This is a genomic window from Sphingomonas abietis (assembly GCF_027625475.1).
Lineage (GTDB): Bacteria > Pseudomonadota > Alphaproteobacteria > Sphingomonadales > Sphingomonadaceae > Solisphingomonas > Solisphingomonas abietis.
Genome location: NZ_CP115174.1, coordinates 4,348,323 through 4,404,467 on the forward strand (window position 1 = coordinate 4,348,323; position 56,145 = coordinate 4,404,467).

Annotated in this window: 54 protein-coding genes and 1 other annotated feature (1 of these 55 cut by a window edge); of the genes, 29 read left to right on the forward strand and 25 right to left on the reverse strand. The window is 65.5% G+C overall.

Features of this window, described 5'->3' with window-relative positions; all coding sequences use genetic code 11:
* The 3 genes from PBT88_RS20615 to PBT88_RS20625 form a co-directional block, all read right to left on the reverse strand.
* Nucleotides 1-764, reverse strand: the 5' portion of a protein-coding gene (locus PBT88_RS20615; RefSeq protein WP_270077147.1) for a tyrosine-type recombinase/integrase. 139 nt of this gene lie to the left of the window's left edge; only the first 764 of its 903 coding nucleotides appear in the window; it begins with the start codon at nucleotides 762-764; the stop codon falls past the left edge of the window.
* Nucleotides 761-2,389 carry a tyrosine-type recombinase/integrase gene (locus PBT88_RS20620; protein ID WP_270077148.1) on the reverse strand — a complete coding sequence of 543 codons (1,629 nt, stop codon included), beginning with the start codon at nucleotides 2,387-2,389 and terminating at the stop codon, nucleotides 761-763. Before PBT88_RS20620 ends, PBT88_RS20615 begins: the two co-directional genes overlap by 4 nt.
* Before the next feature lie 206 nt (nucleotides 2,390-2,595).
* A complete protein-coding gene (locus PBT88_RS20625; protein WP_270077149.1) occupies nucleotides 2,596-2,832 on the reverse strand; it encodes a helix-turn-helix domain-containing protein in 237 nt (78 codons plus the stop codon).
* 59 nt (nucleotides 2,833-2,891) lie between these two features.
* Here PBT88_RS20625 and PBT88_RS20630 point away from each other — a divergent pair, with 59 nt between their 5' ends.
* Entirely contained in the window at nucleotides 2,892-3,371 is a 480-nt protein-coding gene (locus PBT88_RS20630) for a helix-turn-helix transcriptional regulator (RefSeq protein ID WP_270077150.1), read from the forward strand.
* On the forward strand, nucleotides 3,361-3,606 hold the full coding sequence (locus PBT88_RS20635) for a hypothetical protein (protein ID WP_270077151.1): 246 nt from the start codon (nucleotides 3,361-3,363) through the stop codon (nucleotides 3,604-3,606). Before PBT88_RS20630 ends, PBT88_RS20635 begins: the two co-directional genes overlap by 11 nt.
* Before the next feature lie 69 nt (nucleotides 3,607-3,675).
* Here PBT88_RS20635 and PBT88_RS21260 read toward each other — a convergent pair whose 3' ends face one another.
* A complete protein-coding gene (locus tag PBT88_RS21260; protein ID WP_407696484.1) occupies nucleotides 3,676-4,068 on the reverse strand; it encodes a FitA-like ribbon-helix-helix domain-containing protein in 393 nt (130 codons plus the stop codon).
* A gap of 275 nt (nucleotides 4,069-4,343) precedes the next feature.
* Here PBT88_RS21260 and PBT88_RS20640 point away from each other — a divergent pair, with 275 nt between their 5' ends.
* The 6 genes from PBT88_RS20640 (at nucleotide 4,344) to PBT88_RS20665 (ending at nucleotide 9,535) form a co-directional block, all read left to right on the forward strand.
* Nucleotides 4,344-4,538, forward strand: a complete 195-nt coding sequence (locus tag PBT88_RS20640; RefSeq protein ID WP_270077152.1) for a hypothetical protein — start codon at nucleotides 4,344-4,346, stop codon at nucleotides 4,536-4,538.
* 301 nt (nucleotides 4,539-4,839) lie between these two features.
* Nucleotides 4,840-4,968 carry a hypothetical protein gene (locus PBT88_RS20645; RefSeq protein WP_270077153.1) on the forward strand — a complete coding sequence of 43 codons (129 nt, stop codon included), beginning with the start codon at nucleotides 4,840-4,842 and terminating at the stop codon, nucleotides 4,966-4,968.
* 181 nt (nucleotides 4,969-5,149) lie between these two features.
* Nucleotides 5,150-6,058: a hypothetical protein gene (locus PBT88_RS20650; protein ID WP_270077154.1), complete on the forward strand. Its 909-nt coding sequence runs from the start codon at nucleotides 5,150-5,152 to the stop codon at nucleotides 6,056-6,058.
* Between the two features lie 15 nt (nucleotides 6,059-6,073).
* Nucleotides 6,074-7,302 (forward strand): IS3 family transposase gene (locus tag PBT88_RS20655; RefSeq protein ID WP_270077083.1). Its coding sequence is split into 2 segments (ribosomal slippage): nucleotides 6,074-6,362 and nucleotides 6,362-7,302, totalling 1,230 coding nucleotides; the frame shifts between segments, so codons are not numbered across the junction.
* Nucleotides 6,355-6,471: a sequence feature (AL1L pseudoknot), on the forward strand. Its footprint overlaps the gene before it by 117 nt.
* On the forward strand, nucleotides 7,299-7,943 hold the full coding sequence (locus PBT88_RS20660) for a hypothetical protein (RefSeq protein WP_270077155.1): 645 nt from the start codon (nucleotides 7,299-7,301) through the stop codon (nucleotides 7,941-7,943). The genes PBT88_RS20655 and PBT88_RS20660 overlap by 4 nt, the downstream gene beginning before the upstream one ends.
* Before the next feature lie 89 nt (nucleotides 7,944-8,032).
* Complete coding sequence (locus tag PBT88_RS20665) at nucleotides 8,033-9,535, forward strand: ComEC/Rec2 family competence protein (protein WP_270077156.1); 1,503 nt, start codon at nucleotides 8,033-8,035, stop codon at nucleotides 9,533-9,535.
* A 234-nt stretch (nucleotides 9,536-9,769) separates the two neighbouring features.
* Here the strand turns inward: PBT88_RS20665 and PBT88_RS20670 are convergent, their stop codons facing one another.
* On the reverse strand, nucleotides 9,770-10,183 hold the full coding sequence (locus PBT88_RS20670; RefSeq protein ID WP_270077157.1) for a hypothetical protein: 414 nt from the start codon (nucleotides 10,181-10,183) through the stop codon (nucleotides 9,770-9,772).
* A gap of 27 nt (nucleotides 10,184-10,210) precedes the next feature.
* Between PBT88_RS20670 and PBT88_RS20675 the strand changes: the two genes are divergently transcribed.
* The 16 genes from PBT88_RS20675 to PBT88_RS20750 all read left to right on the forward strand — a co-directional run bounded on the left by PBT88_RS20675 (nucleotide 10,211) and on the right by PBT88_RS20750 (nucleotide 28,162).
* Nucleotides 10,211-11,773 (forward strand): recombinase family protein, encoded by a 1,563-nt coding sequence (locus PBT88_RS20675; protein ID WP_270077158.1) that lies wholly within the window; start codon nucleotides 10,211-10,213, stop codon nucleotides 11,771-11,773.
* Complete coding sequence (locus PBT88_RS20680) at nucleotides 11,773-12,663, forward strand: plasmid partitioning protein RepB C-terminal domain-containing protein (protein ID WP_270077159.1); 891 nt, start codon at nucleotides 11,773-11,775, stop codon at nucleotides 12,661-12,663. Before PBT88_RS20675 ends, PBT88_RS20680 begins: the two co-directional genes overlap by 1 nt.
* A 23-nt stretch (nucleotides 12,664-12,686) precedes the next feature.
* Nucleotides 12,687-13,547: a plasmid partitioning protein RepB C-terminal domain-containing protein gene (locus PBT88_RS20685; protein ID WP_270077160.1), complete on the forward strand. Its 861-nt coding sequence runs from the start codon at nucleotides 12,687-12,689 to the stop codon at nucleotides 13,545-13,547.
* A gap of 140 nt (nucleotides 13,548-13,687) precedes the next feature.
* The gene (locus PBT88_RS20690; protein WP_270077161.1) at nucleotides 13,688-14,869 is read left to right on the forward strand and encodes an IS256 family transposase; all 1,182 of its coding nucleotides are present in this window, start codon (nucleotides 13,688-13,690) and stop codon (nucleotides 14,867-14,869) included.
* 392 nt (nucleotides 14,870-15,261) lie between these two features.
* Nucleotides 15,262-15,801, forward strand: a complete 540-nt coding sequence (locus PBT88_RS20695; protein ID WP_270077162.1) for a glycosyltransferase family protein — start codon at nucleotides 15,262-15,264, stop codon at nucleotides 15,799-15,801.
* Complete coding sequence (locus PBT88_RS20700; RefSeq protein WP_270077163.1) at nucleotides 15,801-16,853, forward strand: hypothetical protein; 1,053 nt, start codon at nucleotides 15,801-15,803, stop codon at nucleotides 16,851-16,853. Before PBT88_RS20695 ends, PBT88_RS20700 begins: the two co-directional genes overlap by 1 nt.
* Nucleotides 16,854-16,900: 47 nt before the next feature.
* Nucleotides 16,901-17,815: a sulfite exporter TauE/SafE family protein gene (locus PBT88_RS20705; RefSeq protein ID WP_270077164.1), complete on the forward strand. Its 915-nt coding sequence runs from the start codon at nucleotides 16,901-16,903 to the stop codon at nucleotides 17,813-17,815.
* On the forward strand, nucleotides 17,812-18,564 hold the full coding sequence (locus PBT88_RS20710) for a TIGR02186 family protein (protein WP_270077165.1): 753 nt from the start codon (nucleotides 17,812-17,814) through the stop codon (nucleotides 18,562-18,564). The genes PBT88_RS20705 and PBT88_RS20710 overlap by 4 nt, the downstream gene beginning before the upstream one ends.
* A 68-nt stretch (nucleotides 18,565-18,632) precedes the next feature.
* Nucleotides 18,633-20,306, forward strand: a complete 1,674-nt coding sequence (locus tag PBT88_RS20715; protein WP_270077166.1) for an ATP-binding protein — start codon at nucleotides 18,633-18,635, stop codon at nucleotides 20,304-20,306.
* A 147-nt stretch (nucleotides 20,307-20,453) separates the two neighbouring features.
* Nucleotides 20,454-23,033 carry a helicase-related protein gene (locus PBT88_RS20720; RefSeq protein ID WP_270077167.1) on the forward strand — a complete coding sequence of 860 codons (2,580 nt, stop codon included), beginning with the start codon at nucleotides 20,454-20,456 and terminating at the stop codon, nucleotides 23,031-23,033.
* Nucleotides 23,026-23,289 carry an RNA-binding S4 domain-containing protein gene (locus tag PBT88_RS20725; protein ID WP_270077168.1) on the forward strand — a complete coding sequence of 88 codons (264 nt, stop codon included), beginning with the start codon at nucleotides 23,026-23,028 and terminating at the stop codon, nucleotides 23,287-23,289. Before PBT88_RS20720 ends, PBT88_RS20725 begins: the two co-directional genes overlap by 8 nt.
* Before the next feature lie 90 nt (nucleotides 23,290-23,379).
* Entirely contained in the window at nucleotides 23,380-23,718 is a 339-nt protein-coding gene (gene fdxA / locus PBT88_RS20730) for a ferredoxin FdxA (RefSeq protein ID WP_270077169.1), read from the forward strand.
* Nucleotides 23,719-23,944: 226 nt separating this feature from the next.
* Complete coding sequence (locus tag PBT88_RS20735; RefSeq protein ID WP_270077170.1) at nucleotides 23,945-24,463, forward strand: CarD family transcriptional regulator; 519 nt, start codon at nucleotides 23,945-23,947, stop codon at nucleotides 24,461-24,463.
* Nucleotides 24,464-24,631: 168 nt separating this feature from the next.
* On the forward strand, nucleotides 24,632-26,599 hold the full coding sequence (locus PBT88_RS20740) for an energy transducer TonB (protein WP_270077171.1): 1,968 nt from the start codon (nucleotides 24,632-24,634) through the stop codon (nucleotides 26,597-26,599).
* A 102-nt stretch (nucleotides 26,600-26,701) separates the two neighbouring features.
* On the forward strand, nucleotides 26,702-27,397 hold the full coding sequence (locus tag PBT88_RS20745) for a head GIN domain-containing protein (RefSeq protein ID WP_270077172.1): 696 nt from the start codon (nucleotides 26,702-26,704) through the stop codon (nucleotides 27,395-27,397).
* A 45-nt stretch (nucleotides 27,398-27,442) separates the two neighbouring features.
* Entirely contained in the window at nucleotides 27,443-28,162 is a 720-nt protein-coding gene (locus PBT88_RS20750) for a head GIN domain-containing protein (RefSeq protein ID WP_270077173.1), read from the forward strand.
* Between the two features lie 4 nt (nucleotides 28,163-28,166).
* Here PBT88_RS20750 and PBT88_RS20755 read toward each other — a convergent pair whose 3' ends face one another.
* Nucleotides 28,167-28,574: a DUF1489 domain-containing protein gene (locus PBT88_RS20755; RefSeq protein WP_270077174.1), complete on the reverse strand. Its 408-nt coding sequence runs from the start codon at nucleotides 28,572-28,574 to the stop codon at nucleotides 28,167-28,169.
* A 40-nt stretch (nucleotides 28,575-28,614) separates the two neighbouring features.
* Complete coding sequence (gene mgtE, locus PBT88_RS20760; RefSeq protein WP_270077175.1) at nucleotides 28,615-30,042, reverse strand: magnesium transporter; 1,428 nt, start codon at nucleotides 30,040-30,042, stop codon at nucleotides 28,615-28,617.
* Nucleotides 30,043-30,291: 249 nt separating this feature from the next.
* Here mgtE and PBT88_RS20765 point away from each other — a divergent pair, with 249 nt between their 5' ends.
* On the forward strand, nucleotides 30,292-30,771 hold the full coding sequence (locus PBT88_RS20765) for a peptidylprolyl isomerase (RefSeq protein WP_270077176.1): 480 nt from the start codon (nucleotides 30,292-30,294) through the stop codon (nucleotides 30,769-30,771).
* 56 nt (nucleotides 30,772-30,827) lie between these two features.
* Here the strand turns inward: PBT88_RS20765 and PBT88_RS20770 are convergent, their stop codons facing one another.
* Complete coding sequence (locus PBT88_RS20770) at nucleotides 30,828-31,709, reverse strand: LysR substrate-binding domain-containing protein (protein ID WP_270077177.1); 882 nt, start codon at nucleotides 31,707-31,709, stop codon at nucleotides 30,828-30,830.
* Nucleotides 31,710-32,031: 322 nt separating this feature from the next.
* On the opposite strand from PBT88_RS20770, the gene PBT88_RS20775 reads away from it, so the two are divergent.
* Complete coding sequence (locus PBT88_RS20775; protein WP_270077178.1) at nucleotides 32,032-34,338, forward strand: CDC48 family AAA ATPase; 2,307 nt, start codon at nucleotides 32,032-32,034, stop codon at nucleotides 34,336-34,338.
* Here PBT88_RS20775 and PBT88_RS20780 read toward each other — a convergent pair.
* Entirely contained in the window at nucleotides 34,335-34,679 is a 345-nt protein-coding gene (locus PBT88_RS20780; RefSeq protein ID WP_270077179.1) for an antibiotic biosynthesis monooxygenase family protein, read from the reverse strand. The genes PBT88_RS20775 and PBT88_RS20780 overlap by 4 nt on opposite strands.
* Before the next feature lie 176 nt (nucleotides 34,680-34,855).
* On the opposite strand from PBT88_RS20780, the gene PBT88_RS20785 reads away from it, so the two are divergent.
* A complete protein-coding gene (locus tag PBT88_RS20785) occupies nucleotides 34,856-35,470 on the forward strand; it encodes a class I SAM-dependent methyltransferase (protein ID WP_270077180.1) in 615 nt (204 codons plus the stop codon).
* Here the strand turns inward: PBT88_RS20785 and PBT88_RS20790 are convergent.
* Complete coding sequence (locus PBT88_RS20790; protein ID WP_270077181.1) at nucleotides 35,467-36,639, reverse strand: phospholipase D-like domain-containing protein; 1,173 nt, start codon at nucleotides 36,637-36,639, stop codon at nucleotides 35,467-35,469. The two genes, PBT88_RS20785 and PBT88_RS20790, sit on opposite strands and share 4 nt — an antisense overlap.
* A 137-nt stretch (nucleotides 36,640-36,776) precedes the next feature.
* Between PBT88_RS20790 and rpoZ the strand changes: the two genes are divergently transcribed.
* Nucleotides 36,777-37,118 (forward strand): DNA-directed RNA polymerase subunit omega, encoded by a 342-nt coding sequence (rpoZ, locus tag PBT88_RS20795; RefSeq protein WP_270077182.1) that lies wholly within the window; start codon nucleotides 36,777-36,779, stop codon nucleotides 37,116-37,118.
* Between the two features lie 7 nt (nucleotides 37,119-37,125).
* Here the strand turns inward: rpoZ and PBT88_RS20800 are convergent, their stop codons facing one another.
* On the reverse strand, nucleotides 37,126-37,632 hold the full coding sequence (locus tag PBT88_RS20800; RefSeq protein WP_270077183.1) for a winged helix-turn-helix transcriptional regulator: 507 nt from the start codon (nucleotides 37,630-37,632) through the stop codon (nucleotides 37,126-37,128).
* Nucleotides 37,633-37,778: 146 nt separating this feature from the next.
* Here PBT88_RS20800 and PBT88_RS20805 point away from each other — a divergent pair, with 146 nt between their 5' ends.
* Nucleotides 37,779-39,908 (forward strand): RelA/SpoT family protein, encoded by a 2,130-nt coding sequence (locus tag PBT88_RS20805; protein WP_270077184.1) that lies wholly within the window; start codon nucleotides 37,779-37,781, stop codon nucleotides 39,906-39,908.
* A gap of 31 nt (nucleotides 39,909-39,939) precedes the next feature.
* Here PBT88_RS20805 and PBT88_RS20810 read toward each other — a convergent pair whose 3' ends face one another.
* From PBT88_RS20810 to PBT88_RS20875, 14 genes are all read right to left on the reverse strand, one after another.
* A complete protein-coding gene (locus PBT88_RS20810; protein ID WP_270077185.1) occupies nucleotides 39,940-40,248 on the reverse strand; it encodes a DUF952 domain-containing protein in 309 nt (102 codons plus the stop codon).
* A 10-nt stretch (nucleotides 40,249-40,258) separates the two neighbouring features.
* Nucleotides 40,259-41,287 carry a cation diffusion facilitator family transporter gene (locus PBT88_RS20815; RefSeq protein ID WP_270077186.1) on the reverse strand — a complete coding sequence of 343 codons (1,029 nt, stop codon included), beginning with the start codon at nucleotides 41,285-41,287 and terminating at the stop codon, nucleotides 40,259-40,261.
* 74 nt (nucleotides 41,288-41,361) lie between these two features.
* Complete coding sequence (gene edd, locus PBT88_RS20820) at nucleotides 41,362-43,191, reverse strand: phosphogluconate dehydratase (protein ID WP_270077187.1); 1,830 nt, start codon at nucleotides 43,189-43,191, stop codon at nucleotides 41,362-41,364.
* The gene (gene pgl, locus PBT88_RS20825; RefSeq protein WP_270077188.1) at nucleotides 43,188-43,886 is read right to left on the reverse strand and encodes a 6-phosphogluconolactonase; all 699 of its coding nucleotides are present in this window, start codon (nucleotides 43,884-43,886) and stop codon (nucleotides 43,188-43,190) included. The genes edd and pgl overlap by 4 nt, the downstream gene beginning before the upstream one ends.
* Entirely contained in the window at nucleotides 43,879-45,372 is a 1,494-nt protein-coding gene (zwf, locus tag PBT88_RS20830) for a glucose-6-phosphate dehydrogenase (protein WP_270077189.1), read from the reverse strand. Before zwf ends, pgl begins: the two co-directional genes overlap by 8 nt.
* Nucleotides 45,373-45,554: 182 nt before the next feature.
* A complete protein-coding gene (locus tag PBT88_RS20835; protein WP_270077190.1) occupies nucleotides 45,555-47,204 on the reverse strand; it encodes a M28 family metallopeptidase in 1,650 nt (549 codons plus the stop codon).
* Nucleotides 47,204-48,718, reverse strand: a complete 1,515-nt coding sequence (locus tag PBT88_RS20840) for a S10 family peptidase (RefSeq protein WP_270077191.1) — start codon at nucleotides 48,716-48,718, stop codon at nucleotides 47,204-47,206. Before PBT88_RS20840 ends, PBT88_RS20835 begins: the two co-directional genes overlap by 1 nt.
* A gap of 169 nt (nucleotides 48,719-48,887) precedes the next feature.
* Complete coding sequence (locus tag PBT88_RS20845; protein WP_270077192.1) at nucleotides 48,888-49,583, reverse strand: energy transducer TonB; 696 nt, start codon at nucleotides 49,581-49,583, stop codon at nucleotides 48,888-48,890.
* Between the two features lie 143 nt (nucleotides 49,584-49,726).
* Nucleotides 49,727-50,461 carry a tetratricopeptide repeat protein gene (locus PBT88_RS20850; RefSeq protein WP_270077193.1) on the reverse strand — a complete coding sequence of 245 codons (735 nt, stop codon included), beginning with the start codon at nucleotides 50,459-50,461 and terminating at the stop codon, nucleotides 49,727-49,729.
* 56 nt (nucleotides 50,462-50,517) lie between these two features.
* Nucleotides 50,518-52,956, reverse strand: coding sequence for a TonB-dependent receptor (locus tag PBT88_RS20855; protein ID WP_270077194.1), 2,439 nt, complete (start codon nucleotides 52,954-52,956; stop codon nucleotides 50,518-50,520).
* A gap of 118 nt (nucleotides 52,957-53,074) precedes the next feature.
* Nucleotides 53,075-54,046, reverse strand: coding sequence for an FAD:protein FMN transferase (locus tag PBT88_RS20860; RefSeq protein WP_270077195.1), 972 nt, complete (start codon nucleotides 54,044-54,046; stop codon nucleotides 53,075-53,077).
* Nucleotides 54,047-54,056: 10 nt separating this feature from the next.
* Nucleotides 54,057-54,938, reverse strand: coding sequence for a DUF4198 domain-containing protein (locus tag PBT88_RS20865; protein ID WP_326521557.1), 882 nt, complete (start codon nucleotides 54,936-54,938; stop codon nucleotides 54,057-54,059).
* An 11-nt stretch (nucleotides 54,939-54,949) separates the two neighbouring features.
* On the reverse strand, nucleotides 54,950-55,441 hold the full coding sequence (locus tag PBT88_RS20870; protein WP_270077196.1) for a DUF2271 domain-containing protein: 492 nt from the start codon (nucleotides 55,439-55,441) through the stop codon (nucleotides 54,950-54,952).
* A gap of 10 nt (nucleotides 55,442-55,451) precedes the next feature.
* Entirely contained in the window at nucleotides 55,452-56,009 is a 558-nt protein-coding gene (locus PBT88_RS20875; protein WP_326521558.1) for a PepSY-associated TM helix domain-containing protein, read from the reverse strand.
* Nucleotides 56,010-56,145: the final 136 nt, after the last annotated feature.

Below are 56,145 nucleotides of genomic sequence, written 5' to 3' on the forward strand. Positions count from 1 at the left end.
TCCCGATCAGATCCACACGCGGCGAGAGATCGAGTTGCAAATGTATGCCTGAGATCGTGAATTCTTGGACGCCCTCCACCCTTCCGATTAGGCAGATGAAGATCGTCCACACATTTTCGGAATTTGGTTTGAATGGAGGACAGCGATGGCATTCTGCCCGTATGTATTACAAATAGATGCTCCCTGGGCAGATGAAGCGGCCGGTCATGCAGGTATTGCCTGAGCGCATTCCCAGTGCTTTCATGCAGGTAAATGATCCTATCCTTGCCGAATTTTCCTCGCCTTATCAGGATCTCCGTTCCGGAAAAGTCGCTAGTCGAGACGGTTCGAGCTTCGTTAAGGCGGAGACCCGTGACGGCGATAAGGCCAATCAGATGTTCGTATGTGGCAGCATCATACGCGTGATCTAGGGGATACGATCTCAAAGCCCCTAAGACCGCCTTTATCTCTCCATATGTGTAGATATATGGAATTGATCGCTTCGGCCTCTGGCAGGACCGGACGTATTCCTCATCGAGAACCTCATGATCATTGTCCTCGGCGTGCAAAAAAAGCCCCAGACGACGAAGCGATGAAGCGATTTCGTATTGAGTGGACCTCACAGACTTGCCATCGATCCAAGCAAGTACATCCACGTTTCGTAGATGCGAGGCCCCCCGGCAATTTGCAAATTTTGCGAAGGCCGTCAGGTCACGCCAAAGATCAGTATCTTTATACCCGAGAAGCCTCCGGTACTGCAGGTAGCGCTCGACAGCAGGGCTCATGACCGATCTCCCATCCACGGTTCCGCCAAGCGCTTGAGCATTGGTTCGTTAACTTTGGCGTAGATCGTCGTTGTTGCGACCGAGCGATGGCGTAACACCGTGGCGACGTCCTCAAGCGACCGCCCATCTCTTAGCAGCTCGGTTGCCAGGGTATGGCGAAAGATATGTGAACCACCTCGATAGCCGCACTGAGATAACCTCATCCGGGCTATGCTGGCTATTTCAGCCGACTTGGCGAAGGGTGTATGCGGGCGAGATAATCGGACGAAAAGCGCGTCAGATGGTGTGCAGGGTCGCGCTTTTTCTATGTAGTCGAGCACCGCGTCTCCCGATCGCTGCGTGAGCGGGACGACGGCTCCACGGCCCCCCTTTCCCTCGATCCTAAGCTTGGCTTCGGCCCAGTCCAAATCTTGAAGCTTTAATCTCCAGACCTCCGCCGCCCTTAAGCCAAGCTCCGCCAGGAGCAGGAGCACGGCACGATCCCGAAGGCCTCTGCGTGTGGATACGTCGCAACTGTCGATAACTCTTTGAACGGCATCGACGTCCAAACGACGAGGCACCCTGGAGAGGCGGTAGGTGGGGCGGGAAACCAAGGCCTGGGCTAGAGAATGGCTGCAATGGCCCTCAGATGCCCGGAAAAGCAGATAGCTTCTGGCAGAGCGAATGAGCCGGCTCTGCATTGATGTTCCGCGCTTCGCGAATTCGACCATGGCCATATCGCGTATCGCGCCGGCCGTATAGGTGGACGCATCTTCGCCGAGCTTCGGCAACCAACTCATTATATCGAGCGTATAATGTTGGATCGTGTGGGGTCTCAGGCCCCTTTGCCTGGTAAGGTACTCGCGATACCGTAAAACAGATGGGAAGGGCTGACATCGTTTCCTTCTTTGGAAAAATATGCCGTCTCGGAAGACGGGATTTTCGCCAGAAATAAATCTCAAAAAGCGATCGACGGCAATTTGGCGGCGTCCTTTAGCTTTACCGTCTAGCCGACCCGATTTAGTCTGAAGCCCGCAAGAGCATTCGTGCCTGATAAATGCTTCAGCGAACTCGCCAATGCGCGGCCGGGGAACTCCCTTCAACCTTGACCAAAGAAGAAAGTGAAGAGCGTTTTTTGCTTGTACGTCAGCTACGGTCGAATGCACGCCCTCCTTGATGAGATTGTGAAGAAAGCTAAAGCAGATTTTCGGATCCTCCGCATCCCAACCCGTGGCCGGCACCACGGACTGGTATTGTAAGAAGAGCCAGAATCTGAACAGAGCGGGAGTTTGACGATTAGAAAACGTCCGAGACGGCAAACATTCAGCCGTACAAGCATGACCCTTGAACGTCTCTAATATTTTCGGGCTCAGCCTATCAAGTTTGATATTTCTGGCGTGTAGATATCTCAAAAGATGTTTTATGGTAGCCCTATAGCTCAGCAGGGAACCGGTGCTATTTGTTGTTTTAATAAATTCATCGATCAGAACTTGCTGTTCGAGTCCGCGTTGAGCCCCTTCTTTTGGGATATATCCCATCACTATGCGATACACTTCACCAAAGCAGGGAAACCTCTTGAGCTCAGGCATATCGCGCTCGTTAAGGCTCACGTCGGTCACTGCGAGTTCGGATTCTAATTTAAGCATATGTTTCGGCTCCCGCCGTCGAGTGGGGGCACGAAAGACGGGCGTGCAACGACGACACCGGAAGCGTTCCGCTTGACATGGCGCCGGCACACGAGGAGGATGGCATCGGTGATACGCCAATCTCGAAGAGGCTCAGCTCTGCAAAGCTGGGCCTTTTCTCTTTCGTGCAATGAAGAATGGCCCTTCCTGTAAAGGCCTGCGAGACGTCAACTCATCGTAGTCTCCTCCGCAACCTGCCTGTAGCGCTCAGGCCAAAGATCCTCGGCTTTGCAGCCAAGTTCCGAGGCGATCTTGGCCTCGATCCGGCGAGATCGTCGGAAACCACGACTCACGGTAGAAACCGTTGCGGGCGCCACTTTTAGGTCGCGAGCCACAGCACTGAGACTGCTTCCCCTCAACTGAAGGGCTGCCTTGATGCGATTATGGCGCTTCTCATCGATCATATTGCGGTCCACAATTTGAGACTAAGATCGTTTGCGCGACGAGTCGTATGAGGTGTTAAATGGCGTTTATCGATCCCGCAACAGGAAAGCCCGCGAAAGCTCCAGACGCGGCGGGTATGGCGAGCCGTTTGCGATCGGCCAGGGAGTACGCTGGCCTTACTCAGCAGCAGTTTGCGACCCGCATCGGCTACTCACGTCGTCAGATCCTCGCCTGGGAAAACGGAACCAACGCTCCCCCGGTTTGGCTATTGGCTGCTGTAAGGGAGGTGTTCGACGTCGATCCAGAATGGATCCTGTGTGGCCCCGGATCCGTGCCACTGCGAAAAATACCGCTGGAGAGCCCCGATAGGCGCCAGCGGATTCATGATGACATTCGCAAACTTGCAAACAACTTCGGTCTTAAGCTGCCCGAGGCAGCGCTCCAATACTTCGCGGATCTTGTAGCGAAGGAACCCGAAGAGGCTGAGATTGCCGCCAAACTGCGGGTAGAAGAAGCATTCCGAATTTTGTCGCATGGAGGAACTTCTGATGGACGATAGGAGGAGAGAAAAACCTTCGGCAGAATTTGAATCGGGATTGGCTTTAGGCATTGAGTTGCTGAAGCAGGGGGTCGTCAGGCGCCCCAATTGGCGCATCATCTATACTTTGATCGGCAGCGCGTATGCCTTGCTGCTCCTTTCGGTATTGGCACCAATCCTACAAGCGTGCGTCATGTTTCCGACAGTTGCGGCAGCGGCCTTGTTTTATGTCGAGGCTCTTAAGCCAAGATCGTAGTTCTCCCGCTGCAGTGACGAAACTCCGCGTTTTTGGTGTATCATTACGCAGTAACGGCTTTGACAAGCGTTAGTCAAAATTAAGTGGGTCAGCCGGCTTACGCTGACGGCTGCTTTCAATCTCCATGATCTCCGTTTCCGTGAGACCAATCTCGCGACCGAGCCTCCAAAGAGCGTCGCCTAAACACCCAGCCTGGACCGCCGCAGCCAGAATGATCCGCACTTCGGCTTGGACGCTCCTACCGTGGGCTGTCGCAAGGTCCTTCAAGCTACGCAGAAGATCGTCGGGCACGTCTCGGATCGTCATTGTCGGCATGGCGTCGCGATCTCCCGTGAGCGGTTTCGGCGCCGCAGCAGCACGCCGTGCACTGTATCTTCCGTCGGTTTGGGAGGCAAAGGAAACGACATCGCTGCACTTCACCCGGTAAGATCGGGTGATTGGGATTGCCCATCCGTCCGTCATCTGCGATTCATCGCGGTGAGGACGGTGAAAGCTCGTCCTTGGGGCGTCGTATCCCCTCTGATGTGTGCACCGGTCGAGAGCTTCTCGGCCGGGTGGCTGTCGCGCATGTCCAAGGCTCTGCCCAAAGGCGGCGGCGCCTTGTGGCACACGCAGGGTTACGAACGCCCGGCTCTTACGGCCGGGCTCTGCCTCTTCTTTAGATGGGAGGCCGTGTGCACGAAGATTACGATACGAGCCCCGAAGCCTATCGGGCGATCTGTGATCGCGTTGGCCCTATGATGAATGTCGTCGCAGTGCAGATGCAAAGCCATCCGTGGATCGTCGGCATGTGCATGATTTCAGTCATGAAGGAGCGTTACGGACGGGAGGGCTTGGATGACGTGATCAAGATGGCCACTCGTATGCGACGGTCGCTTTTGGACGACGAGAAACTCCATAAAAAAGGGCGTGGGAAACCGTTTGGGGGTTAGGCTGATGGAAATTGACGATGCCACCGCGGGTCTACAAAAACAGGTGCGAATCCAGACATGCTTGATCGTCGCGATCGGGATTCTGGGCACCTGCGTTCAACTCTCTCACTAGGCTTTCTCACACATAGTGCGAGAGGATCGAATTACCCGTTCCTGCGGCCGTTGCCGACCCGGTGTTGCCGTTCATAAAGCGCGGTGCGAGCGTCTGGATCGGACAGAAGCTGCCGGACGGCAAGCGCCCCAGCTGTAGCCGTATCCGATGCCACGCTATCATTCCGATAGCCGACCTACGGAGCAAGCGATGTTGATCGAGGCCATCCTTGCATATCTCGGCGCGATCGGCGGTCCTGGTCGGGCAACATGGAAACTATGGCTCGGCATCGTGATCGTGGGACTGATCGTCTGCCTCGTTGTTGCGATGGTCCAGTGACGCCCACATGGCGTGCTTTCTATCGCCGTCCATCACGTGAGGAGCATAGCGTGGATCGTCGCGACACCATGACTACAAACTGGTCGGCTTGACTGTCCACCCCAACGCCCGGCACCACTATGCGTCTCTTCGCGTCTGGCACGTCTTGATCAATTCGCGTCAATCGGGCCATTTGGCAGCAATGACCGATCTCCCCTCTGCGGATCCGCAGGACACAGGAACCAGCGTCTTCCGCCGCATGACCCGCGAACGGTTCGACGCGTTCGCGCTGTGGGGCTGGGATCCAGAGGTTCAAGAAGAGCTGGCAATCGGCTCCTGCTGGTCGACTTTTGACGAACGCATCCTTGTCTCTGTTCTCCACCACCGGAAAACCCGGCAGTTCTGGATAGCCGCGCTCGCTCGCGACGCCGAGGGTCGCTACCGCGGATTCACCCGTTCTGGCCCGCACCCGTCCGCGCGATTTGCCGAGGATATGCTGAGCGATGGGCGCAGCGAGTCCCTGGCGCAGATGCGGCCGGATTTTTCAGAATTCCCGACGCTCCCTGACGGTGTAGACCTGTTCGCCCCCCTCGCCGACGAGGCGAAACTTCACCCCGCCTTCCGGGTGCTACGCGAAATGCCCAACCAGTCTGGGGCTAGGGCGATGGTGGCCGAGATCGCACGCTGGGTGCCCGACCTGGATGGCAATCTAGTGCTGGACTTCCAGACCACCGGCTACAGCGCCCGCACCTGGGAACTCTACCTCTTCGCGGCGATGCGCGCGCTCGGTTTCGAAGTCGCGCACAGTCATGCCGTGCCCGACCTGTGCCTCGACAAGGGCGGCACGCGCATCTTCATCGAGGCGGTGACCGCCAACGGCCCCGACCCGATGACCAGCGCCATGGCCTCGGGGGCGCCAGACGGGCCGCCTGAGGATTTCTGGCGCGTGGTCGAGGAGGAACTGCCGCTCAAGTTCGGCTCGCCGCTCTACAGCAAGATGAAAAAGCGCTATTGGGAGGCGCCGCACGTCGCAGGCCATCCCTTCGTTCTCGCCCTCGCCGATTTCCACGCGCTGAACCGCGCCGGGTTTGCCGGAGGCTCCAACTCCTGAGAAGGTGGAGCCTGTATGAGCAAGACGACGAACAAATTTGCGCCTGAGGTCCGCGAGCGGGCGGTGCGGATGGTTGTCGATCACGAGCGCGATTATCCCTCTCGCTGGGCGGCGGTGGTTTCGATCGCGGGAAAGATCGGCTGCGTTCCGCAGACGCTTCATGAGTGGGTGAAGAAGGCCGAGGTCGACAGCGGCAAGCGGGCGGGCGTCCCGACAGAGGTTGCCGACAAGGTGAAGGCGTTGGAGCGCGAGGTCCGCGAACTGCGACAGGCCAACGAGATCCTGCGCAAGGCGTCAGCGTATTTTGCTCAGGCGGAGCTCGACCGCCCGTTCCGGCGATGATCGCCTTCATTGACGATCACCGCGATGCCTATGGGGTCGAGCCGATCTGCCGCGTTCTGCCGATCGCCCCATCCACCTATCACGAGCGCGTCGCGCAGCGACAGGATCCAACACGCCTATCGGCGCGGGCGCAGCGGGATGTCGCCCTGAAGCCGGAGATCGCGCGCGTGTTCGCCGAGAACTTCGCGGTCTACGGCGTGCGCAAGGTCTGGCGGCAGATGATGCGGGAAGGCTTTCCGGTCGCCCGCTGTACTGTCGCGCGGTTGATGCGAGAGATGGGCTTGGCAGGAGTGATCCGGGGCAAGCCGGTGCGCACGACCATCAGCGACAAAGCGGCGCCGTGCCCACTCGATCACGTCAACCGCCGGTTCTACGCGCCGGCGCCGAACATGCTGTGGGTGTCGGACTTCACCTATGTCGCGACCTGGGCGGGGTTCGTCTACGTCGCCTTCGTCATCGACACCTATGCCAGGCGGATCGTCGGCTGGCGGGCCAGCAGGACGGCGCATGCCAGCTTCGTTCTCGATGCCTTGGAGCAGGCGCTTCATGATCGCCGGCCGGCTCATCGGGGCGGCCTCATCCATCATAGCGACCGCGGGTCGCAATACGTGTCCATCAAGTACACCGAGCGCCTTGCCGAAGCCGGGATCGAGCCGTCGGTCGGCAGTGTCGGAGACAGCTACGACAACGCTTTGGCCGAGACGATCAACGGCCTCTACAAGGCCGAAGTGATCCATAGGCGTGGGCCGTGGCGCAGTTTCGAAGCCGTCGAATACGCCACGCTCGAATGGGTCGACTGGTTCAACCATCGTCGGCTGCTGGAGCCTATCGGCAACATCCCGCCTGCCGAAGCCGAAGATCAATATTATGCTGCCGCAGACACCATCGATATGGCAGCGTGACTCACAACCCAACGCCTCCGGTAAACCCGGGGCGGTTCACGCCGGGATCGATGGTGTGGTCGCGCACGGCGATCCCGATCTATCTCTACGGTGTCGGCGCCAGCGTCACCGTCGACGCCGAAGGCAAGCGCACCGCGGTCGAGAAGACGATTTCCGGGTGGCAAGCCGGGAGCAAGACCGTTCTCACCCCCTTTTTCTGGCAACCCGACACCGAGCATGTCTCGGCGGTGCTGTTCTCGAATGCCGGCACGATCTCGAAATTCAATCGCATGGGCGTGCGCGCCGGCTTTGGCGACCGTTTCGTCAGCCTGTTGCGCAAAGGCGGCTTGAATGATCCTTCACCCGGTGCGCTCGACGCGATCGCCTTCGATCTCGACGTCGAAAACCCGGAATATGAAGAAGGCTGGCCGGACGAGCTCGAAATGTATCACAACCCCAATGCCCTGCTGCCGATCGACGAGGCGCTCTTCCCAGGAATAACGCATTTCCACATCGAGGAGGGCGAAGCCATCTGGCGCGGGCCGTCGCCGCGCGTCCTTTTCTCCTCGACGACGTCGATCGATTTCATCAGCCGAAAGATCCGTGCGGAGATGAAGGCGGCGGACAAGCCGAACATGCTTCTGGGACGCGACGGCCGATGACACAGCCCCCTATCCCGCTTCGCCTTCGCGGCCTCGTACGCACCGGCCCGGTCCGGATCGGCCCGCGAGCCCGCAGGCTGATCCTAGCGATGATCGACGCCGGACTGAAGGATCAGCAGATCCACGCCTTTTTTAGTCAGCCCGGCCGTGACTTCAATCACAACCGGATTTCCGCGCTTCGCAACGGCGATCGCAGCCAGATGCCGGCACCCGCGAGCGCTGCCGAATTGCAGGATTTTCTCGATCATTGGGCCGCGCCGTCGGGCCTCCCCCGTCGCTGGTTCATCGACCATCGGGACGCGATCGACCCGAACTGGTGGAGCGTCACCTACCGCTTCCATCCGGTCGGCCAGGGCATGCTCCATTCTGGTGAACTGCGCCATGGTCGCCGCCGCCAATTCACCTGGATCTATGATTGTGGGAGCGTCACCTCCGAAAAGCTTGTCGAAAGCGAACTCGACGACCTCTGGAAGGCGCGTAATGTGCCGGTGGACACCAGGCCGCCACTCGATTTTGTCGCGCTCTCGCATTTCGACAGCGACCACGTGTCGGGCATCGTCCATCTGCTCGGGCTGTTCGACGTTAAGATGATCCTGTTGCCGTTCATGCCGCTCTGGCAACGGATCTGGATCGCAGCATCCGCCGACGATCTCGACGCCGATTTTCTCCAGTTCCTGATCGACCCGGCCGGCTATCTAATCGAAGCGTCCGGAGGGGCGACGCGGATCGTATTCGTTCCACCCAGCGACGGCGATCCTCCGCCCGCGCCCGAGGATGGTCTTCCCGAGGAAGGGCCGGAGGAAGGGCCGCGCGGCGCGATCGACGATCGGCCGATGAAATTGCGGCTGGAAACCGAGCACGCGCCCGACATTGTCGAGGGCGAGATCCCCGGCGTTACGGGCCAGCGCCTCTCGGAGGCCGAGTTCCTGAAGGCGGAGTCGGTACTCGATATCGACGGGTTGTGGGAGTTCGTGCCCTATAACGACGCTCGGCAGGCCAGGAAATGTCCGGCTGATTTTCCAGCCCGCGTCGACCCTCTGATCGCGGCGTTGCTTGCCGCGAAAAAGGAGGTAGATCGGGAGACGGCGTTCGCTGATCTGAAGGCGCTATATGACACGACCTTCCGGGGTGACGCCTATAACCGGAATATCATCTCACTCTTCCTATATGGTGGCCCCGTCCCAACACCGGCGGACGCGGATTTCGAAACCGGGCACACTTGGCCAGGGTATCCGTACTGGTATTATGCTCCAGATCTCACACGGCTTTCCCCGGAGCATTTCTCGATGCTGTTCACCGGCGATGGTTCGCTGAACTCGAAGCCGCGTCGGACGGCCTTTTCTGACTTCTTTCGGCCCTATGGCCGGCTGGACAAGACGTCCGTGTTTCAGGTTATGCACCTCGGCGCGAAGGGAAATTCCTCGCCCGAGGTCGCCGCCCTGGTCGAACCGCGCGCCAGCATCTTCTGTTCCGATCCCAGCAAGGGTGAGAAACATCCCGATGCCGAGGTTCTGCGCCAATTCTGGTCCTATAACTGCATTCAGGTCGATGATGCGCTTGGCTGGATGATGACGGGCATTTTCGAGTTTTAGAGGGACTCCTGCGGGCCTGACGATGGCGGTGGGATGCCCCGGCAAAGGCTTGGCGATAAGCGTGATGGAGAGGGGGTCCGGGCATCTCCCGGCTGCACCGGGACCGCGCGCTATTCCGCTTCACTCCACCGAGCCCTTGGCGGGTCTCGGTAGGGTGCGCATAGTTGAGGCCGCAATCAAAAACTGGCAGCAATCTACGCTAACGGGCACTCGCTATGACCGCGCTTTGGGTAACTATTCTTCTCGAAATCGGCGCCGAGCTTGAATCACGAAGGCGTCGCCGATCTCGGTCGCGGTCTGGAGAAGCGCGACCTGCAAGGCTCGAAGCCTCACACCGGGAATGAGCTGGTCCCTCTCCGCCAAGCGGAGGATCGTGGCGATCACCGCATCGGAATGTCTGGCTAGCAGTATGAGATGCCACCCGTCTGGGCCGTGGGTGCCGCTTAGCCAGTTCTTGGCGCTCCGCTCGCTGGCGCCCGCCCAGGCCATGACCGTCTTAATGGCCTTGTGGCTGTCGCCGAGCTCGCTCCGCAGTGCCTCGCCGATCTCTTGGGCAAACCTGTCTGGCGGCGTGCGGCGGATGTTGCCCGTTTTCGGTAACATCTTGCCCGTCCTTCCGGCGTAAGCAGCGGAGAAGAACAGACCCACCCGCGTCCCTTACGTCCGGAAGCTGTTATGGTCATCGATTGGAACAGTTCTGCGACAGGCGACGGCAAGCTGCTGCGTGCGGCCGAATACGTCCGCATGTCGACCGACCATCAGGAGTTCTCGACCGACAACCAGTCCACGGCGATCAGGACGTTCGCCGCAGCCCGCAGCTACGAGATCGTCCGCACCTACGCCGACGATGGCAAGAGCGGGCTGCGGATCGACGGGCGCGATGCCTTCAAGCGGCTGATCGAGGACGTCGAGAGCGGTCGGGCGGACTTCAGCGCCGTCATCGTCTACGACATCAGCCGCTGGGGCCGCTTCCAGGATCCGGACGAGGCGGCCATGTATGAACTGCGCTGCCGTCGCGCCGGCGTCGCCGTCCTCTACTGCGCCGACCAGATCGAGAACGACGGCAGCATCGGGTCGTCGATCGTGAAGTCGGTCAAGCGCGTGATGGCGGGCGTCTACAGCCACGACCTCTCGGTCAAGGTCTTCGCGGGCCAGGCAAACCTGATCCGGCGAGGATACCGGCAAGGCGGCGCGCCCGGCTTCGGACTGCGGCGGATGCGCGTCGACCAGGCCGGCGAGCGGAAGGGCCTGCTAGAGCGCGGTGAGCACAAGAGCATTGCCACGGACAGGGTGATCCTCGTTCCAGGGCCGGAGGAGGAGGTCGCGATCGTCCGCGAGATGTATCGGATGTTCGTCGACGATGGGCGAGTGGAGCGCGAGATCGCCGAGACGCTCAACGCCCGGGGCGTCGCCACCGATCTCGGCCGGCCATGGACGCGGGGCACCGTGCACCAAGTGCTCATCAACGAGAAGTATGTCGGGCACAACGTATGGGCGCGCACCTCCTTCAAGCTCAAGCGCGAGCACGTCCGCAACGATCCGGAGCAGTGGGTGCGCGCGGAGGACACCTTTGCGGCGATCATCGACCGGGAGACGTTCGACCGCGCCCGCGCCATCATTGAGGCGAGGTCGGAACGGCTCAGCGACGACGCCATGCTCGATCTGCTCAGGTCGATACTTGAGGGGCATGGCGAGCTGTCAGGTCTCATCATCGACGAGGCCGAGGGCTGTCCGTCGAGCAGCGCTTACCGGACGCGGTTCGGCGGCCTTCTGCGAGCGTATGCGCTGGTCGGCTTCTCACCCGACCGCAGCTACCGCTATCTCGAGATCAACCGGAAGCTGCGTGCGCTTCACCCGACTGTGGTCGCGGAGATCGTCGCCGGTGTGCTCGATGCAGGCGGTCGGGTGACGGGCGACGCCGAGACGGATCTGCTGAACGTGAACGGCGAGATCGCGGTGTCGGTGGTGGTCATGCGATCGATCTTCACGTCGGCGGGGTCGACGCGCTGGAAGCTGCGCCTCGACACGGCCCTCGATCCAGATCTCACCATCGCGGTCCGCATGGACGCGCACAACGACCGTCCGATGGATTTCTATCTGCTGCCCCGACTGGACATGAGGGAGGCCACATTGAGGCTCTGCGAACACAACGGGCTGTCGCTCGACGCCTACCGCTTCGACACGCTCGAGCGGTTTTACAGCATGACGGCGCGCGCGCCGCTGCCGAGGGCCGCCTGATGTCGGCGCGTCCGGCCCAGCGCGTTGAGATGATCCCGGTGGATCGGATCCACGTTCTCAATCCGCGCGTGCGAAACCCCAAGGCTTTCCGCGACATGGTGGACAGCATCGCCCAGCTCGGGCTGAAGCGGCCGATCACGGTGACTCGGCGGGTCGAGGCGGACGGCCCCTTCTACGACCTGGTCTGCGGACAGGGCAGGCTCGAGGCGTTTCGCGAACTCGGCGAGATGGAGATTCCGGCGCTAGTCGTGTCGGCCGACATTGAGGATTGCCTTGTCGCGAGCCTCGTCGAGAACTGCGCGAGACGCCAGCACAGGGCGATAGACCTCCTTCAGGACATTGCCGGCATGAGGAAGCGCGGGCACGCGGTTTCAGACATAGCACGCCAGACGGGCCTCTCCGGTGAATTCGTCAACGGAGCCATCCGGCTCCTCGACAAGGGTGAGCAGCGGCTGCTGCAATCCGTCGAGGCTGGGCTGATGCCGATATCAGTGGCAATGGAGATCGCGGAGGCGGACGAGCCCGGCGTTCAGCTCGCCTTGCAACACGCCTACGAGAACAACCTTCTGCGTGGCCGGAAGCTGATGGCCGCGAAGCGTCTGGTCGAGCAGCGGAAGCTGCGTGGCAAGCATGTGCGGTCCTGGCGCGAGAACCGGAAGACGATGTCATCAGCGTCCCTGCTGAGCGCCTATCAGGAGGAAACCGACCGCAAGCGTCTCCTGGTGCGCAGGGCGGAGGCCACGAGGAGCAGGATCACCTTCGTCACCGAGGCGCTGGGCAGGCTGATGGTCGATCGCGCGATGATCGAGATCCTTGAGAGCGAAGGTCTCGGCGACATGCCGATTGAGCTTCGCGACCGCCTTGTCCGGAGGCAGGGCTTGCCGTCATGACAGGGAAAGGCCGAGCGGTCCGGATGGCCTTCGAGCGGGCCAGCATCCGCATTCGCGTCGAGGATATCGGGTTGCTCCGCGACGTCTCTGCTGCCGTCCGCAAGACGGTCAAGTATGGCCAGATCGCCGCCTCGATCGCGGAGGTCGGCCTGATAGAGCCTCCCGTGGTCGCCCGCGATGCCAAAGATCCGGAGAGGTATCACCTGCTTGACGGGTATCTGCGGATCGACATTTTGAAGGCTCGAGGCGAGCTGGAGGTGGTGTGCCTCGTTGCCCTCGACGACGAGGGCTTCACCTACAACAAGCGAATCAGTCGGCTGGCTACCATTCAGGAGCACGCCATGATCCTGAACGCCGTCAAGAAAGGGTTATCGGAGGAGCGGCTCGCTCGGGCACTAAACGTCAACATCGACAGCATCCGCCACAAACGCACGCTAACGCAGGGGATCTGCGCGGAGGCGATCGACCTTTTGAAGGACAAGCACGTCCCCATCGCGACGTTCGCCGAGTTGAAACGGCTCAAGCCGCTGCGCCAGATCCAGGCTGCGTCGGACATGAACGCGATGAACAAGTACTCGATCTCCTATGCGAAATCGATCGTGGCGGCGACGCCGGAGGAGCTTCTCGCGGAACCGCGACGGAAGCCTTCGCGAGGTCTAACCGAGGACCAGTTGGCGCTGATGGAACGGGAGTCTGCTACGCTCGACCGGGAATTCCGGATCATCGAGAAGGACTATGGTAGCGATCATCTCGTTCTGACGCTGGCCGTGGGCTACGTCCGCAGCTTGCTCGGTAACGCGCGTGCGATCCGGTATCTGGCCCAATATCATCCGATGATCTTGGCCGAATTCCAGAAGATTACAGAGTTTCAGGCAGCAGCCTAGATTGCCGACGAGGTTGTGTAACGCGAGGTCTGGAAATTCGATCGGGTCGTAATCGGTAAGCTGGTGCCGGGGCATGCCCCGGCACCGGCTGCCCATCTTCTACATTCCATGGAGTTGCGAAACACCCGTGGAGAGAGCGAATGGACAGCAGGCATGATAAGGCGATCGAGGCGGTTCTGGAACAGCTGATCGAACACGGCCCCGAGGGCATCGCGACCGTGTTCGCACGCACCTTCGAGATGGCGATGCGGATCGAGCGCGAGCGCTTCCTCGGTGCAGGGCACTACGAACGCACGACCGACCGACGGGGCTATGCCAACGGCTACAAGTCGAAGCGGATCGATACCCCGGCGGGCACAGTAGAGGTGGCAGTTCCCAAGACCGCCGGCCACGGCGCTGAGCCCTTCTTTCCTCAATCGCTGGAGCGCGGCTGCCGCTCGGTGCGCGCAGTCATGCTGGCGGTGGCCGAGATGTACGTGAAGGGCGTCTCTACCCGTCAGGCCGAGGCGGTGCTGCGCGAGTTCGGGATCGAAGGTCTTTCCTCCTCGCAGGTCAGTCGCGCCGCGGCCCTGCTCGACGACGAACTGGAAGCGTGGCGCACTCGTCCGCTCGGCGAGATCCGCTACCTGATCCTTGACGCCCGGTACGAGAAGACGCGCGCAGGCGGCGTCGTTCGCGACGCAGCCGTCCTCTCGGCGATCGGCATCGGCCCAGACGAGCGGCGCCGGGTGCTCGGCGTCAGCGTCGCGCTGTCGGAAGCCGAGGTCCACTGGCGTGCCTTCCTCGACGGCTTGGTCGCGCGCGGCATGCGCGGCGTTGAATTCATTGTCTCCGACGATCACGCCGGCCTGCGCGCCGCTCGCCGAGCCGTACTCGGCGCCGCCACCTGGCAGCGATGCCAGTTTCACCTGGCCGCCAACGCCATCCATCACGCACCCAATACCGCCATCCGCGGGCGCATCGGAACCGAGCTGCGCGGCGTCTGGAACGCCAACTCGCTTCCAAAGGCCCAGGCCGCGCTCGACGAGCTCGTCGCCAACTACCGCGACACCGCGCCCGCCTTGGCCACATGGCTGGAAAACAGCGTTCCCGAGGGGCTCGCCGTCTTCAACCTGCCAGAGCATCACCGTCGGCGCCTGCGCACATCCAACCCCATCGAGCGCGCTGTGCAGCAGGAACTCAAACGCCGGACCGTCAAGGTCCGCGTCTTCCCCAACGACCAGGCACTCCTACGCCTCGTCTCTGCCGTTCTCGTCGAGATCGACGAAACATGGGCCTCCGACAATAAGGGCTACATCAAGTGGGAATGCCGAGATGCGTGATCACGCACCCGTCAATTTCCAGACGTCAGGTTGCGCAATCGCCGACGACCTCCGGAATGGCCCATAATCAACGTCTTATTGCACCCGCTGGGAACGACGGGTGGCCTATAGGATCAGTACAGACCGAGCCATGACCTAATTTGACGCAAAGCAAATTGAGGTCTCATTACCAACCTTCACTACTTATGAGACTGTCGTCCAACGCCGACCGCCGCCAATGAGATGTCGCAGCGAAGCTTGAAAATTCTCCCATCCGCGAAATTATCTGGAGTTATCATGTTGTGTAATACCCACCGTCCGTAACTGACGGACCGATTGTCCATATAACCGTTTGCTCGAGATAATATGAGCTCGGCCTGCGGATCGGCGCGGCCGGCGGGCGGGGCGCCTTCGTGCGGATACCGGCCGCGGACGGTGGCGGCATGGTGGCGGTGCGGGCCTGTTTTCCCCACACCATCCCCGCCGCCGTCCGCCAGAAATCGCGCTGGATCACCGGCATCGCGCTCGCCGGCTGGGATCGGCTCGGCTGGCAGGGTGGTATCGCCGAACGCTGGATGCGGCTGCGTGATCGCCGCACGATCCTGGCCGCAATGGTGTTGATCGCCGCCTATATCGCCCTGCCGGCATGGGGGCTGGCATGGATCGGCGCTCAGTGCCTCGACCGATCGACCGACTCCCCCGCCCCCCTGCCCCTGATACTCGCCAATGTGATGCTTCTGGCGTGGCGGATCGCGATGCGGATGAGCATCACGCGGGCTTCGCACGGCTGGGCCATGGCGCTGCTGGCACCGGTCCACATGATCATCGGCAACATCGTGGCGATGATGGCCGCCCTCCGCGCCCTGGGACTCTATACGAACCTCGTCCATCACGGGCGGCTGCGCTGGGACAAGACGGCGCACCTGCCGCCGATCGCCGACGGCGCGCGCTGATGGGCGCGTCGCTGGCCCATGCCGCGCCCGTCCGCTTCCTGATCGGCATCACCCTGGTCTGGACGATGGCGCGCGGCATGGCGTTGGTCGGCTGGTCCACCACCGTGCCGAAGATGCCCTCGCGGCATGACGCCATCGCCCGCCACCGGTCGCTCTCCTTCCTCGTCCGGACGCCTCCGCCGCCCGTCCTGACTGTCGGGCGTCGCGCCGGCCTCGTGGTGGAGCCCGGCTCCGCCGCGAGAGACCCCACGATGCGCGACGCCGTGCTGGCGAACCCCTCCACCGGGCTGGAAGACGATCTCGATCCACATCTGCTGCGACTCACCGCCGCCACGAGCGGGGTGGATCGCCCCTATCGACCCGACAGCGGCTTGCCGGACGCCGCAGCGATCGTCGGCGCGAACGGGTCGTCCCATCGCTGGTCGGGATCGGCCTGGTCCTTCCTGCGCGGCGGCGGCCGGGCTTCGACCTCGTCGCTGGGCGGGCAGATCGGCGGCGGACAGGCCGGCGCCCGCATTCTCTACCACCTCGATCGCGCCGGCCGCATCGCCGTGGCCGGGCGAATCTCGGCGGCGATCGGCGGGGCGCGCCAGACCGAAGCGGCGGTCGGGCTCGACTGGAAGCCGATCGCCCTGCTCCCTGTCCATCTGATGGCCGAGCGCCGCGTCGCCATCGACCATGGCGGGCGCAACGCCTGGACGCTGGGCGCGGCAGGTGGCGTCTATGACGTCCGCATCGCGCCCGGCTGGCGGCTCGACGCCTATGCCGAAGCCGGCGTCGTCGGCGCCCGGCGACAGGATCTCTATGCCGATGGCGCCGCCCGGATCGCCCGCTCCATCGCGCTGGGCGGCAACATGTCGCTGGCGATCGGCGGCGGCGCCTGGGGCGCGGCCCAGCCCGGCGCGACGCGGATCGACATCGGCCCTTCCGCCACGCTGCGCCTGCCCGTCGCGCATCATGCCGTCGCGGTCGCGCTCGACTGGCGCGAGCGGGTCGCCGGCCGCGCCCGGCCGGGATCGGGGCTGGCCCTCACCGTCGCCACCGACTTCTAGCACCCCGCTCCTAGCCCTCCGCCCGGCAATGGTTTAGCCCTGTCGCCATGCACATCTACCTGCCCATCGCCGGCCTTTCGGTGAACATGCTGGTGATCGTGCTGCTAGGCGGGGGCGTCGGGTTGCTATCCGGCATGTTCGGGGTCGGCGGCGGATTCCTCACCACGCCCCTGCTGATCTTCTACGGCATCCCGCCGACCGTCGCGGTCGCCTCCTCGGCGACCCAGATCACCGGCGCCAGCGTATCCGGCGTGCTCGCCCAGATGCGGCGCAAGGGCGTCGATTTCCGCATGGGTGCGGTGATGGTCGCCGGCGGCGTCATCGGATCGGGGCTGGGCGCGCTGCTGTTCCGATTGCTCGAAAAACTCGGCCAGATCGATACCGTGATCGCGATCACCTATGTCGTCATGCTGGGATCGATCGGCGGCCTGATGGCGCACGAATCGATCTCGACCATCCTCGCCCAGCGCCGGGGTGAAAAACCGCACCGGGCGCAGCGCCGGCACCATCCGCTGATCGCCGCGCTGCCGTTCCGCTGGCGCTTCTATCGCTCGGGCCTGTACATCTCGCCGCTGGCGCCGTTCCTGCTCGGCATGTTGACCGGCGTCATGACGGTGAGCCTGGGCGTCGGTGGCGGCTTCATCATGGTGCCGGCGATGATCTACCTGCTCGGCATGGCCGCGCAGGTGGTGGTCGGCACGTCGCTGTTCCAGATCCTGTTCGTCACCGCCGCGACCACCATGATCCACGCCACCACCACCAAGGCGGTCGACATCGTGCTGGCGCTGCTGCTGCTGATCGGATCGGCGATCGGCGCGCAGATCGGCAGCCGGTTCGCGATGAGGATCAAGCCCGAATACCTGCGCCTGATGCTGGCGCTGCTCGTGCTCGCGGTGGCGGTGCGCATGGCGGTCGGCCTCACCTGGCGCCCCGGCGAACTCTACAGCGTGGAATTGGGATGACGCGCGCCGCGATCGCATTGGCGTCGCTGGCCTGCATCGGCGCTTCGAAGCCGGTGCTGGTGCCCGATGTCTCGGACCGGCAAGTCCAGATCATCTACAGCTTCACCGGCGCCGACCTGCTGCTGTTCGGCGCGATCCTCTATCCACAGGGCCGCGCCCCCGATCATCCGGCCGATATCGCCGTGGTCCTGAAAGGGCCGACCCAATCAGTGGTGGTGCGCGAGAAGCAGAAGGTGGCGGGGATGTGGATCAATGCCGACAGCGAACGCTTCCGCTCCGCCCCCGCTTTCTACGCCATCGCCAGTTCGCGCCCGCTCGCCGCGCTGATCGATCAGCGCACCGCCGCAATCTACGAACTGGGGCTGGACAGTCTCCAGATGTCCCCGGCCTCCGGCTCCCCGCCCGATGAGCAGGCGCGCTTCGTGGACGGCCTGGTCGATCTCAAGCGCCGCGCCGGGCTCTACGTGCAGGATGCGCGCGGCGTGGCGATCAGCGACGGCGTGCTCTACCGCGCCCACATCGCCATCCCCGCGCGCGTGCCGGTCGGTCGCTACATCGCCGAGACCTTCCTGATCCAGGACGGCCGGGTGGTGGCCGGCGCGGTGCGCGAGGTGGACATCGGCAAATCCGGCTTCGAGCGATTCGTCACGCTCGCCGCCAATCGCTGGCCTGTCACCTACGGGCTGGCGGCGGTCGCGATATCGCTGCTGATCGGCTGGGGGGCGGGCCTGCTGTTCCGCAGGAACTGACGCCGTTCGAGCGATTTATTTACCGTTCGCGTCCTAACGTCGCCGGCTCAGGGGACGGGAGTATAAGCGTGGACGGACTGGCCTGGCGCGGATTTGCCGACGATGACGGCGTGGCGCCACAGGGGGAAGCCTCCCTCACCGCGCCGCCGGAGATCGGCCGCGTCGTCGAGGTCGGCGGCGGCACCGCGCGAATCACGCTCGACGGCCCCAGCATCCAGCGCCTGCATGGCGCCAGCGGCGCTGAGGGCATCGCGCTGGCCGGCGAGGTGGGCAGCCAGGTCAAGATGCGCTGCGGCGATTTCTGGCTGGTCGCCAACATCCGCTCGCTGCGGCTCGACAGCCATGACGGCGACATGATCGTCGCCGAGATCGATTTCCTGGGCGAAGGCCGCCCCTGCGCGACCACCGGACGGCTGCTCGATTTCCGACGCGGCGTCACCCGCTATCCAATGCCCGGCACGCGGGTCTGCCCGGCCGGCCATGCCGACATGATGCAGATCTTCGCCGCCGAGGATCGCCCGCATATCGAGATCGGCACGGTCTATCCGACCGCCGACGTGCGCGGTTCGCTCTACATCGATTCGCTGCTCGGCCGGCATTTCGCGCTGGTCGGCTCCACCGGCACCGGCAAATCGACCAGCCTCGCCCTCATCCTCCATCGCATCTGCGAAATGGCGCCACAGGGCCATATCGTGATGATCGATCCGCATGGCGAATATCCCGCCGCGTTCGAGGGCTATGGCGAGCTGTTCGACGTCGACAATCTGGCGCTGCCCTACTGGCTGCTGACCTTTGAAGAACATGCCGAGGTGATGATCAACTCGGCCGGTGCCGAGCGCCAGCGCGACATGGATCTGCTGGCGAAATGCCTGCTCGCCGCCCGCCAGAAAAGCCGGGCCGCGGAAGGCATCTCCAAGCTGACCTGCGACAGCCCGATCCCCTATCTGCTGTCCGATCTGCTCGCTTTCATCGTCACCGACATGGGCAAGCTCGATCGCGCCGGCGACACCAGCTCGCACATGCGGCTCAAGACCAAGATCGAGGAGCTGCGCACCGATCCGCGCTACAGCTTCATGTTCTCGGGGATGCTGGTCGCCGACACCATGGCGGCGACGATCGCCCGCCTGTTCCGCCTGCCGACTGGCGGCAAGCCGATCTCGATCGTCGACGTGTCCGGCGTGCCGTCCGAGATCACCTCGGTGGTGGTCGCTTTGCTGTCCCGCCTCGTCTTCGACTATGCGATCTGGTCGCGTCACGAAACGCCGCGCCCGATCCTGCTGATCTGCGAGGAGGCGCACCGCTACATCCCGTCCGATCGCGTGCCCGGCCAATCCGCCGTGCGCCGCGTGCTCGAGCGGATCGCCAAGGAAGGCCGCAAATATGGCGTGTCGCTGGGTCTGATCACGCAGCGCCCGTCCGATCTCGCCGAGGGCGTGCTCTCGCAATGCGGCACGATCATCGCGATGCGCCTCAACAACGAGCGCGATCAGGCCCATGTGAAGGCGGCGATGCCCGAGGGCGCGCGCGGCTTCATGGAAACCATCCCGGCGCTGCGCAACCGCGAATGCGTGGTCTGCGGCGAAGGCGCCTCGATCCCGATGCGGATCGCGTTCGACAATCTGGAAGAGAATAAGCGCCCGGCGTCCGGCGATCCCCTGTTCTCGGTGCTGTGGAAGAATCAGGGCGGCGAGGCCGAGATGATCAACCGCGTGATCGGCCGCTGGCGGCGACAGGGCCGATAAAGCGAGCGCCGAGCGGCCACGCGCCGCCGCCGTCGATTCCAAGCCGGATTCTGCGCCGGACGATTCTCCGAACGCGACGAAGCGAATCGGAAACGCGCCCGGCGACTCTTGCCTTCGCGCGCGCGAAACCCCACCTTCCTCAGTAGGATGGGTGGCGTGATCAACGATCGGCTTGTCGCGATGTTGGGCCCGACGAATACGGGCAAGACGCACTATGCGATCGAGCGGATGTGCGCCCACTCCTCCGGCCTGATGGGCTTCCCCCTGCGCCTGCTCGCCCGCGAGGTCTATGATCGGGTCGTCGCGATCAAGGGCAAGGATGCGGTCGCACTGCTCACCGGCGAGGAGAAGATCCTGCCGCCCAAGGCGCGCTATTTCCTCTGCACCGCCGAGAGTATGCCCATCGGCGAAGGCCGGCAGGCCGGAGGCCGTGCCGGCGGCGATCGCGATTTCGCCTTCGTCGCGCTCGATGAAGCGCAGCTCGCCGCCGACTCCGAACGTGGCCATGTCTTCACCGATCGGCTGCTGCGCGCGCGCGGCCGCGAGGAGACGCTGATCCTCGGCTCCGAGACGCTGCGCCCGATGCTGCGCGCGTTGACCCCGGATGCCGAGATCATCGGCCGACCGCGCTTCTCGACGCTCACTTACGCCGGCCCGCGCAAGCTCTCGCGCCTGCCCAAGCGCTCGGTGGTCGTCGCCTTCTCGGCCGAGGAGGTCTATGCCGTCGCCGAGATGCTGCGGCGCCTGCGCGGCGGCGCGGCGGTGGTGATGGGCGCGCTCAGCCCGCGCACCCGCAACGCCCAGGTGCAGATGTACCAGGCCGGCGAGGTCGATTATCTGGTCGCCACCGATGCCGTCGGCATGGGCCTCAACATGGATGTCGCCCATGTCGCCTTCGCGTCGCTGCGCAAGTTCGACGGCAAGCGCGCCCGCCGCCTGGCCATCCCCGAAATGGCGCAGATCGCCGGCCGCGCCGGCCGCCACCAGCGCGACGGCACCTTCGGCACGCTGGGATCGGAAGGATCGGGCGCCAGCTTCGATCCCGAGGAGGTGGCGGCGATCGAGGGCCATCATTTCAAGCCGCTCGACCATCTCTACTGGCGCTGCGGCACGCCGGATTTCGCCAGTGTCGACCGACTGATCGCCAGCCTGGAGGCGAAGCCCGATCACCGGGTGCTGCGCGCCGCGCCCGAGGCGATCGACCTCACCGTGCTCAAGCGCCTCGCTGGCGAGCCGGACGTCGCCCACCGCGCCCGCGGCCAGGCGATGACCGAGCGGCTGTGGGCGGCCTGCGGCCTGCCCGATTTCCGCAAGACCGGCGCCGAGCATCATGGCCGCCTGGTCGGCCGCATCTTCCAGCATCTGTCCGAAGGCGACCGGCGCATCCCGGCGCACTGGTTCGCCGACGAGATCCAGCGGCTCGACACCGTGCAGGGCGACGTCGAGACGATCGCCGGCCGGATCGCGGCGGCGCGGACCTGGGCCTATATCGCCCACCGGGCCGACTGGCTGGCCGAACCCGCCCACTGGGCCGAGCGGACCCGCCAGCTCGAGGAAAAGCTCTCCGATGCGCTGCACGAGCGGCTGACCCAGCGCTTCGTCGATCGCCGCACCTCGGTGCTGCTGCGCGATCTCGACAAGCGCGGCGCCGAACTGCTGCCGGTCACCATCGCCGACGATGGCCAGGTCAGCGTGTCGGACGAGCCGATCGGCCATCTCACCGGCTTCCGCTTCGTCGCCGACGCCAATGCCCGCCACGCCGACATGAAGCGGCTGATGGCCGCAGCCGAGCGCCGGCTCGGTGCCGAACTGGCCCGCCGCGCCAAGGCGCTCGCCGCCGATCCGGACGGCGCCTTCACGCTGGCCACCGACATCGGCCGCCCGGTCGCGATCTTCTGGCGCGGCGATGTCGTCGCGCGGCTGGGCAAGGGCCGGTCGCTCACCGAACCGCGGCTGACCCTGCACCGCACGCTCGATCCGCTCGTCACCGAGGATCGCGCCGGCGTGATCGAACGGCTGGAACACTGGCTGCAAGGGTCGATCGCCCGCCACCTGGCGCCGCTCGCCGCGATCTCGGCCGCCGCGCGCGACAAGGCGACCGCGCCGGTGCTGCGCGGGCTGCTCGCCCCGGTGGCGGAAGCGGGCGGCATCGTCTCGCGCGACGCGGTCGCCGCCGCCCTGCCCGTCCTCGATCGCGACCAGCGCCGCGCGGCCGCCCATCTCGGCCTCAAGATCGGCACGCTCGATCTGTTCGTCGGCGCGCTGCTCAAGCCCGAGCCGATGCGCTGGCGCCTCGCTTTGCTGGCGGCGCGCGCCGCAGCGACGATGCCGCCGCTGCCGACGCCCGGCACCGCGATGCTCGACGATCCCGATCCGTTGTTGCGCGCAGCTGCGATGCGGGCCGGGTTCCGCGATCTCGGCGACCAGATGCTGCGCGTCGATCTGGTCGAACGCCTCGCCCGGCAGGCGCATGATGCGCGCGAGGGCCAGCGGCCCTTCGTTCCCGATCCTTCGCTGTCCACCTCGCTGGGCCTCAAGCCTCCTGCCGTCGCACGGCTGATGCGGACGCTGGGATTTGCGCGGCGGGATAGCGCCGGGGGGCCGGTCGCCTGGCTGTGGCGCGGCCGCCGCCCCGATCGCGTCGATGCGCCCCGCCCCCGGCCGGGCAATGCATTCGGCGCGCTCGCCCGTCTTCTTCCACCCCAGGCTCAAGGTGCGCATGGCTGATACGACCCTCAGGATCGATCAATTCCTCTGCCTCGCCCGCTTCGCCAAGACGCGAAGTGTCGCGAAGGCCCTCGTCGGCGAGGGCCATATCCGCCTCGACGGGCGGACCATCCACAAATCCTCCGCCCAGGTGCGGGTCGGCTCGGTGCTGGGGCTGCCGGTCGGCGGGCTGGTCCGGGTGGTGCGGATCGAGGCCCTGCCCGACCGGCGGGGGCCGGCACCGGAAGCCCGCGCCTGCTATATCGATCTGGTCTGATAGACGTTCGCAAAGACGGGCGGTTGACGAACGGCAGGGGCCGCGCCTAGCAGGGCGCGTTTCATCCTGCCCTTCGAGAGTTTCCAGACAATGACCTACGTCGTCACCGATGCCTGCATCCGCTGCAAGTATATGGATTGCGTGGAAGTCTGTCCGGTCGACTGCTTCTACGAGGGCGACAACATGCTCGTCATCAATCCGAACGAGTGCATCGATTGCGGCGTGTGCGAGCCGGAATGCCCGGCCGAGGCGATCCTGCCCGACACCGAGAGCGGCCTGGAAAAGTGGCAGGAGCTGAACAACAGCTTCTCCGCCCAGTGGCCCAACATCACCCGCAAGCGCGACGCGCCGGCCGATGCCGACGCGTTCAAGGGTGTCGAGGGAAAATACGACAAGTATTTCTCGGCGGAACCCGGCCAGGGCGACTGATCCCCGCCGCTCGCCGCAAGAGCGGGCCGAATCCCTACCAATTATGAGAAAACTATGTTAGAAGCCGCTTCCGTGGGGGGCGACTTGTGATCGCGCGCGATCATGGGATTCGTCCCCGCATTCTTGAATGGTGGATCATCGGATCGCCTGCGGCGGCAGAACTTAGGGGTGGGGTGCTGCGGACCGCATGGGCCGAGAGATCGGAACTTTACCGGAAAGGTATCAAATGGCTGCGAAGGCGCTGAGCTTCGACGTCGGCGACTATGTCGTCTATCCCAAGCATGGCGTAGGCCGCGTGATCGAGTTGCAGAGCCAGGAGATTGCTGGCGCCAAGCTCGAATTGTACGTGCTGCGTTTCGAGAAGGAGCGGATGACCCTCCGCGTGCCGACCAACAAGGCCGAATCCGTCGGGATGCGCAAATTGTCCTCGTCGATCACGCTCAAGGAAGCGATGGAGACGCTCAAGGGCAAGCCGCGGGTCAAGCGGACCATGTGGTCGCGTCGCGCGCAGGAATATGAAGCCAAGATCAATTCCGGTGAAATCTGCTCGATCGCGGAAGTGGTGCGCGATCTGTTCCGTGCCGACGACCAGCCCGAGCAGAGCTATTCGGAGCGCCAGATCTTCGAGGCGGCGACCAGCCGCCTCGCCCGCGAACTGGCGGCGATGGAAGAGACCGACGAGCCCCGCGCACAGGAGAAGATCCTCGAGATTCTCCGCGAGGCTGCCGTGGTCCATGCCAAATAAGGCGCACGCTGAGTAAGGCGTTTGCCGAACGGATAAGAAAAGGCGGCTTCGGCCGCCTTTTTTTTCGTTGCCTTTCGCCGGATCGCGATCGGCCCTGCTCGCCGCCGGTCTTGCCAATCCTCGATCGCCCGGACAGATTGATCCCTGGGGGTTTGGGGGCTTGCCGTCATGACGAATCTGTTGCGCTTCGCATCCTTGTGCGCGTTGCTGTTCACGCCGATCGCCGTGGAAGCCGCGCCCCCCGGAAGCCGCCAGGCGGTCTACGACACCGCCCAGGCTGCGTTCGACCGGGATGACTGGAACGGCGCGATCGCCGGCTTCACCTCGCTATTGCCCAAGGAGCATGGCCGGCCGCTCCAGACATCGGAGGCGGTGATCGCCACCCGGCTCGCCAATGCGCTGTTCCAGGTCGGTCGTTATGGCGAGGCCCGCGCCACGGCGGCCCGTGCGCTGGCGGCCTTGCCCGATTTCCAGGCTGCCAGCCGGATCGAAGCCTTGCGGACATCGGCGTCCGCCGCCCGTTATGCGTTCGATTATGCCGATGCCGCAGCTGGGTATCGCCGCGCTTATGCGGCCGCCGAGAAAGCCGGCGACACGGGAAGCATGATCGACACCACGGCCGGCTTCGCCATCGCCGCGATGACGATCGATCCGGTCGCCGTCGGCCATGATCTCGATGCCCTGCTCAACGACAAGACGATGCTGGCGAGCATCGGCAAGGCCGACCTGCCGACGATCGAGGATCTGCGCGCCCGCGCCGCGATCAACGCCGGCGACAGCGAGACCGCCCTCAAATGGATCGACCGTGCGATCGACCATAGCGGCGGCCTCACCACCCAGATCAACACATCCCAGGCCACCATCCGCAACGATGCGGCCATCGTCTCCAGCCTCCGCAAGGATGACGAGAGCGCGCGCAAATATCTCACCTACACCGGCGCCGGGCACCTGAAGGACATGCGGTGGATCGGCCGGTACGACGGCGAATTGCCGGTGTGCAGCACATTCACCGATGTCCGCCCGAGCGACAATGTCGTGGTGCAGTTCACGATCGCCGACGACGGCCATGTCGCGACCGCATTGCCGGTCTATGCCAGTCGCACCGGCACGCTCGGCGAGACCTTCGCGCGCGCCGTCGGCAGCTGGCGCTGGAACCCCGACCTGCTGAAAGGCGTGAACGGCTTCTGGCGAGCGACGCTGGTGCTGCAATTGCGCTGCCAGTCCCGCCCCCGGCCGGACGGGCTCGACAAGCCGATCTGGGCCGCCTTCACGCGATGGCTGCAGGCCCATGACGTCGATGCCGGCGCCGACGATTCCGACTCCTTCGTCGCCACCAACGATCCCCGCCTCCAGCAGGACGATATCGCGGCGCTCCCGGCCCTGTTCGGGCGCTTCGGACAGAACCACACGTCCGATCCCGACATCGCCGCCAGACTGCAGCGCGTGCTGGCGGCCAATGCCGCGCCCGCGAGCGGCTATGCGCTGATGATCTCCATCGATGCGGATAATCGGGCGTGGGCGGCGGAGGGCGTGCGGCTGGCGGCGCGTGCCCGTGCCAGCGCGCTGGCGGCGGCCGTGCCAGCCTTCCGCGCTCGTTACCCCGATGACATCGCGACGGCATGGCTCGACCTGCAATGGGCGCTGGCATTGGAGGACAGCGGCGACTTCAAGGGCGCGCAACCGCTTCTCGAGAGCGTGCAGGCAACGTCCTTGTCCCAGCTCCCGGAGGATGCCCCGATCAGACGGGTCGCCATGCTCCATGCCGCCCTGTCCGCCGGCAAGCTGGGCGATGCCGCAGCAGCACAGACCCACCTCGCGGCATCGGGGCTGAACGCAGACCAATGCTCGCTGTTCGATACCCACCCGATCCCGTCGAGCGTGGCGATCAGCAGTTCGCAATTCCCCAACGAGGCGCTGCGCTGGAGGTTCGAAGGCTATGTTCGGGAGGCGTTCGACATCGCCGACGACGGTCGCGTCACCAACGTCCGCACGATCGTCTCCTATCCGCCTTTCGTCTTCGGGCCGAGCACCGAGCAGGCGGTACGGGGTTTCCGCTACGTACCCCCCACGATCGGCGGCCAAAGCGTCGGCTGCTCCGGCGAGACGCAATCGGTCAACTACCGGATTCCGGGATGATCGGCCGTCCGACCATGAGCCGGGACCGGACCTCCCCGCTTTTTCCTTGCGCCGTCACCCCCTTGCCGTATTAGCAGGGCAATACAGCTGAAGGATCCTGTGATGCGCCCATTGCCGATTCTGCTCATCGCGACTCTGTCGGTCATGCCGATGAGCGCCGCGACGGCGGCCACGGGGGCGACGCGCGATTTCTCCGCTCAGGGGTTCGACACGGTCGAGCTGAACTCCGCCGCCCAGGTGACGATCACCGCCGGCCCGCGCTTCTCCGTCCATGCCGATGGCGATCCCCGCCTGCTCCAGCGGCTCACTGCGGAGGTGCATGGCAATCGGCTCCTGATCGGCTGGATGAGCGGATCGGTGGAGGTCGCCAATCGGCATATCCATGTCACGATCACGATGCCGCGCGTGGCCGGCGCCGCCATCTCGGGTGCCGGATCGATCGCGATCGACAGGGTGGACGCGCCGGCCTTCTCCGCCGATGTCGGCGGCGCCGGGACGATCCGCATCGCCAGCCTTCGCGCCCAGCGGACCACGCTCACCATGGGTGGAACCGGCGAGATCGTCGTCGCCGGCCGCACCGCGCGACTGCAATCCTCAATGTCGGGGGTCGGCACCGTCGACGCCGCCAATCTCGCCGCCGATGCCGGGCAGCTGAACATGTCGGGGACCGGCCGCATCCGGGCACGGGTGGACGGCCCGGCGGATGTGAACCTGTCCGGCATGGGCAATATCGTCGTGACCGGCAATCCCCAGTGCTCGATTCACAAGAGCGGGCTCGGTAATGTCCGCTGCGGCTGATTCGTCGGGCCGCGGCACCGCCGCTGCCCCTGCAAGGAGACCATGATGTCGCGCCTTCCCACCCTGATGCTGGCCGTGCTGGTGCCGCTCGTCGCCTGCTCCTCTCCGGCATGGGCGGCGACGCGCAGCTACAATGTCACGAGTTTCGGCAAGATGCGGATCGCCGGGCCGTTCGAGGTCCATGTCCGTGTCGGGGGATCGCCCTCCGCCCGCGCCACCGGGCCTCAGGATGCGCTCGATCGGCTCTCGATCGAACAGAATGACGATACGCTGGTGGTCAAGCCGCTGCCCGGCGGCTGGGGCGGCTGGCCGAGCGGATCGCGCGGCAATGTCGTGATCGAGATCGGCGCACCGCAACTCAACGCCGTCGCGATCGCCGGATCGGGCGACGTCACGGTCGACAAGGTGCGCGGCGACAGGCTCGATCTGATGCTGTCGGGCTCGGGATCGCTCGCCGTCGGCGCGGTCGATGTCGGCGCCCTGTCCGCGGTCATGACCGGATCGGGCGACCTCAGCGTCGCCGGCAAGGCCCGTGCCGCCAAGGCGACGCTCACCGGATCGGGTGACCTCAAGGCGGCGGGGCTGGCCGCCGACGATGCCCAGGCCAGTCTGGTCGGTTCCGGCAATCTCACCATCGGCGCGCGCCACACCGCCAAGGTCAATCTCGCCGGATCGGGCGATCTCACCGTCGCCGGGCCGGCTGCCTGCACGATCAGCCGCTCGGGATCGGGCGACGTCCATTGCGATCATCTCGCGAAAGACTGACGCCTCAGATCAGAGCCAGTGCCGCCAGCTCGGCGGCCATCGCACCGGGGAGCGAGGCCATGCCTTCGGCCTCGTCGCCGCCCAGATCGGGCGGCGCATCGAGGCCGGCGAGATACCGCCAGCCCTGATGGGCGCGCTTGGGATGGGCGCGAACCGGGCGCAGTTCGGCCGACAGGAGAATACGGCAGCGCTTGCCGTCGGGATCGTCGGCGAAACCGAGAATCTCCTGCCGCGCGACCAGCCGGTGCTTGATGATCCAGTAGACCGAGCCGCCGATCAGTTCGCTTTCGCGCTTCGGCCGGAAGCGGGTGACCAGGTAGGTTTCGCCAGCCTCCGCCCGCGCATCCATGCGTTCGCGCAGCGTGTCGATCTCGGCGCAGCCGACCGCGACCTTGGTGATATGAAGCGTCATCTGCCGCCCGATATGGGAAGGCCCGCGACGGGCGACAATATCACTGCACGTTGAAGAGCGTGGCGAGCCCCAGCAGGGCGAAGAAGCCCATGCAATCGGTCATCGTCGTCACGAACACGGTGGAGGTCACCGCCGGATCGACCTTGAGTTTCTCCAGCCCGAGCGGGATCAGCACGCCGGCCAATCCGGCGTTGATGCTGTTGATGATCATTGCCGCAAGCAGGATCATCGAAAGGCCGATATCGTGATAGTAAAGCTGGCAGCCGATCGTCATCAGCGCGCCAAGCCCGACGCCATTGGCCAGAGCGATCCACCATTCGCGGCCAATCATGCGCCAGGTGTTGGACGAGGTGAGCTGGTTGGTCGCGAGCGCCCGCACCGTCACCGCCATCGTCTGTGTCGCGGCGTTGCCACCCATGCCGGACACGATCGTCATCAACGCCGACAGCGCCACGAGCTTCTCGATCGCGCCGGAGAAGACGCCGATCACCGAAGCCGCGAGCATCGCGGTGGCGAGATTGATCAGCAGCCAGATCATCCGCGACCGGATGGTGCGCGGCAGCGGCTCGTTGATGTCGCCATCACCGGCGCCCGACATGGCGAGGATATCCTCGCCGGCTTCCTGCTGGATGATGTGGACGATATCGTCGACCGTGACCATGCCGACCAGCCGGCCGGCCGAATCGATCACGGCGGCCGAAATCAGCGCGTATTTCTGGAAGCGGAGGGCGACCTCCTCCTGGTCCATGTCGACCGGGATCAGGGTCTGCTCGCGCTGCATGACGTCGGCGATGGCAACGTCGCGCGGCGTGCGCAGCACCCAGCTGAGCTTGCAGGTGCCGATCGGGTGGTGCGCGTGATCGACGACGTAGATTTCCCAGAAATCGGTGGTCAGATCCTCGTTGCGGCGCAGATAGTCGAGAACGCCGCCCACGGTCCAATGCTCGGGCACCGCGATCAAGTCGCGCTGCATCAGGCGGCCGGCGGATTCCTCGGGATAGCTCAGCGCCTCCTCGATCGCGGCGCGATCGTCGGGATCGAGCGCGCGGAGCACCTCTCGCTGGTCCTCGAGGTCCATGTCCTCGATGATCGCAACGGCGTCGTCGGTATCGAGCTCGGTGGCGAGCGCCGCGACCTGCCGCGCGTCGAGCGCGCGGAGCACCTCGTCGCGCACCCAGTCGTTCATCTCGGCGAGCACGTCGCCGTCGAGCAGTTCCGCCAGCGCACTGGCCAGCGGCGCACGCGCATCGGCAGGCGCCAGCTCGAACAGATCGGCGACATCGGCGGGGTGGAGCGGACGGACCAGCGCGCGCGCCTCGTCGGCATCACCCGCCTCGACATGATCGACGACGGTATCGACGAAGTCGCGGGTCAGCCGGTTCTCATTGTCATGGCTGGGCTCGGCGATCTCGGCGTCAGCGGTGGACGCCCCGTGAATCTCCGGAGCCTCGAGGTCGGTGTCGCTCATCGGCCGCCTCCTTGTCGCGCAGAACCACCCTTGCGCCCTTAGACGGGGAAGTTCGGCCTGTCAGCCCTTTCATCCGGGCATCCCGATACTAGATGGGGCTGCATGTCGCATCCCATCGCCCGTCCATGCTCGACCCCGCCGCGCGACAGGGCCGTTGCACTGGGTCGCTTGCGATATGGACTGGCGAGCGCAGTCGCCTCCGCCTAGAGGCTCCCCATCCACCGACCATTTCATAGTAGGAGAGACATGATGGCCGATGCCGAGAACACCCTGACCCTCACCCTCGATGCCGGCGACGGCAAGGGCGGCGATGTCGTCATCAAGCTGCGCCCCGATCTGGCACCCGGCCATGTCGAGCGGATCAAGGAGCTCGCGAGCGAAGGTTTCTACGATGGCGTCGTGTTCCATCGCGTGATCCCCGGCTTCATGGCGCAGGGCGGCGATCCGACCGGCACCGGCATGGGCGGCTCCAAGAAGCCCGACATCAAGGCCGAGTTCAGCCGCGAGCCGCATGTCCGTGGCGTCTGCTCGATGGCGCGCTCGTCCAACCCGAACTCGGCCAACAGCCAGTTCTTCATCTGCTTCGACGATGCCCGCTTCCTCGACAACCAGTATACCGTGTGGGGCGAAGTGATCGAAGGCATGGAGCATGTCGACGCGCTGCCCAAGGGCGAGCCGCCGCGCAGCCCCGGCAAGATCGTCACCGCCAAGCTTGGTGCCGACGCCTGATCCGGCGATAGCCCGAAACCCGATCCGTCCTGGCTACGCCCGGATGGATCGGGACTTCAGCCTTGCACGCTGCCGACCAGCCAGTCGTGGAACAGCCTGACCGGCCGGCGCGACAGCGCGGCGCGGCGGCAGACGAACCAATATTGCGATTCGGCCTCCGCCTCTTCGGCGAACAGCTTGACCAGCCGCGGGTCGCTCGCGCCTTCCAGATGAAAATCGAGCATGAAGGCGACGCCCAGCCCCTCGGCCGCCGATTCGAGGATCAGCTGGCCCGAATCGAACATGTCGATCGCCGCCGGCTCCAGTTGCGGCATGCCGATCGCCTGACGCCACAGCATGAAATTATCCTGCATGTCGCGATGAAGCAGGATCGTGGTGCGCGCCAGATCGGCCGGCACCTTGAAGGCATTCGGCCCTTCCTGCGTCGCGCGGTTGCCGATCGCGACGATGCGGTTACGCCCGAGCCGGCGCCCGTACAGCGGCGGCTCGATCTCGCGGGCCAGCACGATCGCCGCATCCAGCCCATCGCCAAGCCGCGCCAGCGCGTGGGCGCCGGTATCGATATCGATGTGGAGATGCGGATAATGCGCGCGCAGATCGGGCAGGCGGTGGATCAGCTGGCGCGAGGCGTAGAGCGGCAGCACGCCGAGCTTCAGGCGCATGATCTCGGCCTCGCCGGTCACCTGCTCGATCGCCTCGCCCAGCGCGTCGAGCGCCGGCGCGATCCGTGACAGCAGCATCTCGCCATCGCCGTTGAGCAGCATCGCCTGGTGTCGGCGGGCGAACAGGGGGCGGCCGATGAAGCGCTCCATTGCCTGCACCCGGCGGCTGAGCGCGGGAGAGGACAATGCCAGTTCCTCGGCAGCGGCTTTCACCGAGCCCAGGCGCGCGACCTGCACAAAAGCCTCAACGGCGGTCAGCGGTGGCAATCGTCGCATCGGCGGCCTCGCTCCGGATGTTCCACCGGTGCTTGTTGTGCATTGCAAATAAGCCAGAAATTTTATCCGTGCAACGGCATGCCCGGTTTCTCTGGTTCGTTCAGCGCTGCTGATTGCATAAATTGCAACGCAAGTCCCGTGGTTTCGCACTTGCACAAAAACCCGGATCGCCGCACAAAGATCGGGCCTTTCAGGCATCCTCTCCTAAAACTTCAGGCCGTCCTTCGGGGCGGCCTTTTTTTATTGATGCCCCTGCCTCTCGCAGCCGGCCGGTGCGTTGCCTATCTCTCCCCCGCCTCCAAACGATGACGGAGCAGGAATGATGGCCGACGCCGACACTCTCGATCAGACCCGCAGCGCGCGGCTGCAAGTCGCCAATGCGCGCCCCGATGACAGCGGGCACGGGCTGGCGCGCCTGCCGCGCCGTGCGATGCAGATGCTCGGCGTGGTCGACGGCGATGTCGTGGAGATCGTCGGCAAGCGCACGACTCCGGCTCGCGCCGTGCAGCCCTATCCGGAGGATGAAGGCCTCGATATCCTGCGCCTCGATGGCCTCCAGCGGGCCAATGCCGGGGTCGGATCGGGGGACTTCATCGAGGTTCGCAAGGCCGACAGCAAGCCCGCCCAGCGGGTCGTGTTCGCACCTGCACAAGAAAATCTCCGTCTCCAAGGGTCGGGCGCGGCGTTGAAGCGCAGCTTCCAGATGAAGCCGCTGACCGCCGGCGATGTCGTCGCCACCACCGGCCAGCAGCGAGTGACGCAGGACGACCTGCCGCCCCAGCTGCGCCAGATGCTCAACCGGCCGGCCTATTCGCTCCAGGAAATCCGCCTCGTCGTGGTTTCGACCACGCCCAAGGGCATCGTCCATATCGACCAGACCACCGAGGTGGAGCTGCGCGCCGAATATGAGGAGCCCAAGGAGGCGCGGCGCGCCGACGTGACCTATGACGATCTTGGCGGTCTCGGCGACACGATCGACCAGATCCGCGAGATGGTCGAGCTGCCGCTGCGCTACCCCGAACTGTTCGAGCGGCTCGGCGTCGAGCCGCCCAAGGGCGTGCTGCTCCACGGCCCGCCCGGCACCGGCAAGACCCGGCTCGCCCGCGCCGTCGCCAATGAGAGCGATGCCGAGTTCTTCCATATCGCCGGCCCCGAGATCATGGGATCGGCCTATGGCGAGAGCGAGAAGCGCCTGCGCGACGTGTTCGAGGCGGCCACCAAGGCGGCACCGTCGATCGTCTTCATCGACGAGATCGATTCGATCGCGCCCAAGCGGGGCCAGGTGACCGGCGAGGCCGAGAAGCGTCTCGTCGCGCAGTTGCTCACGCTGATGGACGGGCTGGAGAAACGCACCAACCTGGTCGTCATCGCCGCCACCAATCGCCCCGAGGCGATCGACGAGGCACTGCGCCGGCCCGGCCGCTTCGATCGCGAGATCGTGATCGGCGTGCCCGACGAGCGCGGCCGCCGCGAGATCCTCGGCATCCACACGCGCGGCATGCCGCTTGGCGACACGGTCGACCTCAAGGAGTTGGCCCGCACCACCTACGGATTCGTCGGCGCCGATCTCGCCGCGCTGTGCCGCGAGGCGGCGATCGAGGCGGTGCGGCGGATCATGCCCAAGCTCGACCTCGAGGAACGCACGATCCCGCCCGAGGTGCTGGACGAGCTGTCGGTGACCCGCGAGGATTTTCTCGGCGCCCTGAAACGCGTGCAGCCCTCGGCGATGCGCGAGGTGATGGTGCAGGCGCCCAATGTGGGCTGGGACGATATTGGCGGCCTTGATGCCGCACGCGAGAAGCTGCGTGAGGGCGTCGAACTGCCGCTGAAGCATCCCGATGCCTTCCGCCGCATGGGGATCCGCGCCGCCAAGGGCTTCCTGCTCTATGGGCCGCCCGGCACCGGCAAGACCCTGCTCGCCAAGGCGGTCGCGCGCGAGGCGCAGGCCAATTTCATCGCCACCAAGTCGAGCGACCTGCTCAGCAAATGGTATGGCGAGAGCGAGCAGCAGATCAGCCGGCTGTTCGCCCGCGCCCGCCAGGTCGCGCCGACGGTGATCTTCATCGACGAGCTCGATTCGCTGGTGCCGGCGCGGGGCGGCGGGCTGGGGGAGCCGGCGGTGACGGAGCGGGTGGTCAACACCATCCTCGCCGAGATGGACGGGCTGGAGGAATTGCAGTCGGTCGTCGTTATCGGCGCGACCAACCGGCCCAACCTGATCGACCCGGCATTGCTCCGGCCGGGCCGCTTCGACGAACTGGTCTATGTCTCCGTGCCCGACGAGGGCGGCCGGCGGCGCATCCTCGGCATCCACGTCGGCAAGATGCCGCTGGCCGACGATGTCGATCTCGACGTGCTGGCGCGCCGCACCGATCGCTTCACCGGCGCGGACCTGGAGGATCTGGTACGCCGCGCTGGGCTGATGGCGCTGCGCGATTCGCTCGACGCGCAGACCGTGACGATGGCCCACTTCACCCATGCGCTCGAAGAGACCCGCGCCTCGGTCACCCCCGAGATGGAGCGCGAATATGAGCAGATGGCGTCTCGCCTGAAACAGGATGCGATGGCGATCGAGCCGATCGGCTTCGTTTCCCCCGGCATGTTCAAGCCGGCCGACAAGAGCGCCTAGTCCCGCTCGCGTCCGGCGGTCGGCCGCGCCCATTCATAGGCGCGGTCGACGGTCGTGACGATCACGCGATACCAGTCGTACCAGACCGCGCGGCCATGGTCGCGGATGCGGGCATGATCGGGATCGTCGCGCCAGGCGAGCGCCGACGCCCCGTCCCGCCACCAGCTGATCGTGATGCCGACGCCCTTGTCGTCCCGCGTCGAGTCGATGCCGAGATAACCATCGCGCGATGCCGCCGCCCGCTCCATCGCGGCGGCGGCTTCGCCATAGCCTTCGGGGTCGGCCGCGGTACGGCCGGACAGGAAGATCACCGCGATCGCGCCGGGCGGAGGAATCAGCATCGGCCGGCGGGATAGACCGAGGCCACCCCACGACGAAGCGGAAAAAGACGAGTCGCCACGCCTTGCCGGACACGGCCCTGAAATCGCATAGTCGCGCCACGATCACGATGGACGCTTGCCTTCGCGGCCCGGGCTTGCCAACGCTGACACCGGGCAAGGCCCAGAGTGGAGAAAACATGACCGGTTTTTCTGCGGAACAGGCCGCAAATCGAAAACGTGCGAAGGCGGCCCCCGGGCCCATGGCGATGTTCTTTCGCGGCTTTCTCAAGCATCCCGTCATGGTCGGCTCGATCATCCCGTCGTCCAAGGCGGTGATCAATCGCATGCTGGCGCCGGTCGATTGGGCCAACACCAAGCTGTTCGTCGAATATGGCCCCGGCGTCGGCACCTTCACCCGGCCGATCCTGGAGCGCCTGGCGCCCGACGCGACGCTGGTCGCGATCGATACCAATCCGGATTTCTGCGAATATCTGAAGATCTCGATTCCCGATTCGCGGTTGCAGATCGTCAACGGGTCGGCGGTCGACGTGAACGAGATTCTCGAGCAGCTGGGCTTCGGCCAGGCCGATTATGCCTGCTCCGGCCTGCCCTTCTCGACGCTGCCGCCCGGCATCGGCCCCGCCATCGCCGATGCGACCTCGGCCGCGCTGCGCCCCGGCGGCGCCTTCCTCGTCTACCAGTTCAATCCCAAGGTGCGCGATATCGTCGCGCCCTCGTTCAAGCATGTCGATCATGCCTTCGAATTCTGGAACGTGCCGCCGGCCCAGCTCTGGTGGTTCCGCAACGACTAACCGATGTCGGCCCCCGGCGTGCGGAAATTGAGGCGGCGGGTGACGGTGTAGTCGACCACCGCCACCACGAAATAGGCCAGCCGCCACTTCGTCCGCATCCACCAGCCGGCACGCTCGCGGATCAGCGCGAGGCTCGCCTCGCGCGAGGCTTCGACCTCCTGCTCGAAATATCCGCGGAGGCGCTCGGCAAGCGGGGCATGGTCGATCCGCAGCATGATCTCGCAATTGATGTAGAGGCTGCGCATGTCGAAATTGGCCGAGCCGATATAGCTCACATCGTCCGCGACGAAGAGCTTGGTGTGGAGCTTCTGCGGCTGATATTCCCATATCCGCCCGCCCCGCCGGAGCAGCCGGACATAGCAGTGGCGCGCCGCCGAGATCGTCATCGTGTTGTCGGATTTCGCCGCCGAGATGATCCGCAGCGTGCCGCGCCGGGCCAGCCGGCCGATCCGCCGCAACATCCCGGGATTGGGCGCGAAATAAGCGGCGATCACGTCGAGCCGCCGGCTCCGGCCGATATCGGCCTTGAGCGCGCGCGCCCAGGGGCTGAGCCGCTGGGTCGGCCCGCCGAACAGCCAGCGCAGCTGCCCGCTCTTCTGGCTCTTGCGAATGAGGCAGCGGTTGAGCGTGCGGATCCTCGCCTTCGGATCCTGCGCCCAGGCCTGGATATGATCGAAATAGCCGTGGAGATGCGCCGCCGCCGGGCCCTCCACCAGAAGACCGAGATCGCGCCAATCCTCTTCGCCGGTGCCGAAATAGCCCTGCGCGACGTTGAACCCGCCGACCAGCGCGCGCCCTTGGTCGGCGAGCGCCAGCTTCTGGTGATTCCGCAGCAGATACCGACGGCCGAAGCGCGGCAGGAAGCGGCAGACCGCCGCCCCGGCCTCGCGCAGCGGCGCGAAGAAGCCGTCGCTGGCCCGTTCGCTGCCGAACCCGTCGACCAGCAGGGACACCGTCACGCCGCGCGCACAGGCCGCCATCAGCGCGTCGCGCACGCGGATGCCGACCGGATCGTCCCAGAAGATATAATAAAGCAGCCGCAGATGATGCTCGGCGCCGTCGATCAGCGCGATCAGCGCCTCCAGCCGTGCGTCGGGATCGATCAGGAGGTGGAGCCGGTTGCCGTCGACCTCGAAGCGGTCGCGGCTGTCGGCATCGAGGATGGCCATGGCCCTTCCATGCCGCCCCGCCCACCCGAAAGGCAAGCATCGCCGGGCCGGGACGGCCGCTTTCATTGACAGAAACGCTCCGCCTCGCTACCTGCCACCGTTCATCCGACAGTCTGTCATTATATTACGGAGCCAGCATGGCGCGCGTCACCGTCGAGGATTGCGTCGACAAGGTCCCCAACCGCTTCGATCTCGTGCTGCTCGCGGCTCACCGCGCGCGCCAGATCTCGGGCGGGGCGGAGCTGACCATCGATCGCGATCGGGACAAAAATCCGGTCGTCGCCCTGCGCGAGATCGCAGACGAAACGGTTACTCCGAATCATCTCTCCGAATCGGCGATCACGGGCCTTCAGCGCGTGCAGGTCGATGAGGATGATGCGGTGGACGAGATGGGTTCGCTCGCCCAGTCGGCGGAGGCCCTGCGCCTCACCGCCGCGGCTCCGGCGCGCAACCAGAATGTCGGCCCCGACTACGAATGATCGAGCCTCAGCCGGCCGCGGCGACGCGGCCGGCCATCGGACGCTCGGCGGCGACCTCCTCGTCCTGATCGAGAACGATCCAGCGCAGCTCGTTCATGTCGAGCTTGCGCCCGTCGGCGGCGAAGATCGACATTTCCTGCACCGGAAGGCCGTCGCGCGCATCCACCAACCGGGAGCTGGTCGGGCCGCACGCCGCCCACTTGGCGCCCCACTGCCTGAGCGACACCAGCGCCGGCAACAGCGCCGCCCCCTTCTCGGTCAGCAGATATTCCACCTTGCGCTTGTCGTCGGTGCAGGGGCAGCGTTCGAGCAGGCCGTGCGCCACCAGCCGCGAAAGCCGGTTGGCGAGAATGTTGCGCGCGATGCCCAGCGTCGACTGGAACTGCTCGAAATGCTCCAGCCCGTTGAACGCGCCGCGCAGGATCAGGAACGACCAGCGCTCCCCCACGACCTCCAGTGCGGCTGTCAAACTGCAGCCGGTCACGATCCGGCGAACGACGTCGCTGTCTTCCACGGGCCTCTCCTCTTTGTCCTAAGATAGAGGCTGTTACCGAAAAACCCAAATGCCGACGCGGGCGGGCAACACTGTCGTTGAAAAAGCGCGATCTTCGGCGATTTGCGGGCTTGTGCTGGACCACCTGACAACCACATCATGCGTCCGTGCTCAGACAATATGAACTCGTCGAGCGGGTACGCCGCTATGATCCCGATGCAGACGAGGATCTGATCAATCGCGCCTATGTCTTTTCGATGCAGGCGCATGGTTCGCAGAAGCGCGCGTCCGGCGATCCCTATTTCAGCCACCCGATCGAGGTGGCCGGCATCCTGACCGATCTCCATCTCGACGACGAGACGATCGCCACCGCGATCCTGCACGACACGATCGAGGATACGGTCGCCACGCCGGAGCAGATCGAGAAGCTGTTCGGTCCCAATATCGCCCGGCTGGTCGATGGCGTCACCAAGCTCTCGAAGATCGAGGCGCAGTCCGAGAATGAGCGGGCGGCGGAGAATCTCCGCAAGTTCCTGCTCGCCATGTCCGACGATATTCGCGTGCTGTTGGTGAAGCTGGCCGATCGGCTGCACAATATGCGCACGCTCCACCATATCCCGCGCGAGGCGAAACGTCGCCGCATCGCCAGGGAGACGATGGACATCTACGCGCCGCTCGCCGAGCGCGTCGGCATGTACGAGTTCATGAAGGAAATGCAGACGCTCGCCTTCCAGATCCTCGAACCCGAAGCCTATGAGTCGATCACCAAGCGGCTGGAGCAGCTCAAGGAAGGCGGCGGCGACAGGATCGCGCGCATCGCCTCGGGCCTCACCATGATGCTGCGCCGCCATGGCATCCAGGCCGAGGTATCGGGCCGCGAGAAGCATCCCTATTCGATCTGGCGCAAGATGACCGAGCGCCACATCAGCTTCGAGCAGCTGTCCGACGTGATGGCGTTCCGCGTGGTCGTGGCGGATACCGAGCAATGCTATCGCGCGCTGGGGTTCATCCACGAGCGCTGGCCGATGGTGCCGGGCCGCTTCAAGGATTATGTCTCGACCCCCAAGCGCAACGGCTATCGCTCGCTCCACACCTCGGTGATCCACAACGAGAAGGTGCGGATCGAGGTGCAGATCCGCTCCGAGGCGATGCACGCCCAGGCCGAATATGGCTATGCCGCGCACTGGGCGTACAAGCAGGGCACCGCGGCCGATGTCGGCGGCACCAAGGTCAGCTGGATCCGCGATCTGGTCGAGATCCTCGACCATGCCGACAGCCCCGAGGAGCTGCTCGAGCATACCCGCATGGCGATGTATCAGGATCGCATCTTCGCCTTCACCCCCAATGGCGAGCTGATCCAGTTGCCCAAGGGATCGACCCCGATCGATTTCGCCTATGCCGTCCACACCGATCTCGGCAACCAGGCGGTCGGGGCGAAGGTGAACGGCCGGCTGGTGCCGCTGCGCACGCCGATCCAGAATGGCGATCAGGTGCAGGTGCTGAAGTCCGCCGCGCAGAAGCCGCAGCCCGAATGGATGAACTTCGTCGTCACCGGCAAGGCCAAGGCGACGCTGCGCCGCTTCGTCCGCCAGAAGGAGCGCGAGGAGATGATCGCGCTCGGCCGGAAATTCTACGACGAGATCGTCTCGCGGCTACCGGCGCCGCTGAAGCCCGATGCGCTGGCGCAGGCGGTCAAGCGCCTCCATGTCGGCGACGAGAATGCGCTGATGGAGGCGATCGCCCGCCGCACGATCGACGATGCCGCCGTCGCCGAGGCGCTGATGCCGGGCGCGGATGCCGAGGCCAGCGCGCGGCCGGTGCCGCATCGCGACGCGGTGTCGATCCGCGGGCTCACCCCCGGCGTCGCCTTCCAGCTCGCCGAATGCTGCCATCCCGTACCCGGCGACCGGATCGTCGGCCTGCGCAAGCCCGATGCGCCGGTGGAGGTCCATGCGATCGACTGCCCGACCCTGGCGGCCGGGCCGGAAGAGGCCGATTGGGTCGATCTCGCCTGGGGCGACAAGTCCGACGGCGGCACCGCGCGGCTCTCGGTGATCTTGCGCAACGAGCCGGGATCGCTGGGCGCGATGGCGGGCATCCTCGGCGCGCACGCCGCCAACATCCTCAACCTATCGCTGGTCCATCGCGACACCAGCTTCCACACCTTCCAGGTCGATCTGGAGGTGCATGACCTCGCCCATCTGATGCGCATCCTCGCCGCGCTGCGCGCCGCCGACGCGGTGAGCCAGGCCGAGCGCATCCGGCTCGGCGACGAGGAGCGCTGGGAGGCAGCCTGAGCGATCTCGCCGGAGATCGCGCGGGCGGACGTCAATCTTCGGGAATGGCCCGCGCGTCGGTCACCGCATCGAGCGGAATGGTGCCGTAGACATGCGGGAAGAGCTGGCCGCCGCGCGACGGCTCCCACACCACGGCGTCGCCCAGTTGCACCAGATCGACCTCGGCCAGCACCAGATCGTGCAGCCCCTCGAAATGCTTGGCGTGGGTCTCCGCCACCTGCGCGGCGGTGGAGAGGTGGATATAGCCATCCTCGATGTCGATCGGTGCGCCGCTGAACTCGCCGCGATCCTGCCAGCCCGCCCACTGACCCGCAGTCAGAATCTTATAAGCCTTGGTCATGTCCGCCTGATTATGGATGGAGATGCCCTGCCTCGCAACATGGCCCCTGTTCGAGCTGGAGCGTCACGTGCCGCACCGAGAAGCGTTCGTCGAGCATCCGGATCAAGGCGACCCGCACCCCTTCGGGCTCCGCCGCGTCCGCCAGCTCGACATGCGCGGTGAGGCTGGCATCGTCGCCGGCCAGCGACCAGAGGTGAAGATCGTGGACGCCGCCGACGCCCTCCGCCCCGGCGATCGCCGCGCGGACCTCGTTGAGCGACAGCCGCGACGGCACGCCTTCGAGCAGGATCTGGGTCGTGTCGCGCAGCAGGCTCCACGTCCGCGGCAACACCCAGAGCGCGATGCCGATGCCGATCAGCGGATCGATCCACTGGAAATGGGTGAACCAGATCGCGGCGGCCCCGACGATCACGGCGAGCGAGCCGAGCGCATCGGCCATCACCTCCAGATAGGCGCCCTTGACCGCCATCGAGTGGCCCCGGCCGCCGGACAATACCGCCATCGCGATCACATTGGCGACGAGGCCCAGGGCCGCGACCGCCATCATGCCCAGCGACGCGACCGGCACCGGATCGAAGAAGCGCCGCACGCCCTCGACCAGCACGACGCCCCCGACGATGAACAGCAGCACCGCGTTGAAGGCGGCGGCGAGAATCTCGAAGCGGCGATAGCCGAAGCTGCGCTGATCGTCGGCCGGCCGCTTGGCGATCGCCAGCGCCGCCAGGGCAATGGCGAGCGCCGCCGCATCGGTGAACATGTGCGCGGCGTCGGACAGCAAGGCGAGGCTGCCGAACCACCATGCGCCCGCCAGTTCGGCGCCCAGCACCGACAGGTTCAGGCAGAGCGCGATCCCGATGCGATTGGCGCTGGCGCCGGCGGCATGGTCGTGATGCCCGCCGGGGCCATGGCTGTGCCCATGATGGCCATGGTCGTGATGACCATGACTATGACCGTGATCATGCTGATGGCCGTGGTCGCGATGGGGGCGACCATGGTCATGGTCATGGTCATGGTCATGGTCATGTGAGGAGGCGTTCATCATCGACCCTTAGCGCAAACCGCCATGCCGCGTCATTACAACGCGGTCAGGAGCGGGCGGCGATGAACGCTCGCTCAGACGAACGCATCCATCGCCGCGAGCATCGCCGATCCGCCCTTTTCGGCCTCGTCGGCGCCGTGGCGCATGAATGCGAACAGCTCGCGCCCGGTGCCGATCGGGGGCAGCGGCGCATCCGCCATCTGCCGGGACTCCCATTCGTCGAAATCGACCAGGGCCTCCAGCGAGCCCTCCTCGGCGGACAGGCGGATGATGTCGCCGTCGCGGACCCGGCCGAGCAGGCCGCCGCCCAGCGCTTCGGGGGAAACGTGGATCGCCGCCGGCACCTTGCCCGACGCGCCCGACATCCGCCCATCGGTGACGAGGGCGACGCGGAAACCGCGATCCTGCAACACGCCGAGCGGCGTCGTCAGTTTGTGCAGCTCGGGCATACCGGTGGCGCGCGGCCCCTGGAAACGGACGACGACGATCACGTCGCGCTCCAGCTCGCCCGCCTTGAACGCGGCGAGCACGTCATTCTGGTCGGAGAAGACGCGCGCCGGCGCCTCGATCGTCCAGCGCGACGGATCGACGGCGCTGGTCTTGAAGGTGCCGCGCCCGATATTGCCCTTCACCAGACGCATCCCGCCATCGGGCTGGAAGGGGTTGGAGGCGGGGCGCACCATCGTGTCGTCGAGCGGCTCGGCGGGGGCAGGCTCCCACACCAGGGCGTCGTCGATCAGGCGTGGATCGCTCTTGTAATCGGCGAAGCCGCCCTTCGCGATGGTCAGGATATCGCCATGCAGCAGGCCATGCTCCAGCAGCGTCGAGATCACGTAGGAGAGGCCGCCGGCGGCCTGGAAATGGTTCACGTCGCCCGATCCGTTCGGATAGACGCGCGTCACCAGCGGGATCACTGCCGAGAGCCGATCGATATCCTCCCAGTCGATGATGATCCCCGCCGCGCGCGCCATCGCCGGGATATGGATCGCATGGTTGGTCGACCCGCCGGTGGCGAGCAGGCCGATCACCGCGTTGACGATCGCCTTTTCGTCCACGACCTTGCCGAGCGGGCGGTAATCGTCGCCGCTCCAGCCAATCTCGGCGAGGCGATGGACGGCGGCGCGGGTCAGTTCCTGGCGCAGCTTGGTGCCCGGGTTGATGAAGGCGGCGTTGGGGATGTGCAGCCCCATCATCTCCATCATCATCTGGTTGCTGTTGGCGGTGCCGTAGAAGGTGCAGGTGCCGGCGCCATGATAGGAGGCGCTCTCGGCCTCCAGCAGCTCCTCGCGCCCGCATTTGCCTTCCGCATAGAGCTGGCGGACGCGCTGCTTCTCCTTGTTGGCAAGGCCGGACGGCATTGGCCCGGCCGGGATCAGGATCGCCGGCAGATGGCCGAAGCGCAGCGCCCCGATCAGCAGGCCCGGCACGATCTTGTCGCAGATGCCGAGCAGGGTCGTGCCCTCGAACATGCCGTGGCTGAGCCCGATCACGGTCGACATCGCGATCGTGTCGCGGCTGAACAGCGACAGGTCCATGCCCGGCAGACCCTGGGTCACGCCGTCGCACATCGCCGGCACGCCGCCCGCCACCTGCGCGGTCGCGCCGACCTCACGCGCCCAGAGCTTCATCTGCTCGGAATAGCGATAATAAGGCTGATGGGCCGACAGCATGTCGTTGTAGGCGGTGACGATACCGATGTTCATCGCCCCGCCGGCGCGGATCTGCGCCTTGTCCTCGCCCGAGGCGGCGAAGCCATGGGCGAGATTGCCGCAGCCCATGCGGGACCGATCCACCCCCGCGTCCCGCTGCCGCTCGATCAGATCGAGATAGCGGGCGCGCATCGGGCGAGACCGCTCGATGATCCGCTGGGTGACGGCGTGGACGGTGGGGTGGAGATGGGTCATTTCTGTCGCCAGTGAATATCGATGGACTGTTCGGCGCCGGCCAGCACGCGGCCGATCGGCCATTCGGAGGCCTCGCCCTGCTCGAGCGCCTCTTCGAGCACCCGCTTCTTCTCGTCGCCATCGATGGTGATGACGATCGAACGGGCGGACAGGATCGCCGAACGGGTGAGCGTCACCCGCGCGACCGGTGCTTCCGGCGGCAGGGGATCGGGGGTGAGGCCGATCGCCTTCTTCTTGGACGACAGCGCCTCGTCATAATCCGGGCCGTGGAAGATCGACGCGGTATGGCCGTTGGTGCCCATGCCGAGCCAGACCAGATCCGGCGGCCACTTCAGATCGGACAGTCGCACGTCCGCCGCATCGCCGGCCTGGCGCACGCCGAGATTGGCGGACGCGATCGGCAGCACCCGCGCGCCCAGCGGCAGGAAGTTCTTGGCAAGCAGATTGGCGTTGCTCAGCGGATCGGTGACATCGACCAGCCGATCGTCGCCGGGCACGATCGTCACGCGCTTCCACGGGAATTTCTGCGCCTTCAGTTTCTCGAACACCGGGATCGGCGACTTGCCGCCCGGCAGCACGAGCAGGCACTCGTTGCGCGCGTCGATCGCGCTTTCGATGATGAATCCGATATCACCGGCAAGCTGTTCGGCCAGCGCGTCGGCATCCTCGTAATCCCACCATTCGGCCTCAATCATTCCAATGCACTCCATCGCGTTCGGTGAGGGCGATCGCGGCGGATGGCCCCCATGTCCCCGCTCCATAGGGACGCGGCGTGACATTGGCAGCCTCCCATCCGTCACGAATCGCGTCGATCCATTCCCACTGCGCCTCCACCTCGTCGCGGCGAACGAACAATGTGGGATCGCCCTCGATCAGATCGAGCAGCAGGCGTTCATAGGCGATGCGGCGGCGGAAGCCGGCGAAGGCGGTGGTGAGCGAGAGATCGAGCGGCACTTCGCGCAGGCGGATGCCCTCGCGATCGAGGCCCGGTTCCTTGGCCATCATCGTCAGCCGAATATTCTCCTCGGGCTGCAGGCGAATGACCAGCTTGTTCGATTGCAGCACCGCGCCGCGCCCGGCGAAGATCGAGTGCGGCACCTCGCGGAACTGGATCACGATCTCGCTATGGCGGTGCGGCAGGCGCTTGCCGGTGCGCAGGTAGAAGGGCACGCCATGCCAGCGCCAATTGTCGACATGTGCCTTCACCGCCACGAACGTCTCGGTCGTCGAGGGCTGCTGGAGCTCGTCGATATAGCCGGGCACGGACTTTCCGGCGACCGCGCCTTCGCTATATTGGCCGGTGACGGTGTGGGTCGCCGCGGTGGCGCGATCGATCGGGCGCAGCGATCGCAGCACCTTGACCTTCTCGTCGCGCACCGAGCGCGGGCCGAAGCGGGCAGGGGGCTCCATCGCCACCAGCGCAAGCAGCTGGAGCATATGGTTCTGCACCATGTCGCGCAGCGCGCCGACGCCGTCATAATAAGATACGCGGCCCTCGAGGCCGACCGTCTCGGACACCGTGATCTGGACATGCTCGATATTCTCGGCATTCCACAGCGGCTCGAACAGGCGGTTGCCGAAGCGCAGCGCGAGCAGATTCTGCACCGTCTCCTTGCCGAGATAATGATCGATCCGGAAGGTCTGCCCCTCGGAATAGGCATCGGCGACGGCATCGTTGATCACGGCGGACGAGGCGAGATCGTGGCCGAGCGGCTTTTCGAGGCCGATGCGGACATTGGGGCCATCGAGGCCCGCCAGCTTGAGCCCGGCGATGGTCGATCCGAACAGCGACGGCGCGGTCGAGAGATAGATGGCGGTGTGCTGGTTATATTCGCTGCCCATCACCTCGCTGAGCGCCGAGAAGCTCTCGGGCTTGGAGGCATCGAGAGGCACGTAATGCAGCCGATCGAGGAAGGACGGAATCGCCTCGGGCTTGCGCGCATCGGCGGAAAGGAACTTTTCGAGCGCCTCGGCCGCGACCGCGCGGAAGCCCTCATCGTCCAGATCGGAGCGCGCCGTACCGATGATCTTGAGATCCGGCGCGATCAATTCCTCGGCGTGGAGCGAGAAGAGCGACGGCAGCAGCATCCGCTGCGACAGATCGCCCGTCGCACCGAACAGCAACAGTCGGGTGGCGGACTGGAGGGACGAGGGCGGGGTCCGGGAGAAACTTTCGATCATGCAGGCTCCATCGGCTGCGGCTTCTGACGAGCGTTGCACTCCTTTGGAGCAGGTGGCTAGAAAAGGCTAGATGGCAGCGCTGTCGTTTTGCGCCCTCGATATGGAGATCGGCTTGCCCCGGGGAAAGCCCCGCCATGCCGCAATCCCCGTGCCCCCACCTGCGGGGAGCACGGGTCGGCCGGTCAGCGCCGTTCGGCGGCCGTCTTCTCGCGCAGCGCCTTGAATTCCGAATCGGCGTTCCAGCTCGGCCATTCGCGCGACCAGGCGAGTCGCCGGCCAAGCGCATAGAGCAGGTTCACATCCTGCGCCGCGCCGCGCAGATCCCAGTCCGCCGACCAGGTGTCGCAGGTCTGATGATAGCAATGCGCGGTATAGTCGGTGACCCATTTGTCGCCGGCTGCCCGGCCGCCGGCGACGAGATCTGCGCCGCCGCCGGCGCCCATCATCAGCAAGGTCGGCACGCCGCGCTTGGCGAGCGAGAAATGGTCGGCGCGGTAGAACAGGCCACGCTCCGGCTTGCTGTCCGGCGTGATCGTGCGGCCCTGCCCCTGGGCGACGTCGGCCAGATCATGGTCGAGGCTGTCCTGCCCGGCGCCGATCAGCACGACATCCCTGGCGGGGCCTGCGGTCTGGAGGATGTCGATGGTCAGCACGCCCACCGTCTTGGCGACCGGGAAGACCGGATTCTGGGCGTAATATTCAGAACCGAGCAGGCCACGCTCCTCGGCCGTCCACAGGCCGAAGACGAGGGTGCGCTGTGGCGCCGGCCCCGCCTTGAACGCCTTGGCGAGCGCCAGCACGCCGGCGACGCCGAGCCCATCGTCATTCGCGCCCGGGCGGATCGTCCGGCCCTGCGCGTCGGCCGCGCCGACGCCATAGGCATCCCAATGCGCCCCGAACATCACCGTCTCTTGCGGATGCTCGGTGCCCGGAATCTGCGCCAGCACATTGTGGCTCTCGATCCTGTCCGACTTGACCGGCATATCGATCGACAGTGCCGCACCCTTCAACGCGATCGGATGGAAGTCCGCCTGCCGCGCCTGCTGCTTGAGCGTCGCCAGATCGAGGCCGGCCGCGCGGAACAGCTTTTCGGCGAAGGGCCGCGCGATCCAGCTCTGCATCGCGACGGGCTGGGGGTGGCCCGCCGCCGCCGGCAGCGCATAGGTGCCGCCGACGCTGTTGCCGGCGACGTTCCAGCCATAGCCGGCAGGCCCATCCTCATGGACGATCAGAGCGCCGATCGCGCCGCGCCGCGCCGCTTCCTCATATTTGTAGGTCCAGCGGCCATAATAGGTCATCGCCTTGCCGCCGAACTTGCCATAGGCGCCGTCACCCGGTTGCGCCTCGAAATCGGGATCGTTGACCAGGAAGACGGCGATCTTGCCGTGCAGATCGACGCCCTTGAAATCGTCCCAGCCGCGTTCCGGCGCGGAGACGCCATAGCCGACGAACACCAGAGGCGCGTCGGCGATCTGGACGCGATCGGTGGCGCGCGTCGTACCCGGCGCGATGTCGGTGCCGACCACTGGCGCGAGATCGGTGCCGCCGACGGTCAGCGCCAGGCTGGACGGCTTGCCCGCGACATCGTGGATCATCGGCACGGCCTGGGTCCATTGGCCGCCCGGGCCAGCCGGCTTCAGACCCAACGCCTTCAGCCGGCCGACCAGATACGCGATCGTCTTCGCCTCGCCCGGCGTGCCCGGTGCGCGGCCCTGATAGGGATCGGAGGCGATCTCCTGCACGGTCGCCGACAGTTCGGCCGGCGTCACAGGGGCGGGTGCCGCCGCGACCAGCAGCGGCAGAGCGAGCGCGGAAAGCAGCGCGGCCTTCATCACATCGCCCCGTAGGAGGCCATGATATCCTTGCGCAGCGCCGCCCCGCTGTCCGCCCGCGCGTAGAACATGTGGCCGCCCGGATACATGTGCAGCTTCACCCGCTCGGCGACGCCGTAGCTCGGCATCTGGGCGACGATCAGCCGCGAACCGAAGTAAGGGCAGGACAGATCGTTCCAACCGTGGACGATGTTGACCACCATCTTCGGATCGATCGCGATCGCCTTGCGCAGATCGGTGACCGGGCTGTCCGAATCGTCGCGATCCCAATCCTTGTTCACCTCGAAGGACAGCGTGTTGTAGCGCGCCTCGACCTTCCAGCCGACCTGGTTGGTGACGAAATCGACCATCGCCGAGGTGGTCGGCGCGATCAGCGTGGTCAGCAGCGGATCATTATATTTGGCGTCGGCGCTGCCGGGGAAGGGATCGTAGGAGGTGTAGTTGGAATCATAGACCGATCCGATCAGCCCCTGCGAGCGCCGGATCTCGCGCAGATAGGTGCCGATATCGACCCGCCCGTTCATGCGGCGGACCAGTGCGGGATCGAGCCCGGTCAACTCCGCGACCTTGGCGGAGAGACGATCCGTCGCCGCCTTGTCGGACGGGCCGGCGAGCAGATCCTGCACATATTGGGTGCGGTCATAAAGTTCGACCGGGCCCATGGTGGTCTCGTCGAGCGGCTTGCCCTGGCGCTCGAAATTGCCGGCTGCCATCGCGGTCAGGTTGATCATCCACGGCAGCGGCGAGAGCGCGTCGTCCTCGCCGATCGCCGGCGGATCGAGATAGGGCGACACCATCGTCATGCCCGAGATACCGACGCCGAGTTCGGTCTGGAGATAATAAGCCAGGCGCGGCACGCGATAGCCGCCATAGCTTTCGCCGGTGAGATATTTCCGGCTGGTCATCCGGTTGTTCTGGAGCAGCCAGTCATAGACGACGCGGCTGAGATAATGGATGTCGGTATCGGCGGTGAAGAAGGCCTTCTTGGTCGCCTCCTTGTCAACGCGGGTGCGCGAGAAGCCGGTTCCGATCGGATCGATGAACACGAGATCGGTGAAATCGAGCCAGCTATTGGCATTGTCATGCAGGATCGCGGGATCGGACGGGGCATCGCCCGCCGCGCCGAACTGCACCTTCTTCGGCCCGATCGCGCCGAGGTTGAGGAACACCGAGGCCGCGCCGGGGCCGCCGTTGAAGGCGAAGGTGACGGGCCGCGCGGCGCCGCGACCGGGCACGGTATAGGCCGTGTAGACCACCTCGCCGATCGTCTTGCCCTTGTCGTCCTTGACCGGGATCGACCCGACCGTCGCGACATAATCGACGCGCTTGCCGCCGATCACCGCCGACTGCTTGATCGATTTGGCGGCCGGGAAGGGCGTGAGATCGCTATCGGGCTTCGCCGCGTCCTTCGCCGCCGCCTTGGCATCGCCCTGATCGGGCTTGTCCGCCGCCAGGGCCGGAGCACCCAGCGCCACGAGAAGGGAAACGCAGGATGCGAGCGAGACGATACGCATAGACAGAAAGCCCCTTGGCCGACGACCCTTTATGGGCCTGCAAGGGGGTGTCTTAGACCATGGCTGCACACCGGCCGCAAGCCGATCCCAGGGGATATGGGTATGCGTTATACAGAAATGTCGCGGATCAGCCGCGCAGCGCGCGGACGGTCCCGGCCAGCACGACCGTTCAATGCTTCAGAACGAACGGCATCCTGACCTGACCCTGCACCATCACCGGCTGACCATTACGCACGATCGGCGCCCAGCGCCACTTGCGGACGGCCGCCAGCGCCGCCTGATCGAGGCGATCCGATCCGCTGCTCTGGGCAATCGAGATGCCGGCGACCTGCCCTTCCGCCGACAGCAGCACGGCGAGAACCACGGTGCCCTCCTCATGCAGGCGGCGCGACTCGATCGGATAGCTCGGTGGTTTGGCGAATATCATCTTCGACGACAGGTCGCCGCCGTCGGCCGGCGTCGCCGGCGGTGCCGCGCTGACCACGGGCGCAGCGGGCGCTGCCGGCGCGACGATGACGCGCGGCGGCGTGGGAACGGGAGCGGTCGCGACCGGGCTGGGCGGCGCCGGCACGGTCACGACCGGTGGCGGTGCGACGATCGCCGGTTGCAGCGGCTTGACCGTCACCTGCTTTTGCAGGGGCGCGGGCGGCTGCTTGGGCGGCGGCGGCGGCGTGATCGCCAGCGAGATCGTCAGCAGATCGTGCTTCGCGATCCGGTTCGGGGTGACGTTCAGCCACAGGAAGCCGGACAGCAACCCGGCGACCATCAGCAGCGAGGCCAGCGCCGGACCAATCTGGAAACGGCGGGATGCCTGATAGGCCGATCGCTCCCACGCCACGGGCAAGACCCGTTCGGCAACCGCCATCGAAGACGATGCCGGCGTCCGGACGTCCTCGCCATCACAGGCGATCGAGGCGGACCTGGTGTCGAAAATCGGACTATCTCCCAAGAGCCAGCCGCGAGACGCCGCCGAGGCTAATGCGACACGTTCGCATAACCCATCCGGACTCACAGGTCGAGGCCTAGTTCGTTCGCCAGCGCGCACAGCCGCGGATCGCTCTGGCGCGCCAGCCAGGCGCACATCTGCGCCATGAAACGGGGCGTGGCGCTTTCCGGCACGCGGCGCAGCCACCCAAGGGCGTCATCCACCTCGCCGCCTTCGATCAACAGGCGAGCATGATTGAAGCGACCGCGAAAATCCCCGCCCTCAGCCGCACGGCGATAATGGACGGCCGCCGCGGCGCGGTCCTGCGTCACCGCCCAGCCGTCTTCGTAAAAGCTGCCGACCATATTGATCGACTTGGCGTGGCCGAGCGCCGCCGCCTTCGCGAACAGGCCGAGCGCGCGCGCCGGATCCTTTTCCACGCCGTCGCCAAGCGACAGCAGGGTCGCGAGATTATAAAACCCCCAGTCGAGGCCATGATCCGCCGCCGCGCGATACCAGTCCGCAGCACGCGCCGTGTCGATCGCCGTGCCCCAGCCATGCTCGAGGCAGCGCCCGACCATGTTCATGCCCATCGGGTGCCCGGCCTTGGCGGCCATGCCGAACCAGCGCAGCGCGTCGACGGGCGAGGGCGGTACGCCATGGCCATCCAGCGCCATCTGGCCGAGGCGGAGCTGCGCCTCGACCGCGCCGCCTTCGGCCGCGACGCGCAACAGCCGCGCCACCTCTGCCGGTGGGCCTGAAAATGCGTCGCGCAGGGCTTCCGCATTCATGTCGTTGAGGGAAGCAAGGTCGGTCATCGATCGTCCCGGCCCGCGGGCGACACGCCTGTCGGCATGCCGCCCGCAGTCGAGCCTCAATAGCGGACGCTGATCGTGCCGAGCACGGTGCGGCCCGCCGCCTGGTTGGCGTAGTGCGCGGCATAGGCCTTGTCGAAATAGCGCTTGTTGCCGACGTTCAGCGCGTTGATCTGCAGCTTGACCATGTCGGTCAACTGGTAGGACGCATTGGCGTCGAAGCGCCAGTAGCTCGGCACGTAGGTGGCGCGGGTCTTGGTGATCACCACCGCGCCATTCTGGACCGCGCGGGTATCCGAATAGCCACCATAGACCTTCGACATGTAGATCGCGCCGCCGCCCAGCGTCAGCTTCGGCGTGATCTTGTAGTTGGTGAAGGTGGTGAAGCTGTTCTTCGGCGTGTTCGGGAAGGCCCTGCCGATGCCGGCCGACGGCGCCGAGATGCCGCCCGTCACGGTCTGCCCGGAATCGAGGATCTTGGACGGCATGTAGGTGTAGCCGCCGAAGACATTCCACTTGTCGGTGATGTTGCCGTTGTAGCTGAGCTCGACACCGCGAATGCGGCGCGTGCCGACATAGAGCGCGAGGCCGTTGGCATCGGTCGTGCGGGCGTTGACCGTCTTGGTCTGGAACAGCGCCAATGACAGGTTGAGATTATTGTCGAGCAGGTTCCACTTCGTACCGACTTCGTAGGAGGTCGTCTTCTGGACCTTGAGCGCGTCGATATCGACGGTGGTCTGGCCGCGGCCCGGGGTCAGGCCGTTATCCTCCGCACCCTGGCCGAGGAACGAGCCCGGCGGGACCGCCGCCTTGGACGTGGAGAAGTAGATGCTGCCATTGTCCTTGGGCTTCAGCACGACGCCGGCCTGGTAGGTCCAGATATTGTTCTTCTTGGTGCCCCATGTGCGCGCGGCGGTGGAGGTGGCGGCGAGGCCGGCACTCACGCTGGTCGAATAATGATCGTAGCGACCGCCGAGGTTGACGAGCAGCCAGTCGGTCAGCGTGATCGTGTCGAACAACGACGCGGCATAGGTGGTCGAATGCGATAGCGTCTGCGTGATCGGCAGGCTCTTCTGGATCGCGGCGGCGGTGCTGCCGAGATCGCTCGTGGTGCTGACCCAGGGATCGTTCGGATTCGGATTGCCGACCGGGGTGCAATAGTAAGCCGCGATCGCGGCGGCGGTGCAGCGTGGCGTCAGCGTCGCGCCGCTGGAAAGCGCCGTGCCGGTCTGCGCGTTCGACACGAAGGTGCCGAATGCCGACTGGAGATGGCTATATTCGAGGCCGCCCGCGATGCTGTGCTTGACGCTGCCGGTGTCGAACTTGCCGGTCAGGTCGGTCTGGTTGATCAGGCCTTCCGAATAGCCGTAGCGGGTATTGGCGCGCCGCCAGACATAACCGCCCGCGTTCGCCGCAGTGCCCGTGGCATTGCCATATACGTCGCCCTGCTGGTCGTCCGGCTGGGACACGATATAGTCCTGCTCGGTGTGCGAGTAGCGCGACGTGTTGCGGATCATGAACCCGTTGTCGAACTCATGCTGCGCGCGGATGGTGAAATCGTTCACGTTGGTATGGCGGAAGTCGCGATCCTTGAGCCCGTAGAAGGCGCCGCGCGGCACATCGATCTCCTGCCCACCGAGCGTGGTGTAATGGCTGACCGGAGCCGTCTCCGTGACACCCGCCGGCGCGTTGGCCAGCGTGTAGGTATAAGGCGTGCCCGCATCCGGCAGTTCGTTGGTATGCAGGTGGTAATAGCTGACGGTCAGGCTGGTCGGCCCGGTCAGCCCGATCTTCACCGACGGTGCGACGCCCCAGCGCTTCTGGAAGATCGCATCGCGACCGGCGACGTTCTGGTCGTGATACATCGCGTTCAGGCGGACGCCGACAAATTCGTTGATGGGCTGGTTGATGTCGATCGTGCCGCGCTTGTAGTCGGCGCTGCCGTAAGTCCCCTCTGCTTCGATGAACCGTTCCGACGTCGGCAGCTTGCTGACGAGGTTGATCGATCCGCCGGCATTGCCGCTGCCGTTGGTGACGCTGTCCGACCCCTTGACGACCTCGATCGAATCGACGTCGAAGGTCTCGCGGGTCTGCGCGCCGATGTCGCGGACGCCGTCGAGATAGGTCGAGTTCTGGCTGTCGAAGCCGCGGATGAACGGACGGTCGCCGAGCGGATTGCCGCCTTCGCCGGCGCCCATCGTGATGCCCGGCACGGTGCGCAGCGCCTCGGCGAGCGTCGCCGACGCGGTATCCTTGATCACCTGCGAGCCGATGACGGTGATCGAGCGCGGGGTATCGATCAGCGGCGCGGTGTATTTCGGCGAATCAAGCTTATCGGTCTTGTAGCTGCCTTCGGTGATCGCAGTGTCGGTCACCGTCACGCCGCCCAGATTGGTCGATGGCGTGTCGGCCTGGGCCGGCGTCGCCTGCGCATAGGCCGGGAATGCCGACGAGATCGCTCCGACGCAGCCAAGTGCGAGGAAACTGGAACCGGACATGCGTGTGCGCTGCGATGATAACATTTGGACCCCTTTGATAGTCATTCGCAATATTGAGACGGCCAATTGCAACTGCGTCTCAATATGTCAAGACTCGTTGCTGGGGCGTATCAGATGCTCAGTCTGCCAGCATCGCCGCCAGCGCCGGGCTCATGCTCTCCTCGGCGACGCCCCCGGCCAACCTCACGATACGCGCCGCGATGCCGTGAGTGGCGGCCATCGCCAGCGCGTTTTCGGTGTCGAGAACGGTGAGCGCCGTCGCCCAGGCATCAGCGTCCAGCGCGCGGTCGTGGATCACGCTGACCGACAGCGTGTCGATCGTCGGCAGGCCGGTGCGTGGTTCGATCGTGTGATCGCCGCGCCGGTAATTGCCGGACGTGGCGACCGCGAGGCCATGCAGGGCGATCCGGAGCGGCGGCAGAGCGGCGCCGGGCGGGTTTTCGAGATCGACCCACCAGGGATCGCCATCCGGCCGCACCCCGCGCCCTGCCAGCTCGCCGCCGATCTCGACCAGATGATGCCGGATGCCGGATGCGCTCAGCAGCTCGGAGACGGCATCGACGGCATGGCCCTTGCCGATGCCCGAGAAATCGAGCGCCAGCCCGCCCGGCTGGCGCAGCCGCGGACCAGCCGGATCGAAGACGAGGCGGTGCCAGCCTGCGCTGGCCAGCGCCGCAGCGACACGATCGGCGGCGGGCGGCCGGGCAGCCGGCACCGGCCCAAATCCCCACAGATTGACGATATCGCCGATGGTCGGATCGAAGGCTCCGCCGGACGCCCTGGCGATGGTTAGGCCATGGGCCACGACATGGGCGAAATCCCGTGGAAGCGTCAGCCATGTTCCCGCCGCCGCCCGGTTGAAGCGCGACAGGTGCGAGTCTTCGACCCACTGGCTCAACTGCGCCACCAGATCGTCCAGCCGCGCCACGATCGATGCCCGAAGGGCAGCGGGATCGGCGATCGGGGGCCGGACATAATGGACGGACCAGCCGGTGCCCATCGTCTCGCCGCCGATCGTCTCCACCGTCGCCGACGCATCGCGATCGGCAAAGGCGGCGATCGATATCGTCGGCGGCAGGGCGATCCTCATGACGGCGGGCTTACGGCGTCATCACTTCGAGCGTGGTGACGTAGCTCATCCGGCGCTCGGTGGCGTGCGGCGTGCTGGTCCTGTCGTCGGTCGCGGTGGCGTTCAGCCAATACATGCCGGCGCCGGGCCAGGTGACGGTCAGCACGCCGCCCGCATCGGTGGTCAGATCGATCGCACCCTCGTCGTTGCGATAGCGCTTGCCGCCGGGGATCACCGTCACCTTCAGGCCGGGCGCCGGCTTGCCGTCGATCAGGAAGCGGAAGCGCGCCGCCTCGCCCGCGACGAGCTCGTCCGGGTGGGTGATCGGATCGAGTTCGAGGCCCTTGCCGTTCGGCTGGAACACCGTTCTGGTCGGCGCACCGGCGGTGACGAAGATCTCGTTGCGGTTGACCATCTCGGTCAGCTTCACGCCGGTCGCGTTGGCCGGGATGTCCGCGACGGTCAGCGGCGCGGCGGCGGGGGCGCCTCCCTGCTGCTGCGGCGGCGAGCCGCGACGACCGATCCGCTTCTCCACGCCGTCAACGGTGAAGCTGCCCATCACGCTGGACGTCTCCGTCCCGATCTTCCACGTGCCCGGTTTGTCGAGCTCGACGTCGAACACCGACCGATAGCGCTCCTTGGCGGCATTCTGGATCGCACCCGGCGAACCATCCGGCGCCCACACCTTGATCCCGTCGGTCGGGAGCGGGAAATGATCGGCATAGAACAGGTCGTTCGAAACGGCCGCGTCCACCGAAACCCAGCTGTCAGATCCCGAAAACACCGTGCCGGAGGGCAGCAGCCACATCCTATGGGCAGAGGCGAGGCTCGGCTGCGCGGCCAGCGCGGCGACGACGAGCAGGCGTGGGCCAAGCAGGCGGGAAACGAGCGGGCGGAGGCGACGCATCTTCATCGGCCGATCCTTCAACGGGCGGAGAGGGTGACGGCACCCAGTTCGGTCTTGCCGGAGGCATGGGCGGCGCCGGCGGGGATCGTGATCGGCACGGTCACGAGCTCGCGCCCGCCAGTTTCGCGGGCCGCCTCGACGTTGAGGACATAATGGCCTGCCGGTAACGTCGGCAGCGCGATGGTATGCGGACCCGGCGCCTGAGTCGCGCCGCTGATGCCGTTGGCCGGCAGAGTCAGGCTGCGGCCGCCCTTGCGCCACCAGGCGCGAAGCTCGGACAGCCATTTGGTGCCGGGTTCGTTGCCCGCTTTGTGGACATCGTACCAGACTGCCAGCGTCTGCGCCGTGCCGCCACCGGCCGGCTCCAGCCATATCGCGACATAGGGGCGATGATATTCGGCGACGCTCAGTTGCGGGATGGTGACCGTCACGGTGCCGGCCCCGGTGCCGGCGGCAACGGCCGGCGCGGCGATCAGGGCGCCCAGCGGCAACAGAGATTTCGAACGCATGGTCTTCCCCTCAATGGATGAACAGGATGGCGAGAATGACGGGCAGCGCGAGCCCTGCGGCGACGATCGGCCAGGTCGCACGCCGGTGCCGGGCGTGCATCTGGAGCAGCAGCAGCCCGGTCAGCGTGAACAAGATGCAGGCGCCGGCGAACACATCGATGAACCAGAACCAGACGCGCCCGGCGTTGCGGCCCTTGTGGAGATCGTTGAGGTAGGAGATCCAGCCGCGATCGGTGGTCTCTGCGCTGATCTTGCCGTTCGCCCGCCCGATGCTGACCCAGGCATCGCCGCCGGGCCGCGGCATCGCGACATAGGCCTCGTCATCCGACCATTCGACCGGTCGTCCGCCCGGATCGAGCCCGACCGCCTGTTTCACCGCCCGCGCGACGGCGGGCGGGAGCGCTGCATCGGCCGTGGCAGGATGCGCCAGTTGGGCGCGAAGCGGCACCGTCAATTGCCCCGTCCTGTCGATGACGACCGGCTTGGCGGAAATCGATTCCGCATGGTTGAGGGTGATGCCGGTGATCGCAAACAGCAGCATCAGGACGAGCGACAGCGCGGCGCTCATCCAGTGCCAGGTGTGCAGCTGCTTCAGCCACCAACTGCGCCAGCGGCGTCTGGGCTTCGGCCTGGTCTGAGAGGGAGGGGAAGGAGGCAATGCGTTCACGATAGCGTTTGCCTAGGATGCGCGATCCGTTCCGGCA

What these genes read in the sequence shown, in the direction of transcription:
- PBT88_RS20620 (WP_270077148.1), bottom strand. Translation starts at nt 2,389, where the DNA reads ATGCTTAAATTAGAATCCGAACTCGCAGTGACCGACGTGAGCCTTAAC.
- PBT88_RS20625 (WP_270077149.1), bottom strand. Translation starts at nt 2,832, where the DNA reads ATGATCGATGAGAAGCGCCATAATCGCATCAAGGCAGCCCTTCAGTTG.
- PBT88_RS20630 (WP_270077150.1), top strand. Translation starts at nt 2,892, where the DNA reads ATGGCGTTTATCGATCCCGCAACAGGAAAGCCCGCGAAAGCTCCAGAC.
- PBT88_RS20635 (WP_270077151.1), top strand. Translation starts at nt 3,361, where the DNA reads ATGGACGATAGGAGGAGAGAAAAACCTTCGGCAGAATTTGAATCGGGA.
- PBT88_RS21260 (WP_407696484.1), bottom strand. Translation starts at nt 4,068, where the DNA reads ATGACGGACGGATGGGCAATCCCAATCACCCGATCTTACCGGGTGAAG.
- PBT88_RS20640 (WP_270077152.1), top strand. Translation starts at nt 4,344, where the DNA reads ATGATGAATGTCGTCGCAGTGCAGATGCAAAGCCATCCGTGGATCGTC.
- PBT88_RS20645 (WP_270077153.1), top strand. Translation starts at nt 4,840, where the DNA reads ATGTTGATCGAGGCCATCCTTGCATATCTCGGCGCGATCGGCGGTCCT.
- PBT88_RS20650 (WP_270077154.1), top strand. Translation starts at nt 5,150, where the DNA reads ATGACCGATCTCCCCTCTGCGGATCCGCAGGACACAGGAACCAGCGTC.
- PBT88_RS20665 (WP_270077156.1), top strand. Translation starts at nt 8,033, where the DNA reads ATGATCGACGCCGGACTGAAGGATCAGCAGATCCACGCCTTTTTTAGT.
- PBT88_RS20675 (WP_270077158.1), top strand. Translation starts at nt 10,211, where the DNA reads ATGGTCATCGATTGGAACAGTTCTGCGACAGGCGACGGCAAGCTGCTG.
- PBT88_RS20680 (WP_270077159.1), top strand. Translation starts at nt 11,773, where the DNA reads ATGTCGGCGCGTCCGGCCCAGCGCGTTGAGATGATCCCGGTGGATCGG.
- PBT88_RS20685 (WP_270077160.1), top strand. Translation starts at nt 12,687, where the DNA reads ATGGCCTTCGAGCGGGCCAGCATCCGCATTCGCGTCGAGGATATCGGG.
- PBT88_RS20690 (WP_270077161.1), top strand. Translation starts at nt 13,688, where the DNA reads ATGGACAGCAGGCATGATAAGGCGATCGAGGCGGTTCTGGAACAGCTG.
- PBT88_RS20700 (WP_270077163.1), top strand. Translation starts at nt 15,801, where the DNA reads ATGGGCGCGTCGCTGGCCCATGCCGCGCCCGTCCGCTTCCTGATCGGC.
- PBT88_RS20705 (WP_270077164.1), top strand. Translation starts at nt 16,901, where the DNA reads ATGCACATCTACCTGCCCATCGCCGGCCTTTCGGTGAACATGCTGGTG.
- PBT88_RS20710 (WP_270077165.1), top strand. Translation starts at nt 17,812, where the DNA reads ATGACGCGCGCCGCGATCGCATTGGCGTCGCTGGCCTGCATCGGCGCT.
- PBT88_RS20720 (WP_270077167.1), top strand. Translation starts at nt 20,454, where the DNA reads ATGGGTGGCGTGATCAACGATCGGCTTGTCGCGATGTTGGGCCCGACG.
- PBT88_RS20725 (WP_270077168.1), top strand. Translation starts at nt 23,026, where the DNA reads ATGGCTGATACGACCCTCAGGATCGATCAATTCCTCTGCCTCGCCCGC.
- fdxA (WP_270077169.1), top strand. Translation starts at nt 23,380, where the DNA reads ATGACCTACGTCGTCACCGATGCCTGCATCCGCTGCAAGTATATGGAT.
- PBT88_RS20735 (WP_270077170.1), top strand. Translation starts at nt 23,945, where the DNA reads ATGGCTGCGAAGGCGCTGAGCTTCGACGTCGGCGACTATGTCGTCTAT.
- PBT88_RS20740 (WP_270077171.1), top strand. Translation starts at nt 24,632, where the DNA reads ATGACGAATCTGTTGCGCTTCGCATCCTTGTGCGCGTTGCTGTTCACG.
- PBT88_RS20745 (WP_270077172.1), top strand. Translation starts at nt 26,702, where the DNA reads ATGCGCCCATTGCCGATTCTGCTCATCGCGACTCTGTCGGTCATGCCG.
- PBT88_RS20750 (WP_270077173.1), top strand. Translation starts at nt 27,443, where the DNA reads ATGTCGCGCCTTCCCACCCTGATGCTGGCCGTGCTGGTGCCGCTCGTC.
- PBT88_RS20755 (WP_270077174.1), bottom strand. Translation starts at nt 28,574, where the DNA reads ATGACGCTTCATATCACCAAGGTCGCGGTCGGCTGCGCCGAGATCGAC.
- mgtE (WP_270077175.1), bottom strand. Translation starts at nt 30,042, where the DNA reads ATGAGCGACACCGACCTCGAGGCTCCGGAGATTCACGGGGCGTCCACC.
- PBT88_RS20765 (WP_270077176.1), top strand. Translation starts at nt 30,292, where the DNA reads ATGGCCGATGCCGAGAACACCCTGACCCTCACCCTCGATGCCGGCGAC.
- PBT88_RS20770 (WP_270077177.1), bottom strand. Translation starts at nt 31,709, where the DNA reads ATGCGACGATTGCCACCGCTGACCGCCGTTGAGGCTTTTGTGCAGGTC.
- PBT88_RS20775 (WP_270077178.1), top strand. Translation starts at nt 32,032, where the DNA reads ATGGCCGACGCCGACACTCTCGATCAGACCCGCAGCGCGCGGCTGCAA.
- PBT88_RS20780 (WP_270077179.1), bottom strand. Translation starts at nt 34,679, where the DNA reads ATGCTGATTCCTCCGCCCGGCGCGATCGCGGTGATCTTCCTGTCCGGC.
- PBT88_RS20785 (WP_270077180.1), top strand. Translation starts at nt 34,856, where the DNA reads ATGACCGGTTTTTCTGCGGAACAGGCCGCAAATCGAAAACGTGCGAAG.
- PBT88_RS20790 (WP_270077181.1), bottom strand. Translation starts at nt 36,639, where the DNA reads ATGGCCATCCTCGATGCCGACAGCCGCGACCGCTTCGAGGTCGACGGC.
- rpoZ (WP_270077182.1), top strand. Translation starts at nt 36,777, where the DNA reads ATGGCGCGCGTCACCGTCGAGGATTGCGTCGACAAGGTCCCCAACCGC.
- PBT88_RS20810 (WP_270077185.1), bottom strand. Translation starts at nt 40,248, where the DNA reads ATGACCAAGGCTTATAAGATTCTGACTGCGGGTCAGTGGGCGGGCTGG.
- PBT88_RS20815 (WP_270077186.1), bottom strand. Translation starts at nt 41,287, where the DNA reads ATGAACGCCTCCTCACATGACCATGACCATGACCATGACCATGACCAT.
- edd (WP_270077187.1), bottom strand. Translation starts at nt 43,191, where the DNA reads ATGACCCATCTCCACCCCACCGTCCACGCCGTCACCCAGCGGATCATC.
- pgl (WP_270077188.1), bottom strand. Translation starts at nt 43,886, where the DNA reads ATGATTGAGGCCGAATGGTGGGATTACGAGGATGCCGACGCGCTGGCC.
- zwf (WP_270077189.1), bottom strand. Translation starts at nt 45,372, where the DNA reads ATGATCGAAAGTTTCTCCCGGACCCCGCCCTCGTCCCTCCAGTCCGCC.
- PBT88_RS20835 (WP_270077190.1), bottom strand. Translation starts at nt 47,204, where the DNA reads ATGAAGGCCGCGCTGCTTTCCGCGCTCGCTCTGCCGCTGCTGGTCGCG.
- PBT88_RS20840 (WP_270077191.1), bottom strand. Translation starts at nt 48,718, where the DNA reads ATGCGTATCGTCTCGCTCGCATCCTGCGTTTCCCTTCTCGTGGCGCTG.
- PBT88_RS20845 (WP_270077192.1), bottom strand. Translation starts at nt 49,583, where the DNA reads ATGGCGGTTGCCGAACGGGTCTTGCCCGTGGCGTGGGAGCGATCGGCC.
- PBT88_RS20850 (WP_270077193.1), bottom strand. Translation starts at nt 50,461, where the DNA reads ATGACCGACCTTGCTTCCCTCAACGACATGAATGCGGAAGCCCTGCGC.
- PBT88_RS20855 (WP_270077194.1), bottom strand. Translation starts at nt 52,956, where the DNA reads ATGTCCGGTTCCAGTTTCCTCGCACTTGGCTGCGTCGGAGCGATCTCG.
- PBT88_RS20860 (WP_270077195.1), bottom strand. Translation starts at nt 54,046, where the DNA reads ATGAGGATCGCCCTGCCGCCGACGATATCGATCGCCGCCTTTGCCGAT.
- PBT88_RS20865 (WP_326521557.1), bottom strand. Translation starts at nt 54,938, where the DNA reads ATGAAGATGCGTCGCCTCCGCCCGCTCGTTTCCCGCCTGCTTGGCCCA.
- PBT88_RS20870 (WP_270077196.1), bottom strand. Translation starts at nt 55,441, where the DNA reads ATGCGTTCGAAATCTCTGTTGCCGCTGGGCGCCCTGATCGCCGCGCCG.
- PBT88_RS20875 (WP_326521558.1), bottom strand. Translation starts at nt 56,009, where the DNA reads ATGAGCGCCGCGCTGTCGCTCGTCCTGATGCTGCTGTTTGCGATCACC.